The sequence below is a fragment of the Pararhizobium sp. genome (genome assembly GCF_965279435.1).
GTDB lineage: Bacteria > Pseudomonadota > Alphaproteobacteria > Rhizobiales > Rhizobiaceae > Pararhizobium.
In genome coordinates this window covers 458124-513717 of record NZ_CBDIHY010000003.1, presented here as the reverse complement: position 1 = coordinate 513717, position 55594 = coordinate 458124, and the positions used below count along the sequence as shown (strand labels likewise).

General features: G+C 59.2%; 57 protein-coding genes and 1 tRNA gene (2 of these 58 only partly in view). 32 read left to right on the top strand and 26 right to left on the bottom strand.

Going from position 1 to position 55594, the window contains the following annotated elements:
• The 3 genes in view from ligD to ACQY8Q_RS08140 are tightly spaced (at most 26 nt apart) and all read right to left on the bottom strand, a layout consistent with a single transcriptional unit that may run on beyond the window.
• Positions 1-350: the start of a DNA ligase D gene (gene ligD / locus ACQY8Q_RS08150; RefSeq protein ID WP_428426137.1), read on the bottom strand. 2260 nt of this gene lie to the left of the window's left edge; only the first 350 of its 2610 coding nucleotides appear in the window; its start codon is at positions 348-350; the stop codon falls past the left edge of the window.
• 9 nt (positions 351-359) lie between these two features.
• Positions 360-1199: a Ku protein gene (locus tag ACQY8Q_RS08145; RefSeq protein ID WP_428426136.1), complete on the bottom strand. Its 840-nt coding sequence runs from the start codon at positions 1197-1199 to the stop codon at positions 360-362.
• A gap of 26 nt (positions 1200-1225) precedes the next feature.
• Positions 1226-1498, bottom strand: coding sequence for a hypothetical protein (locus ACQY8Q_RS08140; protein ID WP_428426135.1), 273 nt, complete (start codon positions 1496-1498; stop codon positions 1226-1228).
• A gap of 308 nt (positions 1499-1806) precedes the next feature.
• On the opposite strand from ACQY8Q_RS08140, the gene tolQ reads away from it, so the two are divergent.
• The 5 genes from tolQ to pal all read left to right on the top strand — a co-directional run bounded on the left by tolQ (position 1807) and on the right by pal (position 6157).
• Positions 1807-2526, top strand: coding sequence for a protein TolQ (gene tolQ / locus ACQY8Q_RS08135; RefSeq protein ID WP_113241976.1), 720 nt, complete (start codon positions 1807-1809; stop codon positions 2524-2526).
• Positions 2527-2558: 32 nt separating this feature from the next.
• A complete protein-coding gene (gene tolR, locus ACQY8Q_RS08130; RefSeq protein WP_113317157.1) occupies positions 2559-3020 on the top strand; it encodes a protein TolR in 462 nt (153 codons plus the stop codon).
• Between the two features lie 10 nt (positions 3021-3030).
• A complete protein-coding gene (locus ACQY8Q_RS08125) occupies positions 3031-4098 on the top strand; it encodes a cell envelope integrity protein TolA (RefSeq protein WP_428426134.1) in 1068 nt (355 codons plus the stop codon).
• Between the two features lie 38 nt (positions 4099-4136).
• Positions 4137-5441: a Tol-Pal system beta propeller repeat protein TolB gene (gene tolB, locus ACQY8Q_RS08120; protein ID WP_428426133.1), complete on the top strand. Its 1305-nt coding sequence runs from the start codon at positions 4137-4139 to the stop codon at positions 5439-5441.
• 191 nt (positions 5442-5632) lie between these two features.
• The gene (gene pal / locus ACQY8Q_RS08115; protein ID WP_318413879.1) at positions 5633-6157 is read left to right on the top strand and encodes a peptidoglycan-associated lipoprotein Pal; all 525 of its coding nucleotides are present in this window, start codon (positions 5633-5635) and stop codon (positions 6155-6157) included.
• A gap of 29 nt (positions 6158-6186) precedes the next feature.
• Here pal and ACQY8Q_RS08110 read toward each other — a convergent pair whose 3' ends face one another.
• Positions 6187-7074, bottom strand: a complete 888-nt coding sequence (locus ACQY8Q_RS08110) for an alpha/beta fold hydrolase (RefSeq protein WP_428426132.1) — start codon at positions 7072-7074, stop codon at positions 6187-6189.
• A gap of 289 nt (positions 7075-7363) precedes the next feature.
• On the opposite strand from ACQY8Q_RS08110, the gene ybgF reads away from it, so the two are divergent.
• The 9 genes from ybgF to ACQY8Q_RS08065 all read left to right on the top strand — a co-directional run bounded on the left by ybgF (position 7364) and on the right by ACQY8Q_RS08065 (position 19149).
• Positions 7364-8359, top strand: coding sequence for a tol-pal system protein YbgF (gene ybgF / locus ACQY8Q_RS08105; protein WP_428426131.1), 996 nt, complete (start codon positions 7364-7366; stop codon positions 8357-8359).
• Positions 8360-8432: 73 nt separating this feature from the next.
• Positions 8433-9731, top strand: coding sequence for a tRNA lysidine(34) synthetase TilS (tilS, locus tag ACQY8Q_RS08100; RefSeq protein WP_428429710.1), 1299 nt, complete (start codon positions 8433-8435; stop codon positions 9729-9731).
• A 101-nt stretch (positions 9732-9832) separates the two neighbouring features.
• Positions 9833-11773, top strand: a complete 1941-nt coding sequence (gene ftsH / locus ACQY8Q_RS08095; RefSeq protein ID WP_428426130.1) for an ATP-dependent zinc metalloprotease FtsH — start codon at positions 9833-9835, stop codon at positions 11771-11773.
• Between the two features lie 367 nt (positions 11774-12140).
• Positions 12141-13493: a phosphoglucosamine mutase gene (gene glmM, locus ACQY8Q_RS08090; protein ID WP_428426129.1), complete on the top strand. Its 1353-nt coding sequence runs from the start codon at positions 12141-12143 to the stop codon at positions 13491-13493.
• 231 nt (positions 13494-13724) lie between these two features.
• The gene (locus ACQY8Q_RS08085) at positions 13725-14546 is read left to right on the top strand and encodes an outer membrane protein (RefSeq protein ID WP_428426128.1); all 822 of its coding nucleotides are present in this window, start codon (positions 13725-13727) and stop codon (positions 14544-14546) included.
• A 185-nt stretch (positions 14547-14731) separates the two neighbouring features.
• Positions 14732-15538 (top strand): outer membrane protein, encoded by an 807-nt coding sequence (locus ACQY8Q_RS08080; protein WP_428426127.1) that lies wholly within the window; start codon positions 14732-14734, stop codon positions 15536-15538.
• A gap of 152 nt (positions 15539-15690) precedes the next feature.
• Positions 15691-16869, top strand: coding sequence for a phosphoserine transaminase (locus ACQY8Q_RS08075; RefSeq protein ID WP_428426126.1), 1179 nt, complete (start codon positions 15691-15693; stop codon positions 16867-16869).
• A gap of 75 nt (positions 16870-16944) precedes the next feature.
• On the top strand, positions 16945-18540 hold the full coding sequence (serA, locus tag ACQY8Q_RS08070) for a phosphoglycerate dehydrogenase (protein WP_428426125.1): 1596 nt from the start codon (positions 16945-16947) through the stop codon (positions 18538-18540).
• Between the two features lie 111 nt (positions 18541-18651).
• Positions 18652-19149, top strand: a complete 498-nt coding sequence (locus ACQY8Q_RS08065) for a GNAT family N-acetyltransferase (protein WP_428426124.1) — start codon at positions 18652-18654, stop codon at positions 19147-19149.
• 13 nt (positions 19150-19162) lie between these two features.
• On the opposite strand, the gene ACQY8Q_RS08060 is transcribed toward ACQY8Q_RS08065, so the two are convergent.
• Entirely contained in the window at positions 19163-20047 is an 885-nt protein-coding gene (locus tag ACQY8Q_RS08060) for a DMT family transporter (protein WP_428429709.1), read from the bottom strand.
• 450 nt (positions 20048-20497) lie between these two features.
• Here ACQY8Q_RS08060 and ACQY8Q_RS08055 point away from each other — a divergent pair, with 450 nt between their 5' ends.
• Positions 20498-21796, top strand: a complete 1299-nt coding sequence (locus ACQY8Q_RS08055; protein WP_113241962.1) for an adenylosuccinate synthase — start codon at positions 20498-20500, stop codon at positions 21794-21796.
• A 62-nt stretch (positions 21797-21858) separates the two neighbouring features.
• A complete protein-coding gene (locus tag ACQY8Q_RS08050) occupies positions 21859-24177 on the top strand; it encodes a hypothetical protein (protein WP_428426123.1) in 2319 nt (772 codons plus the stop codon).
• A gap of 75 nt (positions 24178-24252) precedes the next feature.
• Here ACQY8Q_RS08050 and rpoH read toward each other — a convergent pair whose 3' ends face one another.
• Positions 24253-25158, bottom strand: a complete 906-nt coding sequence (gene rpoH / locus ACQY8Q_RS08045) for an RNA polymerase sigma factor RpoH (RefSeq protein WP_428426122.1) — start codon at positions 25156-25158, stop codon at positions 24253-24255.
• 419 nt (positions 25159-25577) lie between these two features.
• Between rpoH and ACQY8Q_RS08040 the strand changes: the two genes are divergently transcribed.
• A complete protein-coding gene (locus ACQY8Q_RS08040) occupies positions 25578-25943 on the top strand; it encodes a hypothetical protein (RefSeq protein ID WP_428426121.1) in 366 nt (121 codons plus the stop codon).
• A 62-nt stretch (positions 25944-26005) separates the two neighbouring features.
• Here the strand turns inward: ACQY8Q_RS08040 and ACQY8Q_RS08035 are convergent, their stop codons facing one another.
• Positions 26006-26263: a DUF2171 domain-containing protein gene (locus ACQY8Q_RS08035; RefSeq protein WP_428426120.1), complete on the bottom strand. Its 258-nt coding sequence runs from the start codon at positions 26261-26263 to the stop codon at positions 26006-26008.
• Positions 26264-26386: 123 nt separating this feature from the next.
• Positions 26387-27409: an RluA family pseudouridine synthase gene (locus ACQY8Q_RS08030; RefSeq protein ID WP_428426119.1), complete on the bottom strand. Its 1023-nt coding sequence runs from the start codon at positions 27407-27409 to the stop codon at positions 26387-26389.
• Between the two features lie 30 nt (positions 27410-27439).
• Here ACQY8Q_RS08030 and ACQY8Q_RS08025 point away from each other — a divergent pair, with 30 nt between their 5' ends.
• Complete coding sequence (locus ACQY8Q_RS08025) at positions 27440-27823, top strand: hypothetical protein (RefSeq protein ID WP_428426118.1); 384 nt, start codon at positions 27440-27442, stop codon at positions 27821-27823.
• Positions 27824-27829: 6 nt separating this feature from the next.
• Positions 27830-28657: a TrmH family RNA methyltransferase gene (locus ACQY8Q_RS08020; RefSeq protein ID WP_428426117.1), complete on the top strand. Its 828-nt coding sequence runs from the start codon at positions 27830-27832 to the stop codon at positions 28655-28657.
• A 9-nt stretch (positions 28658-28666) separates the two neighbouring features.
• On the opposite strand, the gene ACQY8Q_RS08015 is transcribed toward ACQY8Q_RS08020, so the two are convergent.
• Complete coding sequence (locus ACQY8Q_RS08015) at positions 28667-29866, bottom strand: hypothetical protein (protein WP_428426116.1); 1200 nt, start codon at positions 29864-29866, stop codon at positions 28667-28669.
• 174 nt (positions 29867-30040) lie between these two features.
• Positions 30041-30577, bottom strand: a complete 537-nt coding sequence (locus tag ACQY8Q_RS08010; RefSeq protein WP_428429707.1) for a DUF1134 domain-containing protein — start codon at positions 30575-30577, stop codon at positions 30041-30043.
• 320 nt (positions 30578-30897) lie between these two features.
• On the opposite strand from ACQY8Q_RS08010, the gene chpT reads away from it, so the two are divergent.
• Positions 30898-31551 (top strand): histidine phosphotransferase ChpT, encoded by a 654-nt coding sequence (chpT, locus tag ACQY8Q_RS08005; RefSeq protein WP_113242129.1) that lies wholly within the window; start codon positions 30898-30900, stop codon positions 31549-31551.
• A 105-nt stretch (positions 31552-31656) separates the two neighbouring features.
• Entirely contained in the window at positions 31657-32019 is a 363-nt protein-coding gene (locus ACQY8Q_RS08000; RefSeq protein ID WP_060506444.1) for a response regulator, read from the top strand.
• A gap of 231 nt (positions 32020-32250) precedes the next feature.
• Here the strand turns inward: ACQY8Q_RS08000 and ctrA are convergent, their stop codons facing one another.
• A complete protein-coding gene (gene ctrA, locus ACQY8Q_RS07995; RefSeq protein WP_037099813.1) occupies positions 32251-32949 on the bottom strand; it encodes a response regulator transcription factor CtrA in 699 nt (232 codons plus the stop codon).
• Positions 32950-33390: 441 nt separating this feature from the next.
• Here ctrA and ACQY8Q_RS07990 point away from each other — a divergent pair, with 441 nt between their 5' ends.
• Complete coding sequence (locus ACQY8Q_RS07990) at positions 33391-33741, top strand: flagellar export protein FliJ (protein ID WP_113241951.1); 351 nt, start codon at positions 33391-33393, stop codon at positions 33739-33741.
• 104 nt (positions 33742-33845) lie between these two features.
• Here the strand turns inward: ACQY8Q_RS07990 and ACQY8Q_RS07985 are convergent, their stop codons facing one another.
• Positions 33846-34127 (bottom strand): GNAT family N-acetyltransferase, encoded by a 282-nt coding sequence (locus ACQY8Q_RS07985; protein WP_428426115.1) that lies wholly within the window; start codon positions 34125-34127, stop codon positions 33846-33848.
• A gap of 167 nt (positions 34128-34294) precedes the next feature.
• Between ACQY8Q_RS07985 and ACQY8Q_RS07980 the strand changes: the two genes are divergently transcribed.
• Complete coding sequence (locus tag ACQY8Q_RS07980; protein WP_428426114.1) at positions 34295-34744, top strand: paraquat-inducible protein A; 450 nt, start codon at positions 34295-34297, stop codon at positions 34742-34744.
• A 37-nt stretch (positions 34745-34781) separates the two neighbouring features.
• Here the strand turns inward: ACQY8Q_RS07980 and ACQY8Q_RS07975 are convergent, their stop codons facing one another.
• Positions 34782-35057 (bottom strand): DUF1153 domain-containing protein, encoded by a 276-nt coding sequence (locus ACQY8Q_RS07975; RefSeq protein ID WP_037099805.1) that lies wholly within the window; start codon positions 35055-35057, stop codon positions 34782-34784.
• Positions 35058-35555: 498 nt separating this feature from the next.
• Between ACQY8Q_RS07975 and ACQY8Q_RS07970 the strand changes: the two genes are divergently transcribed.
• The 4 genes from ACQY8Q_RS07970 to ACQY8Q_RS07955 all read left to right on the top strand — a co-directional run bounded on the left by ACQY8Q_RS07970 (position 35556) and on the right by ACQY8Q_RS07955 (position 38395).
• Complete coding sequence (locus ACQY8Q_RS07970; protein ID WP_428426113.1) at positions 35556-36302, top strand: LuxR C-terminal-related transcriptional regulator; 747 nt, start codon at positions 35556-35558, stop codon at positions 36300-36302.
• Positions 36303-36483: 181 nt separating this feature from the next.
• Positions 36484-37680, top strand: a complete 1197-nt coding sequence (mnmA, locus tag ACQY8Q_RS07965) for a tRNA 2-thiouridine(34) synthase MnmA (RefSeq protein WP_428426112.1) — start codon at positions 36484-36486, stop codon at positions 37678-37680.
• A gap of 170 nt (positions 37681-37850) precedes the next feature.
• A tRNA-Met gene (locus tag ACQY8Q_RS07960) sits at positions 37851-37927 on the top strand.
• A gap of 213 nt (positions 37928-38140) precedes the next feature.
• The gene (locus tag ACQY8Q_RS07955) at positions 38141-38395 is read left to right on the top strand and encodes a YMGG-like glycine zipper-containing protein (protein WP_428426111.1); all 255 of its coding nucleotides are present in this window, start codon (positions 38141-38143) and stop codon (positions 38393-38395) included.
• A gap of 139 nt (positions 38396-38534) precedes the next feature.
• Here ACQY8Q_RS07955 and ACQY8Q_RS07950 read toward each other — a convergent pair whose 3' ends face one another.
• Complete coding sequence (locus tag ACQY8Q_RS07950; RefSeq protein WP_428426110.1) at positions 38535-39551, bottom strand: hypothetical protein; 1017 nt, start codon at positions 39549-39551, stop codon at positions 38535-38537.
• Positions 39552-39695: 144 nt separating this feature from the next.
• Here ACQY8Q_RS07950 and ACQY8Q_RS07945 point away from each other — a divergent pair, with 144 nt between their 5' ends.
• Entirely contained in the window at positions 39696-41387 is a 1692-nt protein-coding gene (locus ACQY8Q_RS07945; RefSeq protein WP_428426109.1) for a hypothetical protein, read from the top strand.
• Between the two features lie 56 nt (positions 41388-41443).
• Here ACQY8Q_RS07945 and ACQY8Q_RS07940 read toward each other — a convergent pair whose 3' ends face one another.
• A complete protein-coding gene (locus ACQY8Q_RS07940; RefSeq protein ID WP_428426108.1) occupies positions 41444-41668 on the bottom strand; it encodes a hypothetical protein in 225 nt (74 codons plus the stop codon).
• Positions 41669-41732: 64 nt separating this feature from the next.
• Positions 41733-42668 (bottom strand): AraC family transcriptional regulator, encoded by a 936-nt coding sequence (locus ACQY8Q_RS07935; RefSeq protein ID WP_428426107.1) that lies wholly within the window; start codon positions 42666-42668, stop codon positions 41733-41735.
• A gap of 221 nt (positions 42669-42889) precedes the next feature.
• Here ACQY8Q_RS07935 and ACQY8Q_RS07930 point away from each other — a divergent pair, with 221 nt between their 5' ends.
• A complete protein-coding gene (locus ACQY8Q_RS07930; RefSeq protein WP_428426106.1) occupies positions 42890-43930 on the top strand; it encodes an NAD(P)-dependent alcohol dehydrogenase in 1041 nt (346 codons plus the stop codon).
• A gap of 69 nt (positions 43931-43999) precedes the next feature.
• Here ACQY8Q_RS07930 and ACQY8Q_RS07925 read toward each other — a convergent pair whose 3' ends face one another.
• From ACQY8Q_RS07925 to ACQY8Q_RS07910, 4 genes are all read right to left on the bottom strand, one after another.
• On the bottom strand, positions 44000-44362 hold the full coding sequence (locus tag ACQY8Q_RS07925; RefSeq protein WP_428426105.1) for a hypothetical protein: 363 nt from the start codon (positions 44360-44362) through the stop codon (positions 44000-44002).
• Positions 44363-44562: 200 nt separating this feature from the next.
• Positions 44563-45414 carry a 3-deoxy-8-phosphooctulonate synthase gene (gene kdsA, locus ACQY8Q_RS07920; RefSeq protein ID WP_428426104.1) on the bottom strand — a complete coding sequence of 284 codons (852 nt, stop codon included), beginning with the start codon at positions 45412-45414 and terminating at the stop codon, positions 44563-44565.
• Between the two features lie 175 nt (positions 45415-45589).
• A complete protein-coding gene (locus ACQY8Q_RS07915; RefSeq protein WP_113241940.1) occupies positions 45590-46054 on the bottom strand; it encodes an Lrp/AsnC ligand binding domain-containing protein in 465 nt (154 codons plus the stop codon).
• 32 nt (positions 46055-46086) lie between these two features.
• Complete coding sequence (locus ACQY8Q_RS07910) at positions 46087-47250, bottom strand: M20 aminoacylase family protein (protein ID WP_428426103.1); 1164 nt, start codon at positions 47248-47250, stop codon at positions 46087-46089.
• Between the two features lie 142 nt (positions 47251-47392).
• Between ACQY8Q_RS07910 and ACQY8Q_RS07905 the strand changes: the two genes are divergently transcribed.
• Genes ACQY8Q_RS07905 through ACQY8Q_RS07895 form a run of 3 tightly spaced genes read left to right on the top strand, consistent with a single transcriptional unit; the run spans position 47393 to position 50485 of the window.
• Positions 47393-48520 carry a D-alanyl-D-alanine carboxypeptidase family protein gene (locus tag ACQY8Q_RS07905; protein ID WP_428426102.1) on the top strand — a complete coding sequence of 376 codons (1128 nt, stop codon included), beginning with the start codon at positions 47393-47395 and terminating at the stop codon, positions 48518-48520.
• Between the two features lie 28 nt (positions 48521-48548).
• A complete protein-coding gene (locus ACQY8Q_RS07900) occupies positions 48549-49715 on the top strand; it encodes a CobW family GTP-binding protein (RefSeq protein ID WP_428426101.1) in 1167 nt (388 codons plus the stop codon).
• 20 nt (positions 49716-49735) lie between these two features.
• On the top strand, positions 49736-50485 hold the full coding sequence (locus tag ACQY8Q_RS07895) for a DUF930 domain-containing protein (RefSeq protein ID WP_428426100.1): 750 nt from the start codon (positions 49736-49738) through the stop codon (positions 50483-50485).
• Positions 50486-50496: 11 nt separating this feature from the next.
• On the opposite strand, the gene ACQY8Q_RS07890 is transcribed toward ACQY8Q_RS07895, so the two are convergent.
• From ACQY8Q_RS07890 to xerD, 6 genes are all read right to left on the bottom strand, one after another.
• Positions 50497-51759, bottom strand: a complete 1263-nt coding sequence (locus ACQY8Q_RS07890; protein ID WP_428426099.1) for an RNA polymerase sigma factor — start codon at positions 51757-51759, stop codon at positions 50497-50499.
• 69 nt (positions 51760-51828) lie between these two features.
• Positions 51829-52251 (bottom strand): YciI family protein, encoded by a 423-nt coding sequence (locus ACQY8Q_RS07885; RefSeq protein ID WP_428426098.1) that lies wholly within the window; start codon positions 52249-52251, stop codon positions 51829-51831.
• A gap of 176 nt (positions 52252-52427) precedes the next feature.
• A complete protein-coding gene (locus tag ACQY8Q_RS07880) occupies positions 52428-52658 on the bottom strand; it encodes a sulfurtransferase TusA family protein (protein WP_428426097.1) in 231 nt (76 codons plus the stop codon).
• Positions 52658-54127: a L,D-transpeptidase family protein gene (locus ACQY8Q_RS07875; RefSeq protein ID WP_428426096.1), complete on the bottom strand. Its 1470-nt coding sequence runs from the start codon at positions 54125-54127 to the stop codon at positions 52658-52660. Before ACQY8Q_RS07875 ends, ACQY8Q_RS07880 begins: the two co-directional genes overlap by 1 nt.
• A 203-nt stretch (positions 54128-54330) precedes the next feature.
• Positions 54331-55284 (bottom strand): acetyl-CoA carboxylase carboxyltransferase subunit alpha, encoded by a 954-nt coding sequence (locus ACQY8Q_RS07870; RefSeq protein ID WP_060639459.1) that lies wholly within the window; start codon positions 55282-55284, stop codon positions 54331-54333.
• Positions 55285-55363: 79 nt separating this feature from the next.
• On the bottom strand, positions 55364-55594 hold the 3' portion of the coding sequence (gene xerD / locus ACQY8Q_RS07865; protein WP_428426095.1) for a site-specific tyrosine recombinase XerD. 726 nt of this gene lie beyond the right edge of the window; 231 of the gene's 957 nt are visible here — the last part of the coding sequence; its start codon lies beyond the right edge, outside the window — the gene reads right to left on this strand; its stop codon occupies positions 55364-55366.

The following is a 55594-nucleotide window of genomic DNA, read 5'->3' as shown; positions in this document are numbered from 1 at the left end:
TCGTTGTCCGGTTCCCACCAGCCGGTGTCCCAAAGCATTACCGTGCCACCGCCATATTGCTTTTTCGGGATGGTGCCTTCGAAGTCACCGTAGGCGAGGGGATGGTCTTCGGTGCGCACCGCAAGCCGCTTGTCGTCCGGGTTGATGCTTGGACCTCGCGTCACCGCCCAACTTTTCAGCACGCCCTTCCATTCCAGCCGGAAGTCATAGTGCAGCCGGGTCGCATCGTGTTTTTGCACTAGGAAGAGTTTGCCCGTCTTGGCCGGTTTTGCCGCGCCCTTCGGCTCGGCGGTCTTGGTGAAATCGCGCTTGCGGTTGTATTCGGAGAGGGAGTCTTGGTGCTCGGCCATGGCGGTGCCTCACGCGGACTTTTTCTTTGGGGTGGCTTTCTTGGGCGCAGCTTTTTCGCCGCCGCCTTCGAGGCTCTTTTTCAGTGCCGACATCAGGTCGACGACATTGTCGCCGCGCTTGCCGGTGTCGTCCTCGTCTTCGACCTCGATCGTTGCCTTCTTGCCCTTGAGCTTTCTCTGCACTAGTTCCTTCAGCGCCGTCGAGTAATTGTCCTTGAATGTCGTCGCGTCGAACGGGGCGGTCTTCTTGTCGATCAGCGCCGTTGCCACGTCCAAAAGGTCTTCATCGGAGGTTTTGCCGGACAGGCCGTGGAACATCGGATCGGCCTTGCGCAGCTCGTCGGCATAATGCAGCGTCTCCAACAAAAGCCCATCACCGCAAGGTTTGATGGCGGCTATATATTCCCGGCCGCGCAGGGTTAGCTGGCCAAGCCCCACCTTGTTTGATTTGCGTAAGGCATCCCGAACCACGCGATAGGCGTCCTCGGCCAGATCGTCGGCGGGAACGATGTAATAGGGTTTGTCATAGTAGATCGGTGAAATTTCGGAGGCATCGACGAACTGCACGAGCTCGAGCGTCTTCTTGGTCTCGAGCTTGACGGCATCGATTTCCTCGGGCTCAAGCAGGACATATTTGCCGCTCTCGTATTCATAGCCCTTGACGATCTCGTCGGTATCTACCGGCCCGATGCCATCGACCACCTTGTCGTAATGGACAGGCTTGCCGGAGGGTTCGTGGATCTGGCGAAACGCAAATCGCGCGCCGGTCTTGGTGGCGCTGAACACTTCGACTGGAATGGAAACCAGGGAAAGGCGCAATTGCCCCTTCCACAATGCACGCGATACCATGTCTCCACCTTTTCCGTATGCCGGTGTTAGTGCGGAATATTTGCCGTGTTTGTGTCTCGGGCAAGCAGACGTTCCAGCGCTGCCACGTCCTTGCTGGTGATAACCGGCACCGGATCGGAGATCATAGCTTGCAACACGTCAGGCGAGATGGCGCCGTTCTCGATGGCCCATTCCAGCGCTTCTCGCGTCTCACGCTCGGCCCTCAGCTGCGCGTAAAGCGCAAGGATGAGGCGGTCGCGATGATCGAAATGCGGCCGGGCGGGACGTTTGGGCGATTTCTTCGGTGCAATGCTGCTCATGTCCATCTAACGCGGCAAGGTTCGGATTGTTCCGCGACCAAGTCTTCGCCAAGACGTCATTGCAGTGCAGTATAGTAACACTCTCTTAACCATAATGATGTCTTAATGCACATATTAGGGTTTTGTGCAGTGCACGTCATCCTTTCACCAAGATTGAACGCAAGAAGGCAGACAGGAAGCTTAAAGATCGGCATGACGCCGGTTATCGGCAGCTGCCGGGTCAATCTTGCAACAATGACGTTTAAGCACCCTGGCTGTGAGCATGAGACTGCTCTTGCCGGGCGTTTGGATTCGGGGATTTGAGAACGATGGAACAGGTTGGATTGGCTGCGGCGACGACAGACGTAACGCTGTGGTCGCTATTCATGCAAGCGGGCTTCGTGGTGAAGCTGGTCATGCTGGGACTGATCGGTGCTTCGATCTGGACCTGGGCGATCGTCGTCGACAAGTCGCTGAAATTCGGCAAGGTGCGCCGCCAGCTGGACGCCTTTGAACAGGTATTCTGGTCTGGCCAGTCGCTGGAAGAACTCTACCGGACACTGTCCGACCGGACGACCGCCGGCATGGGCGCGATCTTCGTCTCGGCTATGCGCGAATGGAAAAAATCGTTTGAACGTGGTGCCCGCTCGCCGATCGGCCTGCAGATGCGTATCGACCGGGCAATGGATGTCACCCTGGCGCGTGAAGCAGAAGCACTGGAGTCGCGGCTCGGGTCGCTGGCGACAATCGGTTCGGCCGGTCCGTTCGTCGGTCTGTTCGGTACCGTTGTCGGTATCATGACATCATTCCAGGCTATCGCCGGTTCGAAATCAACCAATCTTGCAGTCGTTGCTCCCGGTATCGCCGAGGCGCTTCTGGCGACCGCCATCGGCCTTCTCGCCGCTATCCCGGCGGTTATCGCCTACAATAAATTCTCCGCCGATGCCGGCAAGCTGACGGCGCGCATGGAAGGTTTTGCCGACGAATTCTCGGCCATTCTTTCGCGCCAGATCGATGAGAAGCTGCAGCCTCGCCAGGCCGCGCAGTAAAAGCCTGAGCGGCACGAAGACGGAGATAGACCATGGGTATGTCAGCAGCAGGTGGATCGAAGGGTGGCGGCCGTCGCCGTGGTGGCCGTAGCGGCCGCGGCGGCAAGGGCGTCATGAGCGAAATCAACGTGACGCCGTTCGTCGACGTCATGCTGGTTCTTCTGATCATCTTCATGGTTGCAGCACCAATGATGACCGTCGGCGTGCCGATCGACCTGCCGGAAACGCAGGCCAAGGCGCTCAATGCCGAAACCCAGCCGATCACGATTTCGGTGAAGAGCGACGGCCAGGTCTTCCTGCAGGAAACGCCGATTCCGGTCGAAGAGGTTGCAGCCAAGCTCGAGGCTATCGCCACGACGGGCTACAGCGAGCGCATCTTCGTGCGCGGTGATGCGACGGCACCTTACGGCGTGATCGCCGATGTCATGGCGCGCATTCAGGAAGCCGGCTTCAAGAATATCGGTCTCGTCACCCAGCCGCAGAAGGGCCAGTAGAGCGCGTACGATGAAGAGCAGTCTCATCACATCCGCTGTGCTACATGGCCTGGTTCTGACCTGGGCGCTGGTGTCGCTTGGCAGTCCCAAATCGTTCGAGGTCTCCAGCATGGAGTCCATTCCGGTCGATATGGTGTCTGTCGAAGAGCTGACCCAGTTGCAGCAGGGAGACGAAAAGGCCCCGAAGTCTGAAAAGCCTTCGCCTGTCCCGACAAAAAAGCCCGCTGAACTCAACAATGGTGAAAATACCGGCGACAACAGTGTCGATCTGAAAACACCACCAAAACCGGAATCCAAGCCGATCGAGAAGGAATCGACCGGCGCGATCAAGTCTGAAGAAAAGCCGTTGCCGACACCTGAACCGGTGAAGCAGGACACGCCCGAGGTGACCGAAGAAAAACCGGCATCCGAGCCTGCGACGGAAGTCGCCGCGTTGCCGGAGCCGAAGGAGGAGGTCAAGCCCGATCCTAAGCCTGCCGAGACCCCGGCGGAGGAAAAGCCTGCGGAAAAACCCGATGCTGAAGCTCTGCCGGACAAGGTTCCGACGCCGATGGCAAAGCCCAAGGTAGAACAGCCGGCGCAGACGGCGAAAACGCCGGATCGCAAGAACGAAGAGAACAAGCCGGAAAAGAAAAAGACCTCGACGGCCATGAAGTCGGATTTCGATGCTGACGAAGTGGCGGCTCTTCTCAACAAGCAGGATTCGTCTGGTGGCGGCACGAAGCGGTCCACCGAAACGGCTTCGCTTGGAGCCAAGAAAACCACCGGCAACACGCTTTCCGTCAGCGAAATGGATGCGTTGCGTGGCCGAATCCAGAACAATTGGTCTGTGGTTGCCGGGATTTCCGGTGCCGAAGGGCTGACGATCACGGTGACGATGCAGCTCGGCAAGGATGGCGAGATCATCGGACGGCCTGAAGTGGTTGCGTCCGGCGGCACGGATGCCGCGCGGCGGACCTTCGAGGGCAGTGTGCGGCGGGCCATCATGAAGTCGGCACCGTTCGATAATCTGCCGGCAGACAAATATGATTCCTGGAGCGAAGTGGTCGTCAATTTCGATCCAAGCTCCATGCTTTAGAATATCACACGAATGAATGGCTGAAAGGCTCCGTTACAATGTTGAAACGCAACCCCTTCCGTTTTCTGATCGCGATCGCGACGATGGTCACTCTGGTGATCGCGCCGGCTTATGCGCGCGTGGAAATCAATATCAACAAGGGCAATGTCGAGCCTTTGCCAATCGCCATCACCGACTTCCTGCAGGGTGAACTGGGCCAGAAAATCTCCGACGTCGTCGCAGCCGACCTGAAGCGCTCCGGCCTGTTTGCGCCGATCGCCAAGACGGCCTTCATCGAGAAGATCACCAACCCGGATGCAGCGCCCCGTTTTGAAGACTGGAAGGTCATCAATGCGCAGGCGCTGGTCACTGGCCGCGTCACCCAGGAAGGCGACGGCCGTCTGAAGGCCGAGTTCCGCCTGTGGGACAGTTTCGCCGGCCAGCAGATGGCGGGTCAGCAGTTCTTCACCCAGCCGGAAAATTGGCGCCGTGTCGCCCATATCATCGCCGACGCGATCTATGAGCAGATCACCGGTGAAAAGGGCTATTTCGATACCCGTATCGTCTATGTCGCCGAAAGCGGCCCGAAGACGGCGCGCAAGCGGCAGCTGGCCATCATGGACCAGGATGGCGCCAACGCACGCGGTATCACCAATTCCAACGATATCGTGCTGACGCCGCGTTTCTCGCCGAACAAGCAGGAAATCACCTACATGTCGTTCGAGGGCAACGAGCCGCGCGTTTACTTGCTGCAGCTCGAAACCGGACAGCGCGAAGTGGTCGGCAATTTCCCCGGCATGACCTTTGCGCCGCGCTTCTCGCCGGATGGCCAGCGGGTGATCATGAGCCTGCAGCAGGATGGCAACGCCAACATCTACACGATGGACCTGCGTTCACGCACCACGACACGCCTGACTTCGACCGCCGCAATCGATACCTCGCCGTCCTATTCGCCTGACGGCGGCCAGATCGTCTTCGAAAGCGACCGCGGCGGCCGCCAGCAGCTCTACGTCATGAGCTCGGGCGGTGGCGGACAGAACCGCATCTCGTTCGGCGATGGTTCCTATTCGACCCCCGTCTGGTCACCGCGCGGAGACCTGATCGCGTTCACCAAGCAATCGGGCGGCAAGTTCTCGATTGGGGTGATGAAGCCGGACGGTTCGGGCGAACGTATCCTGACGACAGGCTTCCACAATGAAGGCCCGACCTGGGCCCCGAACGGCCGCGTCCTGATGTTCTTCCGTCAGAACGCCGGTGCCGGTGGGCCGCAGCTCTATTCGATCGATCTGACCGGCTATAACGAACAGCTGGTCCAGACCAAGGGCTTTGCATCCGACCCGGCCTGGTCGCCGCTTCTCGAATAGCCCATGAATAGCATTGTGACGGTGCGGCGGGAAATATGGCAAAATCGCCGCTTTCTCGCCGCAAAGGACTGATCTAGCAAGCCTACAAGCCGATTTTGACAAACTGTTAACCATATCTGTTGAAATGGGATTAACCGCTTCCGGTTACAGTCTGGCAACCCTGAATTCAGACCATCCAAGGAGACCGGCCCATGAGCCGCATTCACGCCCAGGCCGCAGGCCGCATGCAATCCATCGCCCGCAACCCGATCATGATCGCTCTCTTTGCCAGCCTGGCGCTTGCCGCCTGCGCCAAGAAGCCGATGAACAGCGCCGGCGATCTCGGCCTCGGCGCCAATGCGGCGACCCCGGGTTCGACCCAGGACTTCACGGTCAATGTCGGCGACCGCATCTTCTTCGATACGGATTCCACCTCGATCCGTGCAGACGCCCAGGCAACGCTTGATCGTCAGGCTCAGTGGCTGGCCAAGTATCCGAACTACGCCATCACGGTCGAAGGCCATGCCGACGAACGCGGCACCCGCGAATACAACCTGGCACTGGGCGCACGCCGCGCTGCATCGGCCAAGGAATATCTCTCCTCGCGCGGCATTTCGGCCTCGAAGATCCGCACGATCTCCTACGGCAAGGAAAAGCCGGTCGCCGTTTGCGACGACATTTCCTGCTGGTCGCAGAACCGCCGCGCCGTCACGGTTCTCGGTGGCGCCGGCATGTAATTGCCCGGCTACATAGCATTATTCTGATATCAAACCGGCCGTGTGAATGTCCACGCGGCCGGTTTTTTCATATCAAGCGGCCCGGCATGCGTGGCGATGGCACGTGTTATCTGCGGCCAGTCGTTCGGATGCAGTTCATGGCCGCCGCCCTCAATGCGTTGCAGCTTCGCGCCGCTGACGGCGTTCGCCAGAGCCTCGCCATGGGCGATCGGAAAGATCGGGTCGGCGGTTCCATGAATGACGAGGAGGGGAACGCGTAGATCGGCCGCAGCCGGGCGCTTATCGCCGTCTCCGTTTTCGAGCATGAAGTGGTTGGTGACGCTCGCGAAAGAGCGGGCGCGATCCATGTCCCGCTCGACGAACAGCCGCGCGGCGCCTGCGTCATGCGGGTGTGTTGTGCTGGCAATCATGCTTACGTCGCGCATCATGAAATCGAGGACGTCAGCGCGGTCGGTCCAGTCAACGGTCTCTCCGGTCGCTGCATGCGCGCTATAAGCCTCCGTGAACGGCGGCAGGTCCTCGATCCCCAGCGGGCTTGAACTGAGGATGGTGAGTGTCCTGACACGATCGGGATGGGCGAGCGCGACACGCTGGGCGATGAAACCGCCGAGCGACATGCCGGCGATGTCGGCGGCTTTAATCCCGTGGCCATCAAGGACCGCCACCGCATCCTCCGCCATGTCGGAAAGGGTGTAGGGCGTACTGCCCGGCGGATAGGTCGTGGACAAGCCGGTATCGCGGTTATCGTAGCGGATGACGAAGCGCCCTTGATCGGCGAGTTGTCTGCAGAATTCTTCCGGCCACCAGAGCATCGAGGCCATCGCGCCCATGATCAACAACAAAGCCGGGTCGGAAGAATGTCCGAATGTCTCGGTGGCAAGTTCCACCTCACCACGCGTGATCGTCAAATCTGCCATGCCGGATTCTCCTTCTGCACAGGCAACTCAATCCAGGAAATGTGATTGCGAATTAAAACCAGTTTTATATTGAATTTAGTTTTTAACTTTGGCAAGAGGATTTGCGCATTGCGGTGGTTGCGGTCAACACACCGAAGAAAGGGCCATCACGGGGCATTCTTTCTTTTTTGTCACACTTTTACCGAACTCCGTTGCTTTTTGAGGCCAATTAGAAAACTGTGCGGCAATCATCCGGCGGCCGATTTGAACCGGTTCGGGTGAGAGTGGATACATAAACAGGACACATGACATGAAACATTTTGTCGTGGCGGGATTGATCAGCCTGACTGCCTTTGCTGGCTTTGGACAGACAGTGACCGCCATGCCGCTTTCCGCGCTGTTTAACCGCGCAATCCACGGCGAAGCCCAATCGCCGGGCAAGGCGCCGCTGCTCAAGGTCCAGTCGAGTGAGGTTGGACGCGTCGGGCAGCTTGAGGAACAGATCCGCTCGCTTAACGGGCGTATCGAGGAAATGAGTTTCCAGCTCCTGCAGATGCAGGAACAGATCCGAAAGTTCCAGGAGGACAACGAGTTTCGTTTCCAGGAACTGGAGGGCGGCAAGTCGGGTTCTACCAAGAAGAGCCAGCTGGAGACACCACGCACCACCGATCAGGCTTCCGGCACAGCGCCGGCAACGACTGATCAGGCGACAGTAACCGATCCCAACGAAGGTTTGGGATCGGGTACTGTCGCCGGTGCCAACCCAAGCGCACCGTCATCAACGCTGGGCCAGATCGTCTTTGACGAAAATGGCAATCCCGTTGCTGCAAACCAGGATACGTCGAGCCTTGAATCATCGCTTCCCGGTGTTGATCAGGGCATCAACCAGACGCCGGACAGCCAGCAGCAGACGGCAGCGCTCGACAATCCCGGCGATCTCTATCAGTCCGCCTATGGCCATGTGCTGACGGGCGATTACAGCACGGCAGAAAATGAATTCCGCAGCTATCTCGAAGCGTTCCCGAAGGGTGAAAAAGCCGCAGATGCGAGCTTCTGGATGGGTGAGGCGCAATATTCGCAGGGCAAGTTCAGCGATTCTGCCAAGACGTTCCTGAATGCGCACCAGGCCTACAGCAAGTCGCCGAAGGCACCGGAGATGCTTTTGAAGCTCGGCATGTCGCTGGCCGCGCTCGACAACAAGGACACGGCCTGCGCCACGCTGCGTGAGGTCAACAAGCGCTATCCGAAGGCTTCGCAGGCGGTAAAGACCAAAGTTGCCAGCGAACAGGGCCGCCTTGCCTGCTGAGGCGGGTCGCGGCGCGCCGCACGCCGTCGTCGAGGCGGCAAAACGATTTCTCTCCACGTTCAAGACCCCCGGCATGATCCTCGCCGCTGTTTCCGGCGGCAGCGATTCAAAAGGTGTGCTTCTGGCACTGCACGAAGCCATCACCTTTGGTGGCTTCTCAGCTTTTTCTTTATCAGCCTGTACCGTCGATCATGCGCTGAGGCCCGAATCCGCTGAGGAAGCGCGCGGGGTCGCTGCGTTTTGTACTGCTAGAGGCATTCCGCATATCATCCGCCAGTGGCAGGGCGACAAGCCCTTAACCGGTATTCAGGCGGCTGCCCGCGCAGCACGCTATGGACTGCTCGCCGATGCGGCGCAGGAGATCGGAGCCGTCTGTATCGTCACTGCCCACACCGCCGATGACCAGATCGAAACGATTGCCATGCGGCAAGGCCGGTCAGGGCCCGATGCGCCGGGTCTGGCTGGCATGGCGGCCGGGGTTCTTGTCGACCGTCGTGCATGGGTCTGGCGTCCCTTCCTCCATCTCTACAGGCCAGAAATCCGTACCTTTCTTGTGACGCGAGGGGAGGGGTGGTTCGATGATCCGAGCAACAGCAACCGTCGCTTCGAGCGCGTGCGTGTGCGCCAAGCGCTGACCGAGAGCGGGCCGTCGTCCGTAGATATCCTTGCTGCTAGCAGAGCCCGGATTGGATCGAGCGCGCGCGCTGCGCTATTGGTTGCGCAGCATGTGCAAGGTTTCGACGGTCTGGTGGCGCGGATCGATCCCGCTCTCTTCGCCGATATGGCTGACCCGGATAGTGCGCGCACGCTGCTGTCAATTGCCGCTGTGATTGGCGGACGTCATCACATTGCCGGCCGCGAGACGGCCGCACGGCTTGCCGCGTTTCTGAGCGATGCAGAGGGGCGCCGGATGACGGCCGGGCGTGTTGTTTTCGATCGCCGCAAGTCGGGGCTCTATCTCTATCGCGAGGCGAGGGACTTGCCGCAAATCGAGCTGCAACCGGGTGAATGCACGCTTTGGGATGGCCGCTTTCTAGTCACGAATAGCGGTACGGACCGTATTGCCGTTCATGCAAGGGACGAAACGGCTGAATTGCGCGCGAGACTGATTGCCGCAGGCCTGCCCGAGCCGGTGGCCAAACGCGCCGTCAAATCCGCTATCGGTTTTTCTGCGATGGCGGAGGTATCGTTTCACCCGGATGCCCCGGCTCTTTTGCAGCCAACGCCTTGCGTGCAAACGCACATCAGCCTTTACGACACCTTTTTGCCGTGTTTCGACCTGATGATGGCCAACAGCATTGCCGCGCTCTTTGGCCGTGACCCCTATTCTACTCTTCCGGTTTACGGTGTTTTGACGGAAAAGTCAGGTTAGTCTTGAGTTTGCCTTGGCAAGCCGGTCACGCAACCCTATGTTAGGGGCAAGAATGCAGCCACAAATCATTGCGGGTTGCTACAGAGGTTCCGGGGAGTTCGATGAACCCTAATTTCAGAAATTTTGCACTTTGGGCAATCATTGCCCTGCTTTTGATCGCGCTGTTCAGCATGTTCCAGCAGCCGACCGAGCGTACTGGATCGAAGGAAGTTCCCTTTTCCCAGTTCCTGAAGGATGTTGACGGAAGTCGCGTCAAGGAAGTGGTGATCACCGGCAACAAGGTAATCGGCTCGTACTCCGAGAGCGGTGCGACCTTCCAGACCTATGCGCCAGCGATCGATACCGCCCTTACCGAGCGCATGGAAGCCAAGAACGTAACCGTCACGGTTCGCCCCGAGACCGATGGTTCGTCCGGCTTCCTGAGCTATGTCGGCACATTGCTGCCAATGCTTCTCATTCTTGGTGTCTGGCTGTTCTTCATGCGCCAGATGCAGGGTGGTTCGCGTGGTGCGATGGGCTTTGGCAAGTCGAAGGCCAAGCTTTTGACCGAAGCCCACGGCCGCGTGACGTTTGATGACGTCGCAGGCGTGGACGAGGCCAAGCAGGACTTGGAAGAAATCGTTGAATTCCTGCGCGATCCGCAGAAGTTCCAGCGCCTCGGTGGCCGTATTCCGCGCGGCGTGCTGCTTGTCGGCCCTCCCGGTACCGGTAAGACACTGCTTGCGCGTTCGGTTGCTGGCGAAGCCAATGTGCCGTTCTTCACGATTTCCGGTTCGGACTTCGTTGAAATGTTCGTCGGTGTCGGCGCAAGCCGTGTCCGCGACATGTTCGAGCAGGCCAAGAAGAACGCACCCTGCATCATCTTCATCGACGAAATCGACGCTGTCGGCCGCCATCGTGGTGCCGGTCTTGGCGGCGGTAACGATGAGCGCGAGCAGACCCTCAACCAGCTACTGGTCGAGATGGACGGGTTTGAGGCCAATGAAGGCATTATCCTGATCGCTGCGACTAACCGTCCCGACGTTCTTGACCCGGCACTGTTGCGTCCAGGCCGTTTCGACCGTCAGGTCGTCGTTCCGAACCCGGATATCAACGGCCGCGAACGCATCCTCAAGGTGCACGTCCGTAACGTTCCGCTTGCTCCGAATGTCGATCTCAAGGTTCTGGCTCGTGGTACGCCCGGTTTCTCCGGTGCCGATCTGATGAACCTCGTCAACGAAAGCGCCTTGATGGCCGCACGCCGCAACAAGCGCGTCGTCACCATGCAGGAGTTCGAAGACGCCAAGGACAAGATCATGATGGGCGCGGAACGCCGTTCGTCCGCCATGACCGAAGCCGAAAAGAAGCTGACTGCCTATCACGAAGCCGGCCACGCCATCATGGCGCTGAAGGTTCCGGTGGCCGATCCGCTGCACAAGGCGACGATCATCCCGCGCGGCCGTGCTCTCGGCATGGTCATGCAACTTCCCGAAGGCGACCGCTATTCGATGAGCTACAAGTGGATGGTTTCGCGTCTCGCCATCATGATGGGTGGCCGCGTTGCCGAAGAAATTACCTTCGGCAAGGAAAACATCACCTCCGGCGCGTCTTCCGACATCGAGCAGGCCACCAAGCTTGCCCGGGCGATGGTGACGCAGTGGGGCTTCTCCGACGTGCTCGGACAGGTTTCCTATGGTGAAAACCAGCAGGAGGTTTTCCTCGGCCATTCGGTTTCACAGACGAAAAATGTCTCTGAAGCGACGGCGCAGAAGATCGACAACGAGGTCCGCCGCCTGATCGACGAGGCCTATATGGAAGCTCGGCGGATCATTACCGAGATGCACGGCGAATTCGTTGCTATCGCTGAAGGCCTGCTTGAGTACGAGACGCTGACCGGCGAAGAGATCAAGGCTCTGATCCGCGGCGAAAAGCCTGCCCGTGACCTTGGCGACGATTCGACGCCGCATCGCGGTTCGGCCGTTCCGTCGGCTGGAACCAAGAAAGACGGTTCTGTCGGCAAGGGCGATGAAGCTGAAGGCGGGTTTGAGCCGCAGCCGCAATAGTCTGCGCACAGTAGAAAATCGAAAGAGAACCGCCGCGCATTGATGCGTGGCGGTTTTCGTTTGTGGTGACTGGGCTCTGCGGGCTCCAGCTTGGTAACGCGCTGTAATGAATTCTGATGATACAACGGGATGCTGTTGCAGAAGATTTATGGCATGACGTAGCGCAGCACGCCGAAAGGGATGTGTCGGGGTTTGGCATATCCGCCGGTATACTGAGAACCTGAGTGCTGCGGAAAAGCGGTCTTTGATGATCCCCGGAGACGGTTTTCTTGCAGCCCCTGTTCGGCTTGACCTGAAATTCAAGGCGATGCCGCCAGAAGCGCTCTGTTTGTGAGCCGCCGGCACCCCTATAAAAATTGGAGTTTTTATGAAGCGCAAATATTTCGGAACGGACGGTATCCGCGGCCAATCCAATGTTTTTCCAATGACCCCCGATCTGGCCATGCGTGTCGGCATTGCCGTCGGCACCATCTTTCGCAACGGGGCGCATCGTCACCGGGTGGTGATCGGCAAGGACACGCGGCTTTCCGGCTACATGCTGGAAAATGCACTGGTCGCCGGCTTTACTGCGGCAGGGCTCGACGTGTTTCTGCTTGGACCTATTCCGACCCCTGGCGTCGCCATGCTGACGCGCTCGCTCCGCGCCGATGTCGGTGTGATGATTTCCGCCTCCCACAATCCATTTGAAGATAACGGCATCAAGCTTTTCGGCCCGGACGGCTACAAGCTTTCCGACGAGATCGAAGCCCAGATCGAAGACCTTCTCGACAAGGATATGTCGGCACAGCTTGCTAAATCGCAGGAGATCGGCCGGGCCAAGCGTGTCGAAGGCGACATCTACCGCTACATCGAACATGCCAAGCGCACGCTGCCGCGCGATGTGACGCTGCAAGGCTTAAGGATCGCTATCGACTGCGCCAACGGTGCCGCCTACAAGGTCGCACCTTTGGCTCTCTGGGAGCTTGGTGCCGACGTGGTGACCATCGGAGATGAGCCGAACGGCGTCAATATCAACCTCGACTGTGGCTCCACCCATCCGGCGGCGCTGTCGCGCAAGGTCCATGAAGTGCGGGCCGATATCGGTATTGCGCTTGATGGTGATGCCGACCGAGTGCTGATCGTCGATGAGAACGGTACGGTTATCGATGGCGATCAACTGATGGCCGTGATCGGCAACAGTTGGGCCGAAGACGGCGTGCTCAAGGGCAACGGCATCGTCGCGACGGTGATGTCCAATCTGGGCCTGGAGCGCTACCTTAATGGCCGTGGGCTCGATCTGCACCGCACCAAGGTTGGCGACCGCTACGTGGTCGAGCACATGCGCCAGCATGGCTTCAACGTCGGCGGCGAGCAGTCCGGTCATCTGGTTCTCTCCGACTTCGGCACCACTGGCGACGGACTTGTCGCAGCCCTTCAGATCCTCGCCTGCGTCAAGCGCCAGGGCAAAACCGTCAGCGAGGTCTGCCATCGTTTCGACCCCGTACCGCAGGTGCTGAAGAACGTCCGGGTATCGGCCGGCATGCCGCTCGAGAACGCCGCTGTGCGCCAGGCCATTGCCGATGCGGAATCCGAGCTTGCCAAGAACGGCCGCCTGCTGATCCGCCCGTCCGGTACCGAACCGTTGATCCGCGTCATGGCGGAAGGCGATGACCGGGGCCAGGTCGAGCGTATCGTCGATGAACTGATCAGCGTCATTGGCGGCGTGCGCAACGTCGCCTGATCTGCCTTGAGAGACGAGAATTAAAGAGACCGGGTTGTTCCCGGTCTCTTTAATGCGTTGTTTAAGGAGTGGGTCACGTTGCTTGGCAGTGCAGTCCATTCATTAACAGTTACGGTAAATTTTTGTAGTTAATTAGACCTTAACCTTTCTTATCCATGATCCACGTCAACACAATTTTGTTGGAGGCCGGTCTGCGGCCGACCAGGCAACAAGAAGTATTGGAGTGTGGCCATGAAGACTATTTTGATTGGCGTTGTTGCAGCTTTGCTCGGCAGCACCGCAACCTTCGCTGCGGATCTTTATGAGCCGCCTATGGAGCAGCCTGTTGCAGAACCGGTCCAACTCGTCGAGGCGAGTGGCTGGTATCTGCGCGGTGACGTCGGCTACGCTTTCACCAAGCTGCGTGGCGCCAATTTCTATCAAGGGCCTGGCCGCTTCGTTCGCGATTTCGACGATGCCGATCTTGATGACAGCTGGACCGCCGGTGTCGGTGTCGGTTACCAGATCAACAATTATCTGCGTACGGACGTGACGCTCGATTATCTCGGCAATGCGGATTTCGAAGGTTCGACGACCGGCGGCTGCGGTGTCGCTATCGCCTGCACCTCGCGCGATGTTTCGGCGATCGCTGCCTGGAGCCTGATGGCCAACGCCTATGTCGATATCGGCACCTACGGTTCGTTCACCCCTTACGTCGGCGCCGGTATCGGTGGCACGCAGGTGAAGTGGGACAAGCTGCGTAATACCAGCTGCGAAACCGGCAATCCATCCAATTGCGATCCGACCTTTGAACACGAAGGCAGCAGCAAGTGGCGCTTCACCTACGGCCTGATGGCCGGTACGGCGATCGACCTGACCTGCAATCTTAAGGCCGACATCGGCTACCGTTTCCGCCACGTCCTTGGTGGCAACATGTTCGGCTACAACGCAAATAGCGGCCCGGGTTCCGACAAGGGCATGTATCTTCACGAAGCTCGCGCCGGTCTGCGTTACTCCTTCGGTGGTTGTGCTGAAGCTTACGTTCCGCCAGCAGAGCCGATCGTCTACAAGTAAGCGCATCACGCTTTTCGTTTTAAAAGGCCGTCCGGTATATCCGGGCGGCCTTTTTCGGTTCTGCGGGCCGGTTTGGTTAAGAAGCATGCTTAACTTGAGATTAACCGGGGCGTGCGATGATGGAGACATATTAATTTAAGCGGCAGGCGTTCCTGCCAGTGTCACCGTTTTCAAGGACAGCAAAAATGAAGTTGCGGCATACTCTCCTCAATGCATCTGCACTGATCCTGCTGTTTGCCGGTGGGCAGACGCTGGCTGCAGATCTTCTCGAAGCGCCGGAAGTCAGCATTTCCCCCATGGAGACGGTCGGCCAGGGCTTCTACCTGCGTGGCGATCTCGGTTACGCCGGATGGACGCGCGGCGGCGATCCGTCGCTGCGCCTGTTCGATGCCGGCACCGGCACCACCAGCTCGGCTTCCTTTAAGAACGACTTCGACCAACCCTTTTCCGGGACCCTTGGTGTCGGCTATCAATTCAACGATATGTTCCGGGCCGATTTGACCGGCGATTATTTCCAGGGGGACGTACGCGGTAGCGGCCGGGCAAGCACTCCTTGCGAAGGCGAAACTGCCGGGACGTCTTGCGGCGGCAGCCTCAAGGCCGACTTCAAGGCTATTGGCCTGATGGCGAACGGCTATGTCGATCTCGCCACTGTGGCTGGTTTGACACCTTACGTCGGTGCCGGTCTCGGGGTAACGCAACTGCGCTGGAACGACGTCTCACTGCGCACCAGCTGCGTGCCGGGAGCGGCCGGGTGCTCCGGTGCTGCTGCGGTCAACCAGACCTTTGACGGCGAAAGCAGCTGGCGCCTGACCTACGCGCTGATGGCCGGCGTTTCCTACAACATGACCGAACAGCTGAAGCTCGACGTCGGTTATCGCTACTCGCAGATCACCGATGGCGACATGTTCAATGGTAGCGATATCGACGGGCTTGACGACGGCCTTGGCCGCCACGAAATCCGCGCCGGTCTGCGCCTGTCGCTTTGGTAGTTGAAAGGGCTGTTGTCGCTGTAACGCTGGCAACGCCAAAAATCTTTCCGGAAACGACACATCATTCTTGACTTCCACGCCTGTCCGCCATATCCACGGCGGCAGGCCACCTCTCCCTAACGAGAGGCTTTCTATCTGGAAGGATAGCTTTGATGACGACCCCTGCGACACCGGAATTGCGTCCGGCTAACACCCATTTTTCTTCTGGTCCCTGCTCCAAGCGTCCCGGTTGGTCGCTTGATGCGCTCTCTGATGCGGCCCTCGGGCGTTCGCACCGTGCCAAGGTTGGCAAGAGCAAGCTGAAACAGGCGATCGATCTCACCCGTGAAATTCTGCAGGTTCCGGCCGACTACCGCATCGGTATCGTGCCTGCCTCCGACACCGGCGCCGTCGAAATGGCGCTCTGGTCGCTGCTTGGCCCGCGTGGCGTCGATATGGTCGCCTGGGAGAGTTTTGGTTCCGGCTGGGTCTCCGATGTCGTCAAGGAGCTAAAGCTCCCCGACACCCGCAAATTCGTTGCCGATTACGGCAAGCTTGTCGATTTCGCTGAGGTCGATTTCGACCGCGACGTGGTCTTCACCTGGAACGGCACCACCTCCGGCGTCCGCGTTGCCAATGCCGATTTCATTCCGGCCGACCGCAAGGGCCTGACCATCTGCGATGCCACATCGGCCGCGTTTGCGCAGGACCTCGATTTCGCCAAGCTCGATGTCGTCACCTTCTCCTGGCAGAAGGTTCTGGGCGGCGAGGGTGCGCATGGCATCCTCATCCTGTCGCCGCGCGCCGTCGAACGGCTGGAAAGCTATGAGCCTTCCTGGCCGCTGCCGAAGATCTTCCGCATGACCAAGGGCGGCAAGATCATCGAAGGCATCTTCCAGGGCGAGACCATCAACACGCCTTCGATGCTGTGCGTCGAAGACTATATCGATGCGCTCAACTGGGCAAAATCGCTCGGCGGCCTCAAGGCATTGATCGCTCGCGCCGATGCCAATGCGAAGGCCATTGATGATTTCGTTGCAAAGACCGACTGGATCGCCAATCTGGCGGTCGATCCGGCAACGCAGTCCAATACATCGGTGTGCTTGAAGATCGTCGATAAGGACGTGGCAGCGCTCGATGCTGCGGGTCAGGATACCTTTGCCAAGGGCATGGTCGCGCTGCTGGAAAAGCAGGGTGTTGCGCTTGATATCGGCGCCTACCGCGACGCGCCGTCCGGTTTCCGTATCTGGGCCGGTGCAACGATCGAGACCTCGGATATCAAGGCGCTGATGCCCTGGTTCGACTGGGCGTTTGCGACCCAGAAGGCGACGCTGTCTCAGGCAGCGGCCTAACCGGCTTAGACCGCGCCAAAAGGCGCGGTCCTCCTCACCAATCAGAATTTTTGACGAAACCAATGGAGGCCTCTCATGGCACCTCGCGTACTCGTATCCGATGAACTGTCGGAAACTGCCGTCCAGATTTTCCGTGATCGCGGCGTAGAAGTCGATTTCCAGCCGCAGCTCGGCAAGGACAAGGAAAAGCTTGCCGCGATCATCGGCAACTATGACGGTCTTGCGATCCGCTCCGCCACCAAGGCGACGGAAAAGCTGATTGCTGCCGCGACCAACCTCAAGGTCATCGGCCGCGCTGGTATCGGTGTGGACAATGTCGATATCCCGGCTGCCTCGCGCCGCGGTATCATCGTCATGAACACGCCGTTCGGCAACTCGATCACCACGGCCGAACACGCCATTGCGCTGATGTTCGCCGTTGCCCGTCAGCTGCCGCAGGCCGACACGTCGACCCAGGCCGGTAAGTGGGAAAAGTCGAAGTTCATGGGCGTCGAGATCACAGGCAAGACGCTCGGCGTCATCGGTGCCGGCAATATCGGCGGCATCGTCTGCTCGCGCGCCATCGGCCTGAAGATGCATGTTTTGGCCTACGATCCCTTCCTGTCGAAGGAACGGGCCGAAGAGATGGGCGTCACCAAGGTCGAGCTGGACGAGCTGCTCGCCCAGGCTGACTTCATCACCCTGCACGTGCCGATGACCGACAAGACGCGCGGCATCCTCAACCGTGAAGCGCTGGCCAAGACCAAGCCCGGCGTGCGCATCATCAACTGCGCCCGTGGTGGCCTGGTCGATGAGCAGGCACTGGCCGATGCTATCAAGTCCGGTCATGTCGCCGGTGCCGGTTTCGACGTGTTCGAGGTCGAGCCTGCAACGGAAAGCCCGCTGTTCGGCCTGCCGAACGTCGTCTGCACGCCGCATCTCGGCGCCTCCACCACGGAAGCGCAGGAAAATGTCGCGCTGCAGGTCGCCGAGCAGATGTCGGATTACCTCGTCAAGGGTGCCGTTTCCAACGCCATCAACATGCCGTCGATCACCGCTGAAGAAGCACCGATCCTGAAGCCGTTCATCCGGCTAGCCGATGTTCTCGGTGCATTTGTTGGCCAGGTGACGGAAAGCGCCATCAAGGAAATCGAGATTCTATTTGACGGATCGACTGCCGGAATGAACACCAAGGCACTGACGAGTGCAGCCCTTGCCGGTCTCATCCGCAGCCAGGTTTCCGACGTCAACATGGTTTCTGCACCGGTGATGATCAAGGAAAAAGGCATCATCCTGTCCGAGGTCAAGCGTGACAAGACGGGTGTGTTTGATGGCTACATCAAGCTGACGGTGACGACCGAAAACCAGACGCGCTCGGTTGCGGGCACGGTGTTCTCGGACGGCAAGCCGCGCTTCATACAGATCAAGGACATCAACCTGGACGCCGATGTCGGCAACCACATGGTCTACATCACCAATACCGACGTTCCCGGCATGATCGGCTTCATCGGCATGACGCTGGGTGATGCCGGCGTCAACATCGCCAACTTCCAGCTCGGCCGCCACAATGCCGGTGCTGATGCCATCGCGCTGCTCTATGTCGATGGCGCGGTGTCGGAAGACGTGCTCGACAAGCTGCGGGCCAACCCGGCCATCCGGGCGGCAAAGCCGCTGGTCTTCAACGTCGACTAAGGTCACTCGAACCATCAACCATTTAAGGGGCATGCCGCGTTTCAAGCGCGGCATGTCCCTTGTTCATTTCCGCCGTTATCGTTGCCAGCTTATAGGTCTTGCGTTTTCCTCATGACCAGTTTCACTTTTAGCAGAGCCGTTTCGAGTGATCTCGATGGTGTCCTGTCTGTTCAGGCTGTCGTGTTCCCCGCATTCCAGGAGGCCAAGGCCACTTTTGCGGAGCGTCTGCGGCTCTATCCCGATGGATTTTTCGTCGTAAAAGAAGACGGTGATATCAAGGGCTATCTGGTTTCCTATCCGGTTTATCGGTTCCGGCCACCACCGCTCGATACTCTGATCGGTACCATATCCCCCGGCTCCGACGCCTACTATGTCCATGATCTGTCATTGTTGCCGGAGATGCGCGGGCGCGGCGCGGCAGTTGCCATGATCGAAGCGATGACCGACGTTGCCCGAAATGCCGGTTTTACCAGGATGGCGCTGACTGCGGTGGGCGGCGCAGATATCTTCTGGCGCCGGTTCGGCTTCGCCGTGGTGTCCGTGAAGGCGCTTGAACCGAGCCTTTTCACCTATGGCGCGGACGCTGTCTATATGGAGCGGATGCTCTGACGGCCGTTGTGCCTTAAGTCTTCGGGTGCCCTTTTTCCGCCACCGCGATCCCGCCCAACACCAGCACAATCGCGACGATATGGAATGTCTGCAGCGCTTCGCCGATCAGGGCGATCGACAACAGCGTACCGAAGATCGGGATGGTGTTGATGAACAGGCCAGCCCGGTTAGGGCCGATCAGTTCGACCCCGCGCACGTAAAGAATCTGCGAGACGAGGGAGGGCAGCAGGCCGGCATAGGCGACGATGATCCAGCCTTGCGTATCGGGCCAGATCATCCGGCCGGTGGAGAACTCCCAGATGACCAGCGGAATACTGCTGACCAGCGCCCCGAAGGCAGAGATCGCGATCAGGCTTTTCCAGTGGATTGCCGGTTTCCAGCGCAGCGCCACCGTATAGCCGGCATAGACCAGCACCGCTGCCAGCATCAGCGCGTCACCCTGGTTGAGATCGAGCGAGAGCAGCGTGGTCAGGTCGCCGTGCGATGCGGTCAGTGCGACGCCGAACAGGGTCAGCGTGAACCCGGCGATCTGCGCCATCGAGAAGGCGGTGCGAAACAGCACATAGTTCATCACGAAAATCACCATCGGGATGCCGGCCTGTTCGATGACGGCATTGATGGCGCTGGTGAACTGAAGAGCGGAATAGAGAAAGGCGTTGAAGGCGGTGAAGCCGACGGTGCCGTAGCCGAGCAGAAGCAGCCAGTTCCTGCGGATCGCCGGAAAATCGCGGCGAACCTGCGGGGCGGCAAAAATCAGGAGCACGATACAGGCAATCACCCAGCGCATGCCGGTTAGCATCATCGGGCTGACATGTCCGATCGCCATCTTTCCGGCCACCGTGTTTCCGCCCCAGATCAGGGTGGTGATGCAGAGGATGATATAAGCTTGCAGATTGATGGGCACGGTATTCCCTAAGGCAAAAGCGTGGTGGCTGCGGTGATGGCGGTAAGAGGCGGGGTTGCACTGTCGACTTTTGCCGGTACAGCTTTGTCTTGCATTGAATCAATCCGGATCGCAGAAGGCAAGCCCGCATTATTGGCCGTTGCTGTGTTGTGCCATGGATGGCGCGTGGCTCACGCCACGCTCGACAACGATGCAGCGAAGAAGCGGGCGCGTGGAACGGGCATGAATATTTCGCCGATCCGGGCCGTTTCATCAGTATCCCCGGATGATCCCGTCTTGCGGAACTGCGGGCAGGTGCAAATTTTGAGGGTTAAATGCGGTCTTTACCATGCAAAAACCCCAAATCCCGACTTAGACAGGGTCGCTTTCCAAAAAACAAAACAGTATAGATGCGCGGGTTTGAAGACAGCGTCATCACAGGCGCGTGGAAACAGGAAAACTGAAATGACGAATGTCGTGGTGGTCGGATCGCAATGGGGTGACGAAGGCAAGGGCAAGATTGTCGACTGGCTCTCCGAGCGTGCCGACGTGGTCGTGCGTTTCCAGGGCGGGCACAATGCCGGCCATACCCTTGTCATCGATGGCACCAGCTACAAACTTTCCCTCCTGCCATCCGGCGTCGTTCGCCCAGGCAAGCTCGCAGTCATCGGCAATGGCGTGGTCATCGACCCGCATGCGCTGATCTCGGAAATCGAGAAGCTCGACAAGCAGGGCGTTACCATTACGCCGGAAAACCTGCGCATTGCCGACAATGCCACGCTGATCCTGTCGCTGCATCGCGAGCTGGACGGCATCCGCGAGGATGCGGCTTCCAACAGCGGCACCAAGATTGGCACCACCCGCCGCGGCATCGGCCCGGCCTATGAAGACAAGGTCGGCCGTCGCGCCATCCGCGTCATGGATCTCGCCGATCTCGATACGCTGCCGGCCAAGATCGATCGCCTGCTGACCCATCACAATGCGCTGCGCCGGGGGCTTGGCGAAGCCGAAGTGAGCCATGAAGCGATCATGACCGAGCTTTCCTCGATCGCTGCCCGCGTTCTGCCGTTCATGGAAACCGTCTGGCTGCTGCTCGATCGTCATCGCCGCAAGGGCTCCCGCATTCTGTTCGAAGGCGCGCAGGGCACGTTGCTCGATATCGATCACGGCACCTATCCCTTCGTCACCTCGTCCAACACGGTTGCTGGTCAGGCTGCTGCCGGTTCCGGCATGGGCCCAGGTGCACTCGGCTATATCCTCGGCATCACCAAGGCCTACACGACCCGCGTCGGCGAAGGTCCGTTCCCGACCGAATTGCATGACGAAATCGGCCAGTTTCTTGGCGAAAAAGGCCATGAATTCGGCACAGTGACCGGCCGTAAGCGCCGTTGCGGCTGGTTCGATGCGGCCCTCGTGCGCCAGTCGGTTGCCACCAACGGCATCACCGGCATCGCGCTCACCAAGCTCGATGTGCTCGATGGTCTCGACGAATTGAAGATCTGCGTTGGCTATACGCTGGATGGCGTCGATATCGATCACCTGCCGGCAAGCCAGGCCCAGCAGGCCCAGGCAAAGCCGCGCTACATCACGCTCGAAGGCTGGAAGGAATCGACTGTCGGTGCCCGCAGCTGGGCGCAGCTCCCGGCCCAGGCGATCAAATATGTACGCCAGGTCGAGGAATTGATCGGTGCGCCGGTGGCGCTGCTTTCCACCAGCCCGGAGCGTGACGACACCATACTTGTGACGGACCCGTTTGAGGACTAGTCTGACGTTGACGACTAGGGAAGAATTTGGCGTAAACGCGCCGATGGTATGAGAAAGTTCTGATGGCGGATTTTGTTGCAGTTATTCGAAGGACCGTCGATGGTCTGTCGGACAATGTTCCCGAAATGCGGGCCAAGGTCTATGAAAAGGCCCGCGGCGCCGTCCGCCGTCAGCTGGAAAGCATGAAGCCTCGTCCTTCGGACGAGATGATCGAACGCCAGATGGTCAAGCTTGAGGCGGCGATCAGCGAGGTCGAGGATGATCACGCTGAGGCGCTTCTTCCGTTGGACGAGCAACCGGATGACGTTCTACCTGAAACGGCCGAGGTCGAGGAGCCTATTGCTGCGCCGGTAGAGGTGGAGGAGCCCGAAGCGGACGTTGCTGCGGAGGAACCTCCAGAGCCTGCAGCCGATCAGCAGGCGGCCGTAGAGCCGTTGGAACAGCCCGAACCTGCTGCCGCCGTTGTACCGGTTCCGGTTGTCGAGCCGCTGGTGGAAGACGATCATGCTGATCCTCGACCCGAACCGGAAGCCGTCGAGGCTGACGCTGCTGTCGCTGTCGTAGAGGACCCTAGTCCAGTCGAACCGGTCCATCCGGAGGAGCCGGAAGATGTTCGGCCCGAGCCTGGCGTTGAGCCGGAGCATCCGGTTTCTGCGGACGTCGAATCCGAGGATCAGAGCAATACGGCTCTTGGAGAAACTGTTCCTGTTTCGGAGGCTGCGGCTGAACCGGAATCGGTAACCCCTGCCGATCCGATTGTAGAACCGGTCGAAGAAAAACCCACGCCCGCGGCTTCCGCTGAGTGGGAATTGCCGGAATGGAACGATCCGGTTCCGGCGACCGCCCATAACGAGCCGGTCTGGACAGAGGCTGCGGAAGCAGCGCCTGTTGTCGATGAAATTCCCGACCTGACGCAATATGCGCCCGTCGAAACGGTAACGCCGCTGAACGACGATACTGGCGCCAAGGATAAGGCTTCAGGCGAAGCTGCGGCAGCCTGGGCCTGGGACGATAACGATCCCTTTACACAGGCCCCGGCCGCCGCAGCTGCCGAAACATCGGAACCCGCGATTGCCGACTGGTCCTGGCCGGTCGAGAAGACGGCAGCCGTTGAGCCTGGACAGCCCAAGGCTGCCAATGACAGCTGGAATGACATTGACGAGCTTCTGGCGCACGGCAGCTCGGCTGCTGCGGTTGGTGCTGCGGTTGCGTCACAGGCCGGCAAGGCTTCCGCCGCCGTCGATGAAGCTGTCGATGTGCCGGCTCGGCCCGTGTCCTATCGGGTGGAGCCGAAGCGCTCGCGGTTGAACGTCAAGGCGATCAGTCTGACCGCAGTGCTTGCGCTCATTCTGGGCGGCGGCGGTTATACCTATTGGCAAAACCAGACAACGGTGAATTCGTGGATCTCCGGCACGCTGGCATCCATCACTGCCAAGATACCGGGACAGACCACGCCGGAAGTGTCTGTTCCTGAAGAGGGCAACAAGAGCCTGCCCGCGCCTGAGACGAACAACCAGACGCAGACGCCTTCGAATGCCGAGGTTGCGGCGGTCGACGGCAACAGCAAGTTCACGCAGCGCCTGCAGCAGGATGGAACCGAGATCGATCCCGGTCCGGCGACGGCGCCCGCAGGTGCAAACGCCACCGAAGAAGGCAAGTCTGTGGCCGCGCAGACGGAGGCCGGCAAGCCGGTCGATACCGCTCAGGCGACGGCAACCACGCCTGCAGGCCAGACGGCGACTGACGCGCAGCCTGCCCAACCGGTGCCCGGTCAGCAGCCGGCGGCCGATCCGGCGACGCTGCAGGTGCCGGCCGGTGCCCAGAAGATGTTCCTCTATGAGGAGCGGCTGGGCCAGTCCGCGCCAACGGCAATCGAGGGCAATGTCGCATGGTCGGTCAAGGAAGAATCTCCCGGTGGCGATGCCAAGCCGGAACCGGTCGTTCAGGCGCAAATCAATGTTCCCGAGCGCGGCCTGACGGCCTTGATGACGATCAAGCGCAATGCTGACTCCTCATTGCCGGCCAGCCATGTGATCGAGTTCGTCTTCTCGCTGCCGGAAAATTTCGAAGGTGGCAGCATCGATAGCGTCCAGCGTGTCTCGATGAAGCGCAACGAACAGGATCGTGGCGATGCGCTGATTGCGGTTCCGGCCAAGATCACCGAAGATTTCCACATGATCGCGCTCAACGACTTCCCGGAAGCAGTTGCGACGAATATCGAGTTGCTGCGGACGCGCGGCTGGGTGGATATTCCTTTGACCTATCGCAACGGCCGCCGTGCGCTGTTGACGCTGGAGAAGGGCCCTGCCGGCACCGAGGCCTTCACCAAGGCGATGCAGGCTTGGAGCTTGGCTGCAAAGCCTGATCCGGCCGGCCAGTAATTTCCATACAAGCACAACAAGAAACCCGGCTGGAGCGATCCAGCCGGGTTTTTGTTTATTCCATCAGTGCCGGTATCAGGCGTCTTCGACGACGCGAAGTGCATTCTGCCGTTCCTGCGCGGCCTTACGGACGGCGTCCTGAACCTTTTCAAAGGCACGGACTTCGATCTGGCGGACACGCTCGCGGCTGATGTCGAACTCGGTCGACAGTTCTTCGAGCGTCACCGGATCCTCGGTCAGGCGGCGGGCCTCGAAGATGCGGCGTTCACGGTCGTTCAATACGTTCATCGCGCTCGACAGAAGGCTGCGGCGGTTTTGCAGTTCATCCTGTTCGATCAGGATGTCTTCCTGGTTGTCGTGGTCATCGACGAGCCAATCCTGCCACTGGCCGGATTCACCTTCACCCGCCTTGATCGGCGCGTTCAGCGATGCGTCTCCGGAGAGGCGCTGGTTCATCGAAATCACTTCGGCTTCCGACACCTTCAGGGTCGTGGCGATATGCGCGACCTGATCGGGCTTCAGATCACCCTCGTCGAGAGCCTGGATCTTGCCCTTGAGGCGGCGCAGGTTGAAGAACAGCCGCTTCTGGTTGGCGGTCGTGCCCATTTTCACCAGCGACCACGAGCGCAGGATATACTCCTGGATCGAGGCCTTGATCCACCACATCGCATAAGTGGCTAGACGAAAGCCACGTTCCGGATCGAACTTCTTGACCGCCTGCATGAGGCCGACATTGCCTTCGGAAACGACTTCGCCGATCGGCAGGCCGTAGCCGCGATAACCCATGGCAATCTTCGCCACGAGGCGCAGATGGCTGGTTACGAGCTGATGGGCGGCCTTGCGATCGTCATGCTCCTGATACCGCTTGGCGAGCATGTACTCTTCCTGCGGTTCAAGCATGGGGAATTTGCGGATTTCATCGAGATAGCGGTTAAGACCACCTTCTCCTGCGGTAATGGACGGTAACGTACTGCGGGCCATGATGCACCCCCCTTTCGCGTTCCGGCCTCCTGTTGGCAGGCCGGGCATGTGGGTCTGTCCGACCCCACATTCTCATAGATAAGTGCGGCGAAAGCATGATTCAAGAACTCCGGTTTCACAGAGACGTGAAGCCAGAGAAGCGCATGTTCCAGTTGGGTTACAGCCTGTAGATTGGGTCCGCTTCCCAAATATCAAGGCGTCATCAATCAGATTTCGCAGGACGGTCGCCGGGAATAGGGCGTAGCTGCGATGAGCGGGCAGGGTGACTGACGGAGCCTGCAAGCCGAAATTCCTCGATATAACCAAGAGGTGATAAATAAATAATAGCAATTTTAGATTGCATTCAGTTCTATCTGTGCTGAAATGGGTTACAGACCCCGACTCTCAAAGTCGGTACCTCTGGCAAAGTGAGAGGATGAATGTTTTTTAAATTTCTCGTCGGGGCAATCGCTTCAATTGCTGGCGCGTTTGCGCTCTCCGCTTCAGCGCAAGATCAGGCCGGCAATAAAATCGGTGCCTATGACGACCGCCCGTTTATCTGTGGCGCGCTGTTTAGCGTTTTGGGCGAGGTCCATTCCAGCGACAAAAACAGAGAGGTTTATAACCACTACAAATCGCGGTTTGACCGGTCGTTTGAAAAAGCAAAATCCAACATCAGGAATGCTGGCGGAGATGACGGTGATGCGGAATTGAAAATGCAGGCCCGCATCGATTTCATCTTCAGGTTTCTGGATCAGAAAAAACCGGAAACCGGAGACCTTCTGTCCTCCCGCGAGCGCTACTAGTGCACTAAGCCATCATGACAGAAGCCCCGCCGGTAAAGCGGGGCTATGGCATTGCTGTCCTATCAGTGGATGGGGGAATTATCCTGTTCTTCCTCGAACATCACGGCGACATCGCCGTTGGCGCTCAGGCGAACGCGATTGTCATCGACGCTGGCAACCAATTCGAGGGCAATAAAGTGGTGGTGGCCTTCGTGGCCGGAACCGCTGTCTTTCTTGGTCAGCTTGATGCGGTCGCCTTCGACGCGATCGACAGTGCCGACATGAAGGCCGTCGGCACTGATGATTTCGGCATGCTCTCGGATCTGTGTGACATCAATCATCGGGCTTCTCCTTGTTGCTGCTCCCCGACAACGCGCCAGAGCAGGAAAGGATGCACACTGAAGCCCAAAATCGTCCGGCGCCCGATGCGGAAATCCGGCCGTCTGCGAGGAATGGCCCGTGGTTTATCCGCGCAGCGCTTCGACCAGTTCGTGCATGTCGTCGGGAACCGGCGATTCGAAGTGCATGGTCTTTCCGGTGGTGGGATGTTCGAACGCCAGCATGAAGGCATGCAAAGCCTGGCGCGGGAAGCGGTTGACGACCGCTTTTGCAGCATCCGGTAGAAGATTGGCTTTCGTCTTGAACGCCGCGCCATAATCCGGGTCGCCGATCAGCGGATGGCCGATATAGGCCATATGCACGCGGATCTGATGGGTGCGGCCGGTTTCGAGATTGCAGCGGACCATGGCGGCGAGCGCCGTGGAATCCGGTTTTTCGAGATAGCGCTCGACCACTTGATAGTGGGTGATCGCCTCGCGGGCGTCATCGGCGCCCTCCTGCTTGACGGCCCGCTTGATCCTGTCGCCGGCGCGGCCGAGCGGCGCGTCGATCGTGCCCTTCAAGCCACGCGGGCGACCCCAGACGACAGCCATATAGGCGCGCTCCAGCGGGCCGGTGCGGCCATGGTCGGCGAACTGGTCGGAGAGGTGGCGATGGGCGATATCGTTCTTGGCGACCACCATGACGCCGCTGGTATCCTTGTCGAGCCGGTGGACGATGCCGGGACGCTTGACGCCGCCGATGCCCGAAAGGCTTGCGCCGCAATGGTGGATCAGCGCGTTGACCAGCGTACCGGTCCAGTTGCCGGCGCCCGGATGAACCACAAGGCCTGGCGGCTTGACCAGCACGATCAGGTCGTCGTCCTCATAGAGGACGTCGAGCGGGATGTCCTCGCCCTTCGGCTCCGGGTCTTCCGCTTCGGGCATGCCGATCTCGAAGACGTCGCCGGGCTGGACCTTCTTCTTGGCTTCCTTGACGGTCTTGCCGTTGACGGAGACCTCGCCCTGTTCGATCAGGGCTTTGATGCGGTTGCGTGAAAACTCGCCGCCCAGCGCTTCCGTCAGATAGGCATCCATGCGCCCGGCCGCATCCTCATTTGCCGTGAGGACTTTCCTAATCGCTGAGGCTTGTTTAAAGGGGTCGTTCATTCTCATTCCATTCCGCAGGGTAGGCCAGCCATGTCCAATCAGAAACCAGTCGAACAGGAAGACAAGCCGCTCGATCCGGTGATGGAGAACGTGCGCCGCAAGATGATCAAGCTGCAGCTGGTCTCGGGTGGTGTCATGTTGGTGATGCTTATGGTCGTGCTGGGGGCAATTGTCTATAAGCTTACGCGTCCGGGCAAGGCCGATGTGACGCAAAGCGCCTCCGTTACGGTACCGGGCGAGGCGCCGGTCACGGCAATCGCTGCGCTGCCTGCCGGGTTCGAAGTTTCCGACGTTGCGTTGTCGGGCGGCCAGATCCTGTTTTATGGCGCGGTTGCCGGTGGAGACCGCAAGGCGATCGTCTTCGATATCGCTGCCGGCCGCATCGTTGCGGATGTTTCCGTCAAGACCAACTGAGAAGGCTTGGCCGTGATCCCGCTGCGCATCGACGATCCGGCTGATCCGCGCATCGCCGGCTTTGTCTCGATCAAGGAGCGTGACCTGACCGGCCGGCAGGGCCGGTTTATTGCCGAGGGCACGGTCGTATTGCGCATGCTGGCGGCCGCCCATCGCGCCGGGCGCGGTATCGAGGCTGAAGCCATCCTGCTGCTCGAAAACCGCGTCGACGGTGTCAGCGGCATTCTCGCTGAATTCCCAGCGGATATTCCGGTCTATGTCGCCAGCGCTCCGGTGTTTGATGCCATTGCTGGTTTCAACATGCACAGGGGTGTGCTGGCGCTGGGCAAACGTCAATCGGCACCCAGTCTGGATGCGTTGGTCAGCAGCCTTCCACAGAAGAGCCTGATCCTCGCTGCCTGCGGCATTTCCAATCATGACAATATGGGTTCGATGTTCCGCAACGCCGCCGCCTTCGGCGCCGATGCCATTCTGATGGACGAGACCAGCTGCGATCCGATGTATCGCAAGGCGATCCGGGTGTCCGTCGGTTCAGTGCTGAGCGTACCCTTTGCCCGCGAGGGGTCGGTAACGGCGCTGATCGGCCGCCTGCAGGCGGAAGGCTTTGCCATCTGGGGTCTGTCGCCGCGCGGCAAGACCGATCTGCACGATATTCCACCGTCGCCGCGCACCGTGCTTCTGGCTGGAACGGAAGGCGAGGGGTTGCCCGAAAACATCATGGCATCGATCCAGACCGCCCGCATCCGCCAAAGGCCGGGACTGGACAGCCTCAACGTCGCCACCGCCACAGGCATTGCGCTGCACCAGGTGGCGATGATCAACGGCTTTATCTGAGATCAGAGGTTAGTGCTGTTCCGGCGGCAGCATGTCGCGCGCGCGGGCAGCGAGACTTTTGTCCGTTCCATCGGGCTGCGTGCTCGCCGCCGAGAGGAGAGACGGTATCGGCGATTCCCGGCCTTCCTTGGCCGCCGTCAAAGCCACCATGGTTGCCGCGATATCGGCAATGTCCTCGCGCAGCGCGTCATCATGCGCTGAAGACGTCGAATGGATCAGTTGCTCCGAAAGGGCTGCTGCCCGGTTGCGGGCATAATCGGCCGGCACGGTCAGATCGATGGCGGCTATCGGCGACATGGTTTTCTGTGCATCGGTGTTGTCCTGTGTTCCCAGGGTGGCGCCTGTTGCCGGATCGGCTGCTGCGGGTTTCTTCTCGCGGCGAACGGGCATGGTCAGGCCTGCTGCCCGCAGTGCCTTGGAGGCATCGCGCAGATCAGTGCCTGCATCCCTGACCTTGGCCTTCAAGCGCTCGATCTCGCTGCCCCGACGTTCAAGAAAACTGTCTTTGTCGGCATTGGCGGCGACTTCCCGGGTGAGTTTGGCTTCGAATTGCTTCAGGCGGGTTTCGTCACGGGCAAGCCGGACCTCCAGTTCCCGCGCCTTGGTGCTTTCAGCTTTCAGTTCGTTGCGCGTGATCTCGCGCTCGTCCTTCAGGCCGGAGATGCGGCTTTTCAGATTTTCGGCCTCCGCATCATGGGCGGCGACGTCGATCTTGAGGCTGTCCATATCGCCGGTCAGATGATCCACCTGTCGGTTCAGGGTCTTGATGTCGATATTCTTTTTGACATTGTCGCGCTCGACATCGGCAAGCATCGTCTTCAGCCGCTCGATGTTCTGCTCGAGCTGGCGAGCCGCAGAGCGCAAATCCGCCGCCTCGACATTCATGTCGGCAAGCTGCGTATGCAGGTCGGCGTTTTCACCGGCGAGGCGCTGGGTTTCCTTCAGGGTCGCGCCATTTTGAAGCAACAACACGACGTTCTTGTCGCGCTCGCGTTTCAGCATCTGGCTGGTCCTGGCATTTTCGGCCGCATAGCCTGCGCGAGCCGCGTCTTTCTGGGCCCGAACTTCCTGAGGCGACAGTGGCATTGTTGCCGTCAGCCGGTCCTCGGCAAAGCGGATGATGCGCCTGTGCACAACGGGCGCCACCAGCAGGCCGAGCAAAGCTGCGGCGAGAAAACCCAGGGCAAACAGAAGGGCGAATTGAATCACGGGCTGGCCATTTCAGTTCAGAGCACGCGGCGATACGCTATAATCCATGGTTTTCGTTTCATTCGCACTAAAGACGAACGACAATATCACTTCAAGTGTTTCGCGAACGCGCATTTTTTCCAGTCGCGTCAGCGACTGGAAAGACTTTTGGAAAACGAAGGGAGAGTTTTGCCTTTAGAAGGGGTTCCAGGTCGGCTGCTGGGTCAGCTTCAGATAGCCGACATTGATGCCGAGGCGCGCGCCAAGGCCGGTGCGGATTGGAACCAGAACGATGTTCTCGTCAGTGAGTACCGTCATGCCGACACCGGCGACCACATAGGCCGAGCCGGAGACGCCGCCGAAGCGTTTGTAGAGCGAGGGGACGGACGGCAGATTATAGACCAGCATCATCGTCCGGCTGCCTTGCCCACCCCAGTCGAGACCGAGGGACGGCCCCTGCCAGAACACGTTATGCTGTCCGGCATTCTTGGTGTAGAGGTCGCCTTCGCCATAGGTCAGGCCGGCCACGAATGCGCCGGATCCTTCCTGGCCGAGTATATAACCGTTCGGCAGACCGTATTTGGAAAATGCGTTCTCGACCACCTTGGCAAGTCCGCCGGAGGTGGAACCGAAGAAGCCGTGACCGGCATCGACGATTTCCTGCATCGTGTATTGTTCACCGTTGTTGCTTTGCGCAAAGGCTGCCGGCATGAGGCTGAAGGCAGCCATCATCGCGACCAACGTACGCAAGAGTGGGAATTTCACGGCATTGACGATCCGCTGCATGTTCTTCTCCGTAAGCTCAGGAGCGCCGCGACGTCATGCGCGGGCCGCTGTCCTGCCCCGTTTCACTCTGTGACGGGGTTCGGGCTGATTGTCAGCAATTTGAACCGATGATCTTAACAATCGGTTTACCAAATGTGGTGTCTTTATGATCTTCGCCTGAGACTATGCCCGCGCAATCTTCGCGGGTTAGACTAATGGGCTAAAGGATCGCGGATGGCCGCCTGATCTCGCTTGTGAGCCGCTCAAAGGCTATTGAGGATACGACCATGGGAAAGAACCCGAACCTGACCTTGACTGGTCCCGATCTCGCAGCGCTTCTGTGCAGCCGTGTCTGCCATGACATCATCTCGCCGGTTGGCGCGATCAACAACGGTCTCGAACTGCTCGACGAGGGCGGGGCGGATGCCGATGCCATGGACCTGATCCGCACCAGTGCGCTCAATGCTTCGGTCCGGCTGAAATTCGCCCGCCTGGCCTTCGGCGCTTCCGGCTCGGCCGGCGCCTCGATCGATACCGGTGAAGCGGAAAAGGCGGCGAAGGATTTCGCCTCCGTCGAAAAGAAGACGGAAGTCACCTGGACCGGCCCGCGCGTCATCATCGCCAAGAACCGGGTCAAACTGCTGCTCAACCTGTTCCTGATCGCTTACGGTGCCATTCCGCGTGGTGGTTCGATCGACGTCATCCTAGAAAATCCGGAATATGATGCAGCCTTCAAGCTGATCTGCAAAGGCCGGATGATGCGCGTACCGCCGAAGCTGGTCGAGCTTCTCTCGGGCACGCTCGAAGAAGCCGTCGATGCGCATACGATCCAGCCTTATTACACGGTTCTGCTTGCCGACGAGGCCGGCATGGAGATCGAGGTCACCTCGAACTCTGAAGAAATCGTGTTTTCCGCGAAAATGGTTGCAGCCTCAAGCTGAGATAAATCGGCTTTTCGGTGTCGCGGTAACTGATTCTTTGCCAAAGCGGCATACGGTTGTTGATAGGGATTAAATTCCCGCCGTAGCGCTGAGAGGGAGCTTGAGATGCAACGCTTGATGATTGCCGATGATTCGGACGTCGTACGCAAGGTCGGGAAGCGCATCCTTTCGGGCCTGAATTTTCTCGTCTCCGAGGCTGCCAACGGTTTGGAAGCGCTGGTGCGCTGCGAGGCGGAACTGCCCAACATCATCATCGTCGATGCGGGTCTCGATGGCGCACTGGACCTGATTGCCAATATCCGCAACCTGCCTGAGGGCAAGACCGTGCGGATCTATTACTGCGTCGTCGAGGCGGACTTGAAGAAGATGATGGCCGGCAAGCGCGCTGGTGCTGACGATTTCCTCTTGAAGCCGTTCGACCGCAAGATCCTGACCAGCGTTTTCGGCAGCCTGTCGATTGCCGCCTGATCCCGGATCAACCGATATTGTTTCAAAAAAGCCGTTGCCTTTCCAGGCAGCGGCTTTTTTGTGTGTCGCTCAAAGGCGCGCGCGGTACCTCGGTACAAATGCGGAAAACCCGGAAACGCAAAAGCCCGCCATCATCGGCGGGCTTTAACGAAACTCTCGGCACTGTCAGCCGTGGCGTCCCTGCATTATGCGGGATGCGAAACACCGCCGGCTGGAATGGCCGATGCGGTATCAGGCGCTTTCTGCGAGTTCGCCTTCCGGCTCGCGCAGCACATAGCCACGGCCCCAGACGGTCTCGATATAGTTGGCACCACCGGCAGCATTTGCCAGCTTCTTGCGCAGCTTGCAGATGAACACGTCGATGATTTTCAGTTCCGGTTCGTCCATGCCGCCATAAAGGTGGTTGAGGAACATTTCCTTGGTGAGCGTGGTACCCTTGCGGAGCGAAAGCAGCTCCAGCATCTGGTATTCCTTGCCCGTCAGGTGAACGCGCTGGCCGCCGACTTCAACAGTCTTTGCATCCAGGTTGACGATCAGTTCGCCGGTCGAGATGACCGACTGCGCATGACCCTTGGAACGGCGCACGATCGCGTGGATGCGAGCAACCAGTTCATCCTTGTGGAAAGGCTTGGTCATGTAGTCGTCTGCGCCGAAGCCGAGGCCCCGAACCTTATCCTCAATGCCGGCCATGCCGGACAGGATAAGAATAGGTGTCTTGACCTTGGACAGTCGCAGCGTTCTCAAAACCTCGTATCCGGACATGTCCGGCAGGTTCAGATCGAGCAGAATGATGTCGTAATCATAGAGCTTGCCGAGATCGACACCCTCTTCACCAAGATCGGTGGTGTAAACGTTGAAACTTTCCGACTTGAGCATCAGTTCGATGCTCTGCGCTGTCGCGCTGTCGTCTTCGATGAGTAGAACCCGCATAATTGTCCCCTTTTCCGCCGCCGAAAGGTCGTTGTGGCCCCCTTACGCGATACGGATCCAGTCGTTGCCTGATTTGGAGGCTGCCAGCAAATGGTTAACAAATTCTGATTCACTCTGGCAAGGTGTATCGAAAATGTTAAATATTTTTTGCAGTCCTCTGTTTTTGCATGTGAATCTAGAATGACATCCTTAACGCACAACATTAAGGAAATCGGCTATCTGACTCATCTGACTCAATCTATGCCAAACACCAAATTTCGTGTCCGGCATTTACTGACCCTTAAATGATCGTCCCTATGATTAACGATGCCCGTAAACGAAAGGTTACCAGCGGTAGGATTTTGTTAAGATCGCTGTAATTATTTTTGTTTCCGACACCGTAAGGTCGGTTAATCGGGTCAAATCCAGTAACCGGGGTCTCGCATCACGGGAGTATTGCGTATGAAGTCACGTGAGAGCCTTGTTCGCCTGAAGGAATTTCAGGTGAAGGAGAAACAGCGTCAGTTGAGCCAGCTACAACTGATGATGTCCGAATTTGAGCGGATGACCAAGGAATTGGAAAACCAGATCACGTTCGAGGAAAAGAAGTCGGGGATCACCGATCCCGCCCATTTCGCCTATCCGACATTTGCCAAGGCTGCGCGGCAGCGGGCAGACAATCTTCAGGTCTCAGTTCGGGAACTGAAGGTACAGCAGGATGCGGCGGAACTTGCGCTGGAAGAGGTTCAGGCGGAATTCGCCAAGGCCGCGGCGCTCGAAGAACGCGACAGCGGCGCCCGTATGCGCGCTTAAGCGCACGCGGATTGCTTTTAAGGCCCAAAGGCCCTTCTCACGGACTTGCCTCAAGTCCGTGAGAAGGGCCTTGTGCGTTTTTCGACGAGGTTCAACGGTGCCGCTTAACTCTGGATGACATCCTGCCATTCGGGATGGCGTTGCGTCTGTGCACGCATGAACGGGCAGAGGGGAATGATTTTCCAGCCGCCTTTTCGCGCTTCGTCGACAGCATGGGCTGCCAGCGCCTGGCCAACGCCTTTGCCGCGCAACGCATCGGGGACGGCGGTGTGATCGATGATGATCAGATGCGGCGATGACCGGGAATAGGTCATTTCTGCCGTATGGCCTTCGACGGCTGTGCTGTATCGGCCATGCGAGCCGGTTTCTTCGCTCACGATATTCATCGCATCTCTCCTATTTGCCGGTCGAACCCGGCCGTTTCCGTTCCGTGGTTGGTTCATCGTCGCACATGCGCAGGTTAAGCATCCCGGAATACGGTACCAAGGACCTCGCTGTTCAGCATCATCAAAGGTGATATGTAATCCTGGCCGTGCAATAGAAGACACGAATCATGCGTCTGATCACACCGCTTTTCCTTGTTCTTTCAGCGTTTTTTCTCGCTCTCGGGCTAGTGCTGCCGCTGGTCCGGTTCGAAAAACTGGTTTTTTTCAACGAAACGCCGTCGCTTCTTGTGATTGTGTCTTCGCTCTGGGACGACGGCAACCCTGTGCTGGCCATCGTCGTGACGCTCTTTTCCGTCGTTTTCCCTTTTGCGAAGCTAGTCGGGATTGCCTTCGAGGCAACAGCGGCGGCGGACGGCAAGGTGGTGGGCGGGGTGGTTGCCCGGCTTTTGCCTATCCTCGGAAAATGGTCGATGATGGATGTGATGCTGGTGGCGATCGTGATCTTTGCGGCCAAGACCAGTGGAATGGCCGAGGCTTTCACCCAGCCGGGCCTGTGGTTCTATGCCGGATCAGCGGTGCTGACGGGGCTGCTGCAAATGCGGCTGCGGCCGCACTGAGTGCGGCCGCTTTAACTCTTTTAAATGAAGGAACTGGCTAGTGACGATATTGCTGAATGCGCGTCGTGCGCAGGCCGGCAAGACCATGGTCGCTGATCGACGACTGCCAGGACAGGAATTCTTCAACGGTCAAGGTATAGCGGTCACAGGCTTCTTCCAGGCTCAGCAGTCCGCCACGCACGGCGGCGACGACTTCTGCCTTTCTGCGGATCACCCAACGGCGCGTATTGGCCGGTGGCAGATCAGCAATTGTCAAAGGGCTGCCATCGGGTCCGATGACATATTTCACGCGGGGTCGTATCATTTCGGTCATTGGACTCTCTACACATACTCAAGACCATATAGGCACAACTTACCTTGCCACATTTAACATTTGCCTAAGCGAGTGGTAACAATTTGCTAATAATTTTAGAGACTTCCAGCGTGCTCTTCGACCAATCGCGGATCGTGCAAGCGGCGATCGGCACAGCGCAACTCGTCTCCTGAATTCCTCTTTATTGTCAGGTTTCGAAGCTTCGCCTCTGTAATTTCCATGTATGCATGGGAGCTATGCAAATATAATGGTTCAATTTTCATAAAACTGTTGATAGTAACGGCCAGTAATTGAGCATAAGCAACATTATGTTGCTCTGGAATGCTCTCGATGCACCATTTTATTTCAAAATACCGGCCTTTTCGCTTCGATTGTGTCCCTGGTGGCCTCTCGGGGTTTTTGTCGGTGTTGGATCTATCGTGCTGCTGCCGAAAAAATTCCGGAATGAGAATTTTTTGGAGAGCTGGCGCTGTGGCCGGCAAGTTGGTGATTAAAAATATGAGAGACCCTGACAAGCTGGCCTTGCGAAGCGAGGCTTATGCTGATTTTCTTTCGGGCATGAACAGTTCCGCAGTCCAGACGGAGTATGAAGTGCTCCACCTGATGCGCCAGTGCACGGCGCAATTCGGTTTTAGCCATTTCATGATCGCGCGCATTCCCTTCGGCGAGCAGCAGCGTTTTGCCGAGCGTCTGGTTTTGAGCAGCTGGCCATCGGAGCTTGTGCGGGAATATGACGCCGCCACGGTTTTCCAGGCCAGCGCGCTGATCGACCGGCTGCGCCATACGAAACTACCGGTCTTTGGCGCAACACAATCACTGCTCAATGCGCAAGGCTCTGCCGCGCGTGACGCTGTCGTTGCGCTGTTTGCCGGACAGGCGATGAGCAATACATTTGCCGTTACGCTGCACACCACCCACGGGGAAGCCTTTGCTGCCCTGCTCTGCGGACAGCGGGGCGAGCCCGACAGGGCAGAGACGGCCGATCTCTATCTGACCCTGCTGCAACTGTTTGAAACCCTTGAGCGCACCTTTGAAGTCGGTGCCTCGGCGCGCGACAAGCTGTCGACGCGCGAGATCGAATGTCTGCGCTGGGCTGCGGCCGGCAAGAGCAGCGACGAAATTGCCATCATTCTCGGCATTTCCGCCTATACGGTCTCCAGCTATTTCAAGACCGCGACCCGCAAGCTCGATTCGGTCAATCGTATGCAGGCGATTGCCCGCGCCATGCGGATGAAGCTGATCTGAGCAGCGCAAGGCGCTTGCCCTTGTTCAATTCCCCGCGACTTTCTATATAGCGGCGTGCGGTATGACCGGCCTTGACCGGGAGCCGCTTTGTTGCGGCGTTGGCCGTTGGCAGGAAACAGGGTATGGTCGCGCAAAAATGCCGAACAACTCCTCGATGGACCGGAATGCCGGATTGGATGCCGTGAACAGTCTCGATTTTGATCGCAAGCCCGAAGATACGCGCGTCGTCGTTGCCATGTCCGGCGGCGTTGACAGTTCCGTCGTGGCCGGCATCCTGAAACGGCAAGGCTACGACGTTCTCGGCATCACCCTGCAGCTCTATGATCACGGTGCTGCCGTCCACCGCGCCGGCTCCTGCTGTGCCGGCCAGGACATTGATGACGCCCGCCGCGTCTGCGAAGTGCTGGGCATTCCGCATTACGTTCTCGATTACGAGCAGCGCTTTCGCGAGACGGTGATCAATCCTTTCGCCGAGAGCTATGTGGCCGGCGAAACGCCGATCCCGTGCGTTGCCTGCAACCAGACTGTCAAATTCGCCGATCTCTTGGCAACGGCGCGCGATCTCGGCGCCGATGCGCTGGCGACCGGCCATTATATCCGTTCCAAGGTGAACCCGCAGTCTGGCGTTGTGGGCCGCCGCGCGCTGTTTCGCCCGACAGATGCCGATCGCGACCAGAGCTATTTCCTGTTTGCCACCACCCAGGAGCAGATCGATTATCTGCGTTTTCCGCTTGGCAATCTCACCAAGGCGGAAACAAGGGTGCTTGCCGAAGACATGGGCCTTGTCGTCGCAAAGAAGGCCGACAGCCAGGACATCTGTTTCGTGCCACAGGGCAAATATGCCGATATCATCAACAAGCTGAAGCCGAATGCGTCTTTGGCAGGCGATATCGTTCATCTGGATGGCCGCGTGCTCGGCAGCCATGAGGGTATCCTGCATTACACGATCGGCCAGCGCCGTGGCATCGGCGTCGCCACTGGCGACCCGCTTTATGTGGTGCATCTCGATGCCCGCTCGCGCCGCGTCATCGTCGGCCCGAAGGAAGCGCTGGAAACCCGCCGCGTCTATCTGCGCGATATCAACTGGCTGGGCGACGGCGATATTTTCGATGTGGCGGCCGATGGGTTTGCCTGTTTCGCCAAGGTCCGCTCCACCCGCCAGCCCGCACCTGCGATCCTGCGCGCCGATGCTGATGGCGTCTCGGTCGAGCTTCTGGAAGGCGAGGCGGGCGTTGCCCCCGGTCAGGCCTGTGCGCTCTATTCCGGCATCGGCGAAGACGCCCGCGTCTATGGCGGCGGCTTCATCCTGCGCTCCGAACGTGAAGCTGCAGCCGAAGCTGCTCTGAAGGACCTGCTGCAGAGCGTGGCTGCGGCCTGATCGAGGGTAGGGGACGGCCCGGCACGTGCTGCTCCCTACCATTGTCCACCGCACCTTGAAAAACTTCCGGTTTTTTGAAACGGCTCGGCTTGACACCGGCATCAGCCGCACCTTATAAGCCGCCCACTGACGATGACGACAGCGGCCAAAAGCCAAAGTCGCAGTCTGATGGCGGGGTAGCTCAGGTGGTTAGAGCAGCGGAATCATAATCCGCGTGTCGGGGGTTCGAGTCCCTCTCCCGCTACCAAAATCCTTTAGATTTTTTGAGAGAACTGCTCAGGCACTGCCAATAATTTGGCGACCATTCTCTACCATGTGCGTTTCAACAGCTGCTTTGGTCATTCGGTCAGGCTTGTAAATGAGCGGCGTCCCGGTGTGCCCGCACTATAGACAATCGCGCGCATTCCATAGATGCTGGGCCAACTTGGTGAAATGCCTATGTGAAGCAAAGGGAAACGCCATGAGAAAGCTTATTGCTGCGGTTGGAATGATTGTTGCCCTGTCGTCTTGCACGGCGACGGAGCGAGGAACTGCAATCGGAGCAGGCTCCGGCGCAATCATTGGCGGCGTTGTCAGTAATAGCTGGGGTGGCGCGGCTATCGGCGCGGTAGCTGGCGGAATTGTCGGCAATCTTATTGGCCGTTCCCATGAGCGCCAAGGCTATTGCATCTATCGTGACCGCCACGGTCGGCGTTTCGAGGCGCGTTGCCGGTAAGAAACCGTCATCCTCTTCAAGCGAGTGGCAGGTGCGGCGCTGAAGCGCGCCGCTGGCTTCAGTGGGCATGTCCCAGCTGCTAAGTGGCTGGGAGCATTTTTGGCGGCATCATGGGTGCACCTTCGTCCCGCGCTAAACCTTAAACCACTCCGCCCGCAGCTTTGACAAACCGCACATATTTCTCCGCCAAACCTTCCTGCAGCCGGTCGATGATGAGGAGCGAGATCTGGAAGGCTGTGTCGAGGTCCGGGGTCTGGCCGGTCAGTTCGGCGAGATAGACCACTTCGGGATCGTATTGGTCCGGCGTCTTTGCGACCTCGTGCAGAAAGGTGCGAAGGGCGAGGCGGGCGTTGGCCGTCTGCGCATCCCGGCGTTCGGCGCCGGAAAGAGGCAGGCCGATCAGGAAGACATGGACGTCTATGAACCGCAAAAGGGCCGAGTAGTGCTCTGCCGTGTCGGGCAATCCAGCCTGCAGATAGAGGCTGGTTTTTGCGGCTTCCAGCTTGCTGCTGCTCGCCCAGCGGCCAAGGTCATAGCGGTAGACCGTCGAAGCATCGGTCAGAAATTTTCCGGCGGCGCAGAACGCAAAGCTCAAGGCCCAGTCACAATAGCCGCCATGGGTCGGATGGGCCTGTGAGAACAGCGAAAACAGGCCCTTGAACAGGTCAGAGCGGTAGGCGCTGTAGTAGAGCCCGTTATTGCCATTGGCCTTGCCGTTATATTCGAGCAGACGGCTGCCGGCATCGTCGGCAGTGACTGAAAACCGATCGACCTGCTGCACCCCTTTTTCGTTTGTCCAGATGAATGTCTGCGGACGAACACCGATCACGTCGCCGGGCAGAGCCGAAAGGTCGAGCGGCTGTTTGTCGTCAAGGCCATAGATCTCGTCGTCATCGCCCATCGGCATCAGGAACGGTGTTTCGACTTTAGACAGAGCCGAGGCCATGTTCTGCAGCCCGCCGTCACCGTCCGGGACGACATAGGTCAGGCGCGGATGGCTGTTTTCGTAGCGCGCGCGCTTTTGCGGATCACCGGAATTGTCGGAAACGACCAGCCGGCAATCTCTCTTGTCCGCATAGATCAGTGCCGTTTCGATCGCGGCGGTGGAGTGCTGCAGATCGCGGTTACTCGGCATGCAGAGGGTGAGCTGTGTCATCAGGCGTATCCACGCGGAATTGAGGTTTCCCGCTGTAGGCGGTGTCGGGTGCGCGAGGCTTGCGTCGCCGTTCTCTGTCGATCCAGCCTTGCACCAGCCGGTTTCGCTAGCGATGGTTTATCAGTGGATACGTCTGGAACGTCGATGTCGGCATCTCTTTCAAAAGCGCTCGGTTATTACAATGCGGGTCAGTATGACCGGGCATTGAGCATTCTATCGCCCACCCGGCGGCACCCGTTCGCGCTCAACGAGCTGCTGCTGATTGCCCAGTGTTATGCCAAGACGGAGAAATTCGCTGAGGCGGCCGCGTTCTATATCAAGGCGGCGGAAATAGGTGGTTCCAAGCAGGCGATGCTGCGCGCACTTGCGGCCAATATGCTGCAGGAGGCGGACGATTCCTTCGCGTCCCTGAACATAGCCCGGCTTGCCGCCAAATCCGGCATATTCGATACCAATGCCGAGGAGACCTATCGCCGCTATCTGCATGAATTTCTATGCCTCAATGAGGCGCAGATGGATGACCAGCGATTTCTGGACCGGCTGAAAGCCGGCGACGAACGGTATCTGGCTGCGGAGTTTCCACATCGCCATATCGGCTGGTGCGGCGACGAAAGCATCAATGCGCGGCAAACGAAGATCCACGATGCCGTAGCCTTCACGCCGGCATCAAGAGCGGCAAGGCGGGCGGTGCCGCACCGGTTTTCCGACAGAATCAAGGTGGGCTATCTCTCGGCCGATTTCAGTGATCAACACGCCACGATGCGCCTCTTCCAGAGCGCGCTGCTTCAGCATGACCCGGACCGGTTCGACATCGCGCTTTTCTGCAGCACCGGAGACGACCTGATCCGCCTCGACAAAGGCTCGCGCGACACCTATCCAAACCTGCAGCGCATCGGCCACCTGTCCGACCCGGATGCGGCGGCGCTGATCCGCCGTTCGGGTATCGACATTCTCGTTGACCTCAAGGGACATACCAAGGGATCCCGCGCCGGGCTGCTCAATCAGGGGGCTGCGCCGATCCAGGTTGCCTATCTCGGCTTTCCCGGGTCGGGGACCGGCATCGATTGCGACTATATTCTCACCGACGCCGTTGTAACGCCGGAAACCAGCCGGCCATTCTATCACGAAAAATTCTGCCTGCTTCCCGATAGCTACCAGGCCAATGACAATGTTGGCCGTCCGCTCCCGCCCGCCACCCCGCGCAGCGCGCTTGGCCTGCCGGAAGACCGCATCGTCTTTGCCTCGTTCAACACGCACCGCAAAATCAAGCCGCGGACGGCTGAGCTCTGGGCGGACATTTTGCGGCAAACGGAAGACAGCCTGTTGTGGGTCATGTGCTCCAATCTTTTTGCGCGGGACAATCTGCTGCGCTGGATGGAAAATGCGGGCATCGCCGGTGGCCGGATTATCTTTGCCGACCCGGTTGCCTATCCGGATCACATTGCCCGTCTTCAGGCCGCGGATATCGGGCTGGATACGTTTCCCTGCAATGGCCACACGACGACATCGGACAAGTTATGGGCGGGCCTGCCGGTGCCGACCTTCAAGGGCACACACTTTGCCTCGCGGGTGACGGAGAGTTTGCTGCGGGCGCTTGGGGTTGGCGAACTGGTTGCGGATAATGCGGTGGGCTATGTCGAACTTTGCGTCTCACTGGCGAAAAATCGGGATGAACTGCGTGCCGTGAAAGAGAAAATTGCCGCGCAGCGCACGATCGCGCCGCTGTTTGATACGACGCGCTTCATCCGCCATCTGGAAAAGGCGTTCGAGCTGATGATCACGCGCGCCCGCAACGGCCAGGAACCGGATCATATTGCGGTGCCGGTCCTCGTTTAGGAGACCAAGAGCCGCTGGCCACTTTTTTGGCTGCGCTGCATACCCATGATCGATGCTCAGGACTGCAGGATTTTCTCGATCATAGTGGTGGATTCGTTGAGGTCGCAGAGTTCATAGGCACCTGTTTCCTCCACCTGGCGGCAGACGAAATTGACCCTGGCTTCATCTTGGTCGAGAGCGGCAAGCAAGGTCTGGCGCAATCCTATCGCCGTCAGCAATACGGGTTCCCGAAGGAGTCGCCCCTCCCGCCATGAACTCAGGCGCACGGTGACTGGCATCATGGTGATTCTCCTCCATGCCAGTCTACCACGAAGCCGATCGGAATATTAGCGATCGGTTTTTCGGTCACCCTTCGCTAAGTATCTCCATGCCGCTGGTCAGCCGGTCCATCAGGCTGCGGCGGACGCGGCCGACATCGCGCAGTGGCGGCTCGCCGAACTGACGGGCATATTCACGGCTGAACTGCGACTGGCTCTCATAGCCGACCTGATGGCCGGCAGAGCCTGCGTCCAGCATATCCTCCAGCATCAGCCGGCGGGCTTCCTGCAGCCGCAGCTGTTTCTGGTACTGCATCGGGCTCATGGCGGTGATCGCCTTGAAATGATGGTGCAGCGAGGAGACGCTCATGCTGACGCGGCTGGCCAGGTCCTCGATCTTCAGGGGCAGGGCGTAATGCTCTTTCAGCCAGACGCAGGCGCGGCTGATCTGGTGCGACTGGCTTTCGGTAACCGCCATCTGGCGCAGGCGCGCGCTCTGCGGACCGGTCAGGAGCCGGTAGATGATCTCCTGTTCGATCAGCGGCAGCAGAGCCGGGATGTCGTCCGGCCGGTCCAGCAGCTTGAGGAGCCTTATGGCTGCGTCTTCCAATTCTGCCGTCACCGAACTGACGGTCATGCCGCGTGCCGTTGATGCAGGTACGCCTCCACCAGCACGTTCGAGAAGCAAAGCAATCCGTGTGGTATCGATGCCGAAGGTCACGCTCAGATAGGGTTTTTCCTCCGACGCTTCGACGATCTGTGTGGTAACCGGCAGGTCGATCGAGGTCAGCAGATAATCGGCGCCGCCATAGCGGTAGACTTCGTCGCCAAGCACCACCTGTTTTGCACCTTGGGCAATCAGCGCCAGGCTCGGCTTGTAGGCACCGCAGGATTTGGTTCCGGTTCCCGAGCGCCGGTGAACGCTAACGCCCGGAATAGCCGTTGGATGGTCGCCATCCTCCTTGGCGAAACGGGCAATAAGATCAATCAGTTCCTGACTCCGTGGGGTTCGTGAAGCTGTCATAATCAAAAGTCTTTCCAGCTATTTAGATTTCGTCTCGCACATCGGAAGTTAGTCGCTCTGCGGTTATCCGCAAAACCTCAGCGGCGTATTTTGCAGGATCGTACAATAATCTTGCAGGATTGCTCTAACGTTCCGCCGGTGTGATCTGCAAGTATGCTATCGGGGAGAGGCGATCTGTGCTTCCATCACAATCCCCGCTTCATCAGATAAAGGAGTGACCCATGGCCCTGGCAAGAGGATATGCTGCGACGGATGCGTCGAAGCCGCTGCAGCCCTTCACATTCGAACGGCGCGAACCCCGCGAGGACGACGTCGTCATCAGCATCAAGTATTCCGGCATCTGCCATTCGGATATCCATCAGGCCCGCAACGAATGGGGCAATTCGGCATTCCCAATGGTTCCCGGCCATGAGATTGCCGGCATTGTTACAGCGGTCGGCTCGAAGGTTTCGAAATTCAAGGTCGGCGACCGGGTCGGCGTCGGCTGCTTCGTCGACAGCTGCACCACCTGCGCCAGCCGCGATGTCGATCTGGAACAGTACATGCCCGGCCTCGTCGTCACCTATAACGGCGTCGAAGCAGACGGCAAGACCCCGACCCAGGGCGGCTATTCCGATTTCATCGTCGTCAAGGAAGGCTACGTCCTCTCCATTCCGGAGAACCTGCCCTTTGAGGCAACGGCACCGCTGCTTTGCGCCGGTATCACGCTCTATTCGCCGCTGCGCAACTGGGGCGCTGGTCCCGGCAAGAAGATTGCAGTTGTCGGTATGGGCGGTCTTGGTCATATGGGCGTCAAGCTTGCCCATGCAATGGGTGCCGATGTCACGGTTCTCAGCCAGTCCCTGTCGAAGAAGGAAGATGGCCTGAAACTCGGTGCCGACCATTATTATGCCACCGCCGATGCCGAAACCTTCATGAAACTGGCAGGAACGTTCGACCTGATCCTGTGCACGGTCTCGGCCGAGATCGACTGGAACGCCTATCTCGGGCTGCTCAAGGTGGACGGCACGCTGGTACTGCTCGGTGTTCCGGAGAAGCCGGTGCCCGTGCATGCCTTCTCGCTCATTCCGGGCCGCCGGTCGATTGCCGGCTCGATGATCGGTTCGATCAAGGAAACCCAGGAAATGCTCGATTTCTGCGGCGAGCACAACATCGTCTCGGAAATCGAACTGATCCGCATGGATCAGGTCAACGAAGCCTATGAGCGCGTCATCAAGAGCGACGTGCGCTACCGCTTCGTCATCGATATGGCGACCCTGTAATCCATCGAAACGAAAAGGCCGGCAAGTTCAACTTGCCGGCCTTTTTATCGCGTCCGTCCGGTCAAGGGATTACTTGACTTCGGTCAGCACTTCCGTGCCGGAGCCGTCCTTGCCGGTGATCGTCCACTTGCCGTCCAGCGTGCCATCGCCGTTGACCTTGTAGACGATCAGCCCCAATGCGTCTTGCAAGACGTAACCTGCTGCAAAGGCATCGCCGTTCAGCATGCAGACGCCAGTCGATTTGACGCCTGCTGTGTCCCATTCGATCACGCAGGTGGTTTCGCTGGCGAGCGTTATTTCAGCTGTGCCGGTATAGCTCGACCCATCGAGATTGGTACCCTCGACCGTGTATTTGCCGGCGTTGACGGTTTGCGCATGCGCAGTGGATGTGGCCGCGAGCAGAAGTGCTGCGGCAAAAACGATCTTTTTCATCTGATCCCTCAAAGAAATGCCCGACAATCGAGCTGCATTTCAGCCTATGCGCATTCGGTGCCGTTTGAAAAGAACCAAAATTGTGGTGATCGAGGCGAGCGTTATCACCGGCTCAGACGGCCGGATTTCACCGCGCTATCGGGTTTTGCAGCCGGTAGGGGAGGATTGCCGTTGCGAGACCGCCCGTGTCACCGCTTGTTCTACGACCGTACCGCCTGATGGACCGCGCGCAGGGTCGAAAGGAGAGCTGCCGCGCTGTCGAGGGGTAGGCAGCTTGGCCCGTCACACAGCGCCCGGTCGGGATCGGGATGGAACTCGAGGAAGACGCCGTTCGCACCGGCTGCCACGGCCGCCTTGGCGATAATGGGGACACCCTCGCGGCGCCCGCCTGTCGAACTGCCATTGGTGCGGGGATCGGCGCCGGGCAATTGCACGGAATGCGTCGCATCAATCGTGACGGGGACGCCAAGACGCTGCATTTCGGCAATACCAAGCATGTCGACGATCAGATTGTTGTAGCCAAAGGAGCTGCCGCGTTCGCACAAGGCGATTTGAAGATCCGGCGCCACCGCCCGCGCTTTGGCAATGATGTTTTTGCAGTCCCAGGGAGCAAGGAACTGGGCCTTCTTGACGTGCAGCAGGCCACCCGCGCGGCCTGTGGCAATGGCGGCGGCGACAATCAGATCGGTTTGGCGGCACAGGAATGCGGGAATCTGAACCAGATCGGCAACGGCGGCAACCGCTTCAGCCTGATCGATCTCGTGAATATCCGTGGCAATCGGCACATTCAGGGTTCGCTTGATTTCCACAAGCATGGCCAGCCCATCTTTCAATCCCGGACCGCGATAGCTGGCGTTTGAGGAACGGTTGGCCTTGTCGAAGCTGGCCTTGAACACGAAAGGCAAGCCGAGATCGGCCGTGACTGCCTTCAGGTGCCGCCCTACGTCCAGCGCCAGCTCAAGGTTTTCCAGGACATTCAAGCCTGCGATAACGGCTAGCGGCTGGCCCTCGCCAAACGACATGTTCCAGTGTTTCAGGTGCGCTACGGCCATTATCGACTTTCCCTTGCACGGCGCAACTGTGCGCCCGCTGTCATCCAGGTTGAAGCGAGAATCAGGCATCTGATCGTCGCACGTGCACACAATATGGAATTTGATGAGGGCGGCAACTCAGCGCTGTTGCGCTTGGTGCCTCGGTTGTGTTGCCGATTGTGGAAACAGACGAACCTCAACCCAGCGGCAGTGGTCCGTCGTTCTTGATTTCTTCCATCACCGCGTAGGTCCGCGTTTCCTTGACGCCAGGCAAGGTCCAGAGCACCTGGCCGAGGAAGTTGCGGTAGGCGTTCATGTCCTCGAAACGGGTCTTGACGAGATAATCGAAACCGCCGGCCACCATATGGCATTCGAGCACCGACGGCGCCTGCTTGACCGCGACGGCGAACTTGTCGAACACTTCGGGCGTCGTCTTGTCGAGCATTACCTCGATGAAGACGAGAAGCCCAAAACCGAGCTTATGCGGATCAAGCCGCGCGCCAAAACCCGAGACATAGCCTTCCTTCAGCAAGCGACGCAGCCGCTCGCTGGTGGCAGTTGGCGAAAGCCCGATACGGTCGGCCAGTTCCAGATTGGTGATCCGGCCGTCCGCCTGCAGGATGTTGAGGATCCGCCGGTCGATTTTGTCTATCTCATGCATCGGATCTCAACCCTTTCAGCGCTTGCGGTAGCTTAAGCCGCCAGCCGCGTTTCGGCGAGCTTCACCCAGTAGGAGATGCCGTGCGGGATCGCCTCGTCATTGAAGTCGTAGGCCGGATTGTGCAGGCCTGCCGTCTCGCCATTGCCGATGAAGATGAAGGCGCCCGGACGGGCCAGCAGCATGTAGGAAAAATCCTCGCCGCCCATCATCGGATCGAGATCGCCCGATACCTGGTTTTCGCCGGCGATGGTGGCCGCTGCCGAAAGGGCGTGCCCGGTTTCTTCACGATGATTGACCGTCACCGGATAGTTGCGGGCGTAGGAAGCCTTGATCTTGGCACCATAGGCGGCGCCCAGGCCTTCGCAAATCTGCTTGATCCGCTGTTCGGCGAGATCGCGCACTTCCGGCATCAGCGTGCGCACCGTGCCGCCGAGCAGGGCCTGTTCCGGAATGATGTTGTGGGCAAAACCGGCATTGAATTTGGTCACCGAAACGACCACCGAGAACAACGGATCGACCGAGCGCGAGGCGATGGTCTGCAGCGCATTGACGATCTGCGAGCCGATGACGATCGGGTCGATCGTCTTGTGCGGCTGGGCGGCATGGCCGCCGCGGCCATCGATGGTGATGTTGAATTCATCGGTCGAGGCCATGATCGGGCCGACGCGGCTGCCGAACTGGCCAACCGGCATGCCCGGCATATTGTGCATGCCATAGACTTCCTCGATGGCGAAACGCTCCATCATGCCGTCCTTGACCATCTCGTGGCCACCGGCGCCGCCTTCTTCGGCCGGCTGGAAGATTACGGCAACCGCGCCTTTGAAATTGCGTGTCTCGGCAAGATATTTTGCAGCACCCAGAAGCATGGCGGTGTGGCCGTCGTGACCGCAGGCGTGCATCTTGCCCGCCGTGGTCGAGGCCCATGGTTTGCCGCTGGTCTCGGTCATCGGCAGGGCGTCCATGTCGGCGCGCATGCCGATGGTGCGGCCTTCGCCGAGATTGCCCTTGATCAGGCCGACCACACCGGTGCGGCCGAGGCCGGTGACGATTTCGTCAACGCCGAATTCTCTCAATTTATTTTCGACGAAAGCTGCCGTATTTTCCACAGCGAACAGGAGTTCCGGCTTCGTGTGGAGGTGGCGGCGCCATTCCGTAACTTCGGTCTGGAGTTCTGCTGCGCGGTTCAGAATAGGCATTTTGGCTTCCTGTGTGTCCATTGCGGGCATGGGATACGAGAAATTTGGCATCGGCGCAAAAGAATGGTCTTTGCCATCTCCTCGCCATATAGGTTAAATAGCCGGACGATACGAGGCAATTCCCGAAATTTCGAGGTTTGACGTGGTGACAACTGGAATTCGCAAGGATGGCGCGCTGAAGCTATTCGCAGTCCTGACAGGCGCCTGCGCGTCGCTGCTGGCGTCCGTTTTGCCGAGCGCTGCCAATCCGCAGCTGGTTGTCGATGTCAGTTCGCTGAAGGTCTATGAGCAGCGGGAAATCTATCAGAAATGGTATCCGGCGTCGCTGACCAAGCTGATGACGGCCTACACGACCTTCCGGGCGCTGAAATCCGGCCAGCTGACACTGGAAACCCCGGTTGTGATGAGCAAGAACGCCGCTGGCGAACCGCCGAGCAAGATGTTCTACAAGCCCGGCCAGGCAGTGACGCTCGACAGCGCATTGAAGATGATGCTGATCAAATCGGCCAACGACATTGCTGTTGCGATCGGCGAAACCGTGGCTGGCTCCGAGCCGGCATTCATCAACATGATGAATTCCGAGGCGCTGCGGATCGGTATGACGTCTTCGCATTTCGTCAACCCCAACGGACTGCCGGCGCCGGGTCAGTATACGACGGCTCGCGATCTCGCCGTTCTGGCGATCACCATCAAGCGTGAGTTTCCGCAATATGCAGCCTACTTTGCCTATGAAGGCTTCACCACGGGCAAGAAGAATTATCCCAACTTCAATATGCTGATCGGCCGTTTCGATGGCGCCGACGGCATGAAGACCGGTTTCATCTGCGCCTCGGGTTTCAACCAGGTTTCATCTGCGACACGCAATGGGCGCGCCGTCGTTTCCGTCGTTCTTGGCGCCGACAGCCTTGGCGGCCGGGCGGATGAATCGGCGCGGTTGCTGCAGCTTGGCCTGACGTCGAGCGCCGCCGGCAAGCCGGGTCTTGGCCAGATCGCACCCTATGGCGAGAGCCGCGACATGGTCGCCGATGTCAGCAAGGAAATCTGCAATCCGAAGGCCGCCAAGGTGCGCTCGGAAAACCGTGACGAAGGTGGCCGGCAGAAATTGCTGTCGCCCTATATTCACGAGATCAACCGCCCGCTGAACCTTGTCGCTGCCGGGCTCATCCCGGGCACCGAGAAGGTGGCCGATGCAAAGGGCAACGGACAGGCGGAGACCGCGCAAGGCGATGTCGCCAATGTGCCGATCCCGGTTCCTCGCCCCGTTTTCTAAAGTTTCCGCATACTGATCGGATAAATCCATGAGCCTTCTGCTGAACGCCGTGCCGGTGTCGATCCTCACCGGTTTTCTCGGCGCGGGAAAGACCTCGCTGCTCAACCGGCTGCTGAAGGATCCCGATCTTACCGACACCGCCGTGATCATCAACGAATTCGGTGATGTCTCACTCGATCATCTGCTGGTGGAAGCATCGAGCGACGGCATTATCGAACTGTCGGATGGCTGCCTCTGCTGCACGGTGCGTGGAGAACTGGTCGATACGCTGGCCGATCTGATGGACCGGATGCAGACCGGCAAGATCAAGCCGTTGAAGCGCGTGGTTATCGAGACCACTGGCCTTGCCGATCCGGCGCCGGTGCTGCAGTCGGTGGTGGGAAATCCGGTCATCGCCCAGAGCTACCGGCTCGATGGCGTCGTCACCGTCGTCGATGCAGCCAACGGTCTTTCGACGCTCGACAATCACGAAGAGGCGGTCAAGCAGGTGGCGATGGCGGATCGGCTGGTGATCAGCAAGATGTCGCTGGCGACGCCGGATGCGGTGATCTCGCTGAAAGCGCGGCTGCGGGCGCTCAATCCGCGCGCACCGATGATCGACGGCGATCTGCCCGAGGCTGGCAAGGCGGAGCTCTTCCAGTGCGGGCTCTACGATCCCGGAACCAAGATCGCCGATGTCGGCCGCTGGCTGCAGGACGAGGCGGCAGCGGACCATGATCATCATCACGACCACGACCATGCTGCCCATCATGATCATGAGCATTGCGGCCACGAAAATTGCGGCCATGACCATCATCACCACGACGAAAACCGGCACGGTGCCGACATCCGCTCGTTCAGCCTCGTTCACGACCGGCCAATCGATCCGATGGCGCTTGAAATGTTTGTCGATCTGCTGCGCTCCGCCCATGGCGAAAAGCTTTTGCGGATGAAGGCCATCGTCTCGATGTCCGACAATCCGGACCGGCCGCTGATCCTGCATGGCGTGCAGACGGTGTTCCATACGCCGCAGCGCATGGCTGCTTGGCCGGATCCCTCCGACCGGCGCACGCGTATGGTACTGATTACCAAGGATCTGCCGGAAGCGTTCGTGCGCGACCTTTTCGACGCGTTCACCGGCAAGCCGCGCATCGACCGGCCGGACCGGCAGGCGCTTGAGGACAACCCGCTGGCGGTTCCCGGGCTGCGGATGTAACGCACCGTCAAGGGGCTGGCATGTTTTGCGAGGCGGGCGAAGTCATCGGCAACATGCGGGCGCCAGCCTATCCAGCCAGCCGTCCCGGCGGCTGGAGTATCAGCGCCTCGCTCGGGTTCCATGTCCTGATCGGGCTTGCCCTGCTTCTGGCCGTAACGCCACGCCGGCAGGTTCCGTCATCGCAAGACAGCGTCAGTGTCGACGTTTTGACGCCGCAACAGTTTGAAGCCGCAAGCAGGCCTCCGGTAGCTGAAACCCAGACACTGCCAGAGCCCGTACCCCTGAATGATGCGTCGCCCATACCATTGACCGTAAGTCCTGTGCCGAAATTCACCAAGCTGCCCACGGACAAACCACGTGCTCAAGCAAGCGTCATGGTTCAGGCAACGCATCTTCAGTCGGCGAAGGTGCTGGCCGATCCGCGCAGCGCCAAAGCACGCAAGACGCTGGGACAGCTAGCGCCCTCCGAGCGCATCGTCCAGCTCTGCAATATCGAGGCGATGGAGCAGGTCCACCTCTGGAACGCTACGCTGAAGCCGGACTTTCTGGTGGCCTATGCGATGGCCGATACCGAGGTCTCCGGGCAAAAACTCCAGGCCGATGGCGGGGCGTTTCGCAGCAAGGGCCGCTGGTACAATATCGGCTTCACCTGCGAGGTGACGCCGGACCTGAGCCAAGTCGTATCGTTTGCCTTCGCGGTAGGCAGCGAAATTCCGAGAGGCGACTGGGCCGATCACGATCTGTTGGGGGATGACGGTCCGGCGGATTAGAGGGTAACGGATCAAACGCCGCAGGCAGCTGCGCGGGCCAGAAAGAACACCTTTTCGCGGGCATTGCGGGTCAGGTCTGCCGCACGCTCGAATTCAACCCGTGCTTCCGCCAGCCGCTCGGCACGGAACAGGAAATCCCCCCTTGCTGCCGGCATGGGTACATAATTGTTCAATCCCGCTGCCGCATCGATCTCGTCGAGGCGTGCGAGACCGGTTTCCGGTCCGAAGGCCATGCTGTGGGCCACCGCCCGATTGAGATCGACCACCGGCGACGGCATAATCACGCGCAGCGTATCGTAGAGGCCAGCGATTTTCTGCCAGTCCGTGTCTTGCGCCTTGCGGGCGCGTGCGTGGCAGGCCGCCAGCGCCGCCTGCAGGGCGTAAGGGCCGTTGGCACCGCCGAGCGCTTCGGCGCGCTGCAGGGCCGCCAGTCCACGGCGGATCAGCAACTGGTCCCAGTGGGCACGGTTCTGCTCGGTCAGCAGGATCGGCGAACCATCGGGCGCTACACGGGCGGCGAGGCGGGAGGCCTGGATTTCCATCAGCGACAGCAGGCCCAGCACTTCCGGCTCTTCAGGTAATAAACCGGCGAGGATACGGCCGAGGCGCTGGGCTTCGGCGCAGAGTGCCGGGCGGATCAGGTCCTCGCCGGTGGTGGCCGAATAGCCTTCGTTGAAAATCAGGTAGACCACCTCCAGCGCCGAAGCGAGCCGTTCCTTGCGCTCCGGCCCGCGCGGCACGGCGTAGGTCAGGCCGGCATTGCTGAGCGTCTTCTTGGCCCGGACGATCCGTTGGGCGATGGTTGTTTCATTGGAAAGAAACGCGCGTGCGATCTCGTCGGTCGTCAATCCGCCAACCAGGCGAAGGGTGAGCGCGGCGCGTGCCTCCGCCGATAGAACCGGGTGGCAGGCGATGAAAATCAGGCCGAGCAGTTCGTCGCCGAGATCGTCATCCAGTGCAACTTCCAGATCTTCGGCGCTGGTATCCTGTTCGTCTTCAAGGTCGCGGCCGATTTCGGCATGTTTACGCACCAGCATCTTCTTGCGGCGGAAACCGTCGATGGCGCGGCGCTTGGCCGCCGCCATCAGCCAGGCGCCGGGATTTTTGGGGACGCCGGTCTTCGGCCATTCGGACAAGGCGATCACCAGAGCGTCCTGCGCCAATTCTTCGGCAAGGCTCACGTCCCTGACCATGCGCGCCAAGCTGCCGATCAGCCTAGCCTGTTCGATCCGGAAAACCGTCTCGATTGCCTGGTGTGTTTCGCTTGCTGCCATACCTCCGGATTAAGCGAGCAGCAGCGGTTGCGTCAAGCCGCCACGGCGGCTTGACGTCGATCGACCGGTTTAACGCTTGGCTGCCTTTTCGCGCAGCCGCTCTTCCTGCTCGGCCAGTTCCGGCGTAAACGCCTCACCGAAATCGGCTGCTTCGAATACCTTCCGGATTTCCAGTTCGCTTGGTCCGGGCATCGGGTTGGGGCAGCGCTTGGCCCATTCGACGGCTTCGGCCATGTCCTTGACTTCCCAGAGCCAGAAGCCGGCGATCAGCTCGCGGGTTTCGGCAAAGGGGCCGTCGATAACGGTACGGCTTGGCCCGTCGAAGGCGATCCGCTTGCCTTTGACCGACGGGTGCAGGCCCTCTCCGGCCATCATGACACCGGCATTGACCAGCTCTTCGTTGTATTTGCCCATGGCTTCCAGAAGCTCGGTCGAGGGCATGATGCCGTCTTCGCTATCTTTCGTCGCCTTGACGATGACCATCACACGCATTGTCTTCTCCTCTGATTATTGGAAGCCGGAGCGGCCTTCCTGATCATACGACGAACGAGCTTGGCTCCGATCGACAGCAATCTGAATTTTTTTTGAGATTTTTTTAGATGCGGATCGGAGAGCCGAACAGAGTGCATGTTTAAGGCGGATTGACGGCCCAGCCGGGCTATTCGACCTCAAGCCTTCTTGCGGATGATGAAGCGATGGCCCCCGGCCAGCGTTTCGGATTGCTCCAGTCTGTGGCCGTCTTCATTGCAGAAATGCGGAATGTCGATGATGGCGAGCGGATCGGTCGTCTCGACCGTGATCAGCGTGCCGGGGGCAAGGGTCAGCATGCGCTTACGTGTTCTGAGGACCGGCAAGGGGCATTTCAGCCCTTTGAGGTCATAGATCAAGCCATCGGGCATCAATTGCCCCAGATTTTCCAGAACGGCCGCTTCTTCGGCTGCTGTTCTGCAACGGCCTGCTCGGCCATCGGTGCGGCCTCGGTGCTGGCGACTGTCTGAGCGGCGGCTGCATCGGCCGGCTTCTTCGCCGTCGCGGTAGCTGCTGGTTGCGGGGTTGCGACGGCTACGGAGTGTTGCACTGCCTGCGGTTGGCCGGCTGGCTGCTGCTGAGCCGCATCGACGGGTGCTTCGGCTGCCGGCTCCAGCTGCTGCGCATCGGCGCCGCCCTTGGAGAACAGGCTGCCCCAGAAGCCCTTGCGCGCAGCACCTGGCTGTTCGACGGCGGCCTGCAGCACCGGTTTGGGCAGCGGGTTTTCCACAGGCACCGGAACACTCTTGCCGTTGCGGGTGGATTTTTCCAGTTCGGCCTGCTGAATCTCGATCGCCTTCTTGGCCTCTTCCAGTTCAGTGCGGCGGGCTTCCTGCTTTTCGAGATCGGCAACCTTCATCAGCTTGCCGGCATCGAGCGACGTACCGGTCGGGGCGTAAGCCAGTTCCTTGCCGACGCGTTGCTTGGCGACGATCGCCTTGCGTTCGGCTTCTGTCGGCTCGTACCAGACCATGCCGTCGAGCTTCTTTGTCGCCTTGGCGTAGCCTTCGTTGTATTTCGCGTTGTAGGAGGCGAGCGCGCCCTGCATCGTTGCCGGTGTCGTCATGGCGGGGCATTGACCGGTCGGCGAGAATTTGCCGTCGGTCTGCTGGTTGAAGACATATTTCTTCTCGCAGATGTTGACTTCCGGCGGACGCTTGGTGATTTCGAACTGGTCGTAGCCCGGCTTCAGCATGTTCCAGAAGTCGATGTTCGGGCTGTTTTTGTGCCGCGCCATGTTCTCTGCGGTCATGCGGAAGGGCAGGGCCTGCAACTGGATGGCCTGCTGGCCACCCTTGTAGGCGTCGCGCGACAGCGCAAAGATTTCCTGCATCTGCTCGTCGGTCATCGAATAGCAACCGGACGACGAACAGGCGCCGTGGATCATGAGATTGGTGCCGAAACGGCCGTTGGCCTGATCGAAGCGATTGGGGAAGCCGGTATTGATGGCGAGATAATAGCTGGAATTCGGGTTCATCTGGCCCGGCGAGATCGGGTAGAAGCCTTCCGGCGCCTGCCGGTCGCCTTCCTTGACCTTGGGTCCGAGCTTGCCCGACCAGGCACAGATCTTGTACTGGCGCAGCATTTCGAAACGGTTGGACGAATTGGCCTTCCAGACCTCGAGAACGCCTTCCTCCTTGAAAATGCGCAGCATGATCGGCGAATCCTTCGCCATGCTCATCGCCTGCATCTTCTGGACGATTTTTCCGGAGAGCTGGTAATTGACCTTGCTGGAGACCTTCTTGAGGTCGACATCGACGGTGTCCATCGCCTCATTGGCGGTGCAGCTCGCAAGGAGCGCGGCGATGGCAGCGGTGGCAACAAGATGTGTCAAACGCATCGGCATAGGTCCATCAAGAAAATTGTCGAACGTGGCGTTTCCGTTTCGGCAGTCCACAGGGAATCAATATTCCCTTATACTTCACAAAATATTAACCCTACAAAAGCGCCTTACCGCAAGCGTTCCAGAGCGCACGAATATGGCCAAGGTTGGACCGTGCACTCCATTTTCACTGTGAACCCGCTTAGAACCAGCAAATGTGATTAAAGCTGCCGGCCGATGGCCAGGTATTTCTGGCGGCGGTCAGAGCGCAGTTCGTCGCCCGTGCGGCCCGAAAGTTCCTTGAGCGCGTCGGCGATGACAGTGCCGGTCTTCTCGATCACAGCATTCGGATCGCGATGCGCGCCGCCGACCGGCTCGGTTATGATGCCGTCGATGATGCCCAGCGATTTCAGGTCCTCGGCGGTGATCTTCATGTTGGTCGCCGCTTCCTTGGCACGCGTCGAGTCGCGCCAGAGGATGGAGGCTGCACCTTCCGGCGAGATCACGCTGTAGATCGAGTGCTCGAGCATGTAGACGCGGCTGCCGGTGGCGATTGCAATCGCGCCGCCGGAACCACCTTCGCCGATGACGACGGAGACGATCGGAACGCGCATGTTGAGGCACATTTCCGTCGAGCGGGCGATGGCTTCCGCCTGGCCACGCTCTTCGGCGCCGATGCCGGGATAGGCGCCGGCGGTATCGATCAGGGTGATCAGCGGCAGGCCGAAACGATCGGCCATTTCCATGACGCGGATCGCCTTGCGGTAGCCTTCCGGACGGGCGCTGCCAAAATTGTGCTTGATGCGCGACTTGGTGTCGTTGCCCTTTTCCTGGCCGATAACGGCGACAGGGGTACCGCGAAAACGCGCCAGACCGGCTTGGATCGCTTCGTCATTGGCAAACTTGCGGTCGCCGGCGAGCGGCGTGAATTCGGTGAACAGGTTGGCGGCATATTCCTGGAAGTGCGGGCGCTGCGGGTGGCGCGCGACCTGCGTTTTCTGCCAGGGGTTCAGTTTGGAATAGATTTCGGCCATCGCCTCGCGGGCGCGCACTTCAAGGCGCTCCACTTCGTCGGCTGTGTCGATGCTCTCGTCCTCGCTGGCAATCTTCTTCAACTCGTGAATCTTGCCTTCGAGATCGGAGATTGGTTTTTCGAAATCGAGATAATTGTGCATGTGATGCGTTTCCGATCATATTGCGTCAGAGGCTTCGGACATGACGATCCCGTCGTCCCGGCCAAGGGTTCTGGCGCTCCTAATCCTGTTTTTTCGCCTGTTTGGCAAGAGGGTGATGGTTTTGGACCAGCTGATGCAGCCGTTCTTCCAGTACATGGGTATAGATTTGTGTCGTTGAAATGTCCGAATGCCCGAGAAGTTCCTGCACGGCACGAAGGTCGGCGCCATTGGCCAGAAGGTGGCTGGCAAAGGCATGGCGCAGCACATGCGGTGAAATCGCAGCCACCCGGATGCCGGCGCGGGCGGCAAG

What these genes read in the sequence shown, in the direction of transcription:
- ACQY8Q_RS08145 (WP_428426136.1), bottom strand. Translation starts at nt 1,199, where the DNA reads ATGGTATCGCGTGCATTGTGGAAGGGGCAATTGCGCCTTTCCCTGGTT.
- ACQY8Q_RS08140 (WP_428426135.1), bottom strand. Translation starts at nt 1,498, where the DNA reads ATGAGCAGCATTGCACCGAAGAAATCGCCCAAACGTCCCGCCCGGCCG.
- tolQ (WP_113241976.1), top strand. Translation starts at nt 1,807, where the DNA reads ATGGAACAGGTTGGATTGGCTGCGGCGACGACAGACGTAACGCTGTGG.
- tolR (WP_113317157.1), top strand. Translation starts at nt 2,559, where the DNA reads ATGGGTATGTCAGCAGCAGGTGGATCGAAGGGTGGCGGCCGTCGCCGT.
- ACQY8Q_RS08125 (WP_428426134.1), top strand. Translation starts at nt 3,031, where the DNA reads ATGAAGAGCAGTCTCATCACATCCGCTGTGCTACATGGCCTGGTTCTG.
- tolB (WP_428426133.1), top strand. Translation starts at nt 4,137, where the DNA reads ATGTTGAAACGCAACCCCTTCCGTTTTCTGATCGCGATCGCGACGATG.
- pal (WP_318413879.1), top strand. Translation starts at nt 5,633, where the DNA reads ATGAGCCGCATTCACGCCCAGGCCGCAGGCCGCATGCAATCCATCGCC.
- ACQY8Q_RS08110 (WP_428426132.1), bottom strand. Translation starts at nt 7,074, where the DNA reads ATGGCAGATTTGACGATCACGCGTGGTGAGGTGGAACTTGCCACCGAG.
- ybgF (WP_428426131.1), top strand. Translation starts at nt 7,364, where the DNA reads ATGAAACATTTTGTCGTGGCGGGATTGATCAGCCTGACTGCCTTTGCT.
- tilS (WP_428429710.1), top strand. Translation starts at nt 8,433, where the DNA reads ATGATCCTCGCCGCTGTTTCCGGCGGCAGCGATTCAAAAGGTGTGCTT.
- ftsH (WP_428426130.1), top strand. Translation starts at nt 9,833, where the DNA reads ATGAACCCTAATTTCAGAAATTTTGCACTTTGGGCAATCATTGCCCTG.
- glmM (WP_428426129.1), top strand. Translation starts at nt 12,141, where the DNA reads ATGAAGCGCAAATATTTCGGAACGGACGGTATCCGCGGCCAATCCAAT.
- ACQY8Q_RS08085 (WP_428426128.1), top strand. Translation starts at nt 13,725, where the DNA reads ATGAAGACTATTTTGATTGGCGTTGTTGCAGCTTTGCTCGGCAGCACC.
- ACQY8Q_RS08080 (WP_428426127.1), top strand. Translation starts at nt 14,732, where the DNA reads ATGAAGTTGCGGCATACTCTCCTCAATGCATCTGCACTGATCCTGCTG.
- ACQY8Q_RS08075 (WP_428426126.1), top strand. Translation starts at nt 15,691, where the DNA reads ATGACGACCCCTGCGACACCGGAATTGCGTCCGGCTAACACCCATTTT.
- serA (WP_428426125.1), top strand. Translation starts at nt 16,945, where the DNA reads ATGGCACCTCGCGTACTCGTATCCGATGAACTGTCGGAAACTGCCGTC.
- ACQY8Q_RS08065 (WP_428426124.1), top strand. Translation starts at nt 18,652, where the DNA reads ATGACCAGTTTCACTTTTAGCAGAGCCGTTTCGAGTGATCTCGATGGT.
- ACQY8Q_RS08055 (WP_113241962.1), top strand. Translation starts at nt 20,498, where the DNA reads ATGACGAATGTCGTGGTGGTCGGATCGCAATGGGGTGACGAAGGCAAG.
- ACQY8Q_RS08050 (WP_428426123.1), top strand. Translation starts at nt 21,859, where the DNA reads ATGGCGGATTTTGTTGCAGTTATTCGAAGGACCGTCGATGGTCTGTCG.
- rpoH (WP_428426122.1), bottom strand. Translation starts at nt 25,158, where the DNA reads ATGGCCCGCAGTACGTTACCGTCCATTACCGCAGGAGAAGGTGGTCTT.
- ACQY8Q_RS08040 (WP_428426121.1), top strand. Translation starts at nt 25,578, where the DNA reads ATGTTTTTTAAATTTCTCGTCGGGGCAATCGCTTCAATTGCTGGCGCG.
- ACQY8Q_RS08035 (WP_428426120.1), bottom strand. Translation starts at nt 26,263, where the DNA reads ATGATTGATGTCACACAGATCCGAGAGCATGCCGAAATCATCAGTGCC.
- ACQY8Q_RS08030 (WP_428426119.1), bottom strand. Translation starts at nt 27,409, where the DNA reads ATGAACGACCCCTTTAAACAAGCCTCAGCGATTAGGAAAGTCCTCACG.
- ACQY8Q_RS08025 (WP_428426118.1), top strand. Translation starts at nt 27,440, where the DNA reads ATGTCCAATCAGAAACCAGTCGAACAGGAAGACAAGCCGCTCGATCCG.
- ACQY8Q_RS08010 (WP_428429707.1), bottom strand. Translation starts at nt 30,577, where the DNA reads ATGATGGCTGCCTTCAGCCTCATGCCGGCAGCCTTTGCGCAAAGCAAC.
- chpT (WP_113242129.1), top strand. Translation starts at nt 30,898, where the DNA reads ATGGGAAAGAACCCGAACCTGACCTTGACTGGTCCCGATCTCGCAGCG.
- ACQY8Q_RS08000 (WP_060506444.1), top strand. Translation starts at nt 31,657, where the DNA reads ATGCAACGCTTGATGATTGCCGATGATTCGGACGTCGTACGCAAGGTC.
- ctrA (WP_037099813.1), bottom strand. Translation starts at nt 32,949, where the DNA reads ATGCGGGTTCTACTCATCGAAGACGACAGCGCGACAGCGCAGAGCATC.
- ACQY8Q_RS07990 (WP_113241951.1), top strand. Translation starts at nt 33,391, where the DNA reads ATGAAGTCACGTGAGAGCCTTGTTCGCCTGAAGGAATTTCAGGTGAAG.
- ACQY8Q_RS07985 (WP_428426115.1), bottom strand. Translation starts at nt 34,127, where the DNA reads ATGAATATCGTGAGCGAAGAAACCGGCTCGCATGGCCGATACAGCACA.
- ACQY8Q_RS07980 (WP_428426114.1), top strand. Translation starts at nt 34,295, where the DNA reads ATGCGTCTGATCACACCGCTTTTCCTTGTTCTTTCAGCGTTTTTTCTC.
- ACQY8Q_RS07975 (WP_037099805.1), bottom strand. Translation starts at nt 35,057, where the DNA reads ATGACCGAAATGATACGACCCCGCGTGAAATATGTCATCGGACCCGAT.
- ACQY8Q_RS07970 (WP_428426113.1), top strand. Translation starts at nt 35,556, where the DNA reads ATGAGAGACCCTGACAAGCTGGCCTTGCGAAGCGAGGCTTATGCTGAT.
- ACQY8Q_RS07955 (WP_428426111.1), top strand. Translation starts at nt 38,141, where the DNA reads ATGAGAAAGCTTATTGCTGCGGTTGGAATGATTGTTGCCCTGTCGTCT.
- ACQY8Q_RS07950 (WP_428426110.1), bottom strand. Translation starts at nt 39,551, where the DNA reads ATGACACAGCTCACCCTCTGCATGCCGAGTAACCGCGATCTGCAGCAC.
- ACQY8Q_RS07945 (WP_428426109.1), top strand. Translation starts at nt 39,696, where the DNA reads ATGTCGGCATCTCTTTCAAAAGCGCTCGGTTATTACAATGCGGGTCAG.
- ACQY8Q_RS07940 (WP_428426108.1), bottom strand. Translation starts at nt 41,668, where the DNA reads ATGATGCCAGTCACCGTGCGCCTGAGTTCATGGCGGGAGGGGCGACTC.
- ACQY8Q_RS07935 (WP_428426107.1), bottom strand. Translation starts at nt 42,668, where the DNA reads ATGACAGCTTCACGAACCCCACGGAGTCAGGAACTGATTGATCTTATT.
- ACQY8Q_RS07930 (WP_428426106.1), top strand. Translation starts at nt 42,890, where the DNA reads ATGGCCCTGGCAAGAGGATATGCTGCGACGGATGCGTCGAAGCCGCTG.
- ACQY8Q_RS07925 (WP_428426105.1), bottom strand. Translation starts at nt 44,362, where the DNA reads ATGAAAAAGATCGTTTTTGCCGCAGCACTTCTGCTCGCGGCCACATCC.
- kdsA (WP_428426104.1), bottom strand. Translation starts at nt 45,414, where the DNA reads ATGGCCGTAGCGCACCTGAAACACTGGAACATGTCGTTTGGCGAGGGC.
- ACQY8Q_RS07915 (WP_113241940.1), bottom strand. Translation starts at nt 46,054, where the DNA reads ATGCATGAGATAGACAAAATCGACCGGCGGATCCTCAACATCCTGCAG.
- ACQY8Q_RS07910 (WP_428426103.1), bottom strand. Translation starts at nt 47,250, where the DNA reads ATGCCTATTCTGAACCGCGCAGCAGAACTCCAGACCGAAGTTACGGAA.
- ACQY8Q_RS07900 (WP_428426101.1), top strand. Translation starts at nt 48,549, where the DNA reads ATGAGCCTTCTGCTGAACGCCGTGCCGGTGTCGATCCTCACCGGTTTT.
- ACQY8Q_RS07895 (WP_428426100.1), top strand. Translation starts at nt 49,736, where the DNA reads ATGTTTTGCGAGGCGGGCGAAGTCATCGGCAACATGCGGGCGCCAGCC.
- ACQY8Q_RS07890 (WP_428426099.1), bottom strand. Translation starts at nt 51,759, where the DNA reads ATGGCAGCAAGCGAAACACACCAGGCAATCGAGACGGTTTTCCGGATC.
- ACQY8Q_RS07885 (WP_428426098.1), bottom strand. Translation starts at nt 52,251, where the DNA reads ATGCGTGTGATGGTCATCGTCAAGGCGACGAAAGATAGCGAAGACGGC.
- ACQY8Q_RS07880 (WP_428426097.1), bottom strand. Translation starts at nt 52,658, where the DNA reads ATGCCCGATGGCTTGATCTATGACCTCAAAGGGCTGAAATGCCCCTTG.
- ACQY8Q_RS07875 (WP_428426096.1), bottom strand. Translation starts at nt 54,127, where the DNA reads ATGCGTTTGACACATCTTGTTGCCACCGCTGCCATCGCCGCGCTCCTT.
- ACQY8Q_RS07870 (WP_060639459.1), bottom strand. Translation starts at nt 55,284, where the DNA reads ATGCACAATTATCTCGATTTCGAAAAACCAATCTCCGATCTCGAAGGC.